We start from the raw sequence: 56,651 nt of genomic DNA, 5'->3' as shown, positions 1-56,651 counted from the left end.
CGCTTTGTTGCACCATGTGCCGGACATCATCAATGTCCCGCGCGCCGGCATCGTGCATCGTCTGGACAAGGACACCACCGGTCTGATGGTGGTGGCCAAGACCATTCAGGCGCAGACCAAGCTGGTCGCACAATTGCAGAGCCGCAGCGTCAGCCGTATCTACGAGTGCATCGTGATCGGCGTGGTCACCGCCGGTGGCAAGATCAATGCGCCGATCGGTCGTCACGGCCAGCAACGCCAGCGCATGGCAGTGATGGAAGGCGGCAAGCCTGCCGTCAGCCATTACCGCGTGCTCGAGCGTTTCCGTTCCCACACTCATGTGCGGGTGAAGCTGGAAACCGGTCGGACCCACCAGATCCGCGTGCACATGGCGCACATCAATTTCCCGTTGGTCGGCGATCCGGCCTACGGCGGGCGTTTCCGCATTCCGCCTGCGGCCAACCCGACCATGGTGGAATCGCTCAAGCACTTCCCGCGTCAGGCGCTGCACGCGCGCTTCCTTGAACTTGATCACCCGACGAGCGGTGAGCGCATGAGCTGGGAATCGCCGCTGCCGGAAGATTTCGTCTGGCTGCTGACCCTGCTCAAGCAGGATCGCGAGGCCTTCGTCGGATGAGCTGGCTGACGCCGGACTGGCCTGCGCCGGCCAGCGTCAGGGCCTGTGTCACCACCCGCGAGGGTGGTGTCAGCGAGGCGCCGTTCGACAGCCTGAATCTGGGTGATCACGTCGATGATCGTCCTGAAGCCGTCGCCGAGAACCGTCGGCGTCTGACCGAGCACTTCTCTATACAGCCTGCCTGGTTGCAGCAAGTGCACGGGATCACCGTTGCCCATGCTGATCCGGGCATCGTTGCGACTGCAGATGCCAGCTGGACCGCAACGCCGGGAATCGCCTGCGCGGCGATGACGGCGGATTGCTTGCCGGCGTTGTTCTGCGATCGTGCGGGCACCCGTGTAGCAGCGGCCCATGCCGGTTGGCGTGGTCTGGCGGCGGGCGTGCTTGAGGCAACTCTCGACAGCCTCGATGTTGCGCCTGAAGAGATTCTGGTCTGGCTCGGCCCGGCGATTGGCCCAAAGGCTTTTGAGGTCGGTCCGGAAGTTCGCGAAGTATTCATCAATCAACTGCCTGAAGCGGCGACAGCCTTCTTGCCGAGCCACAATCCCGGCAAGTACATGGCCGACATCTATGAACTGGCGCGCCTGCGTCTGGCTGAACGGGGTGTCACGGCTGTTTATGGTGGCGGTTTCTGCACCGTGACCGATCCGCGCTTCTTTTCTTACCGCCGTGCGTCGCGCACCGGTCGTTTCGCCTCCCTTGTTTGGCTCACCCGCTAAACTCTCTGATCTGCATCAACTCTCCGACGCTTGAATCTCCCAGAATCGACCGCATCTACAGTGGTATCTGGCAGGTTTCTTTATTCAGGATGGTTTCTTAGGTCCGGCCTGCTCAAAAGGAAGGTGACCCATGCGTATTGACCGTTTAACCAGCAAATTACAGTTGGCCCTGTCCGACGCCCAGTCGTTGGCGGTTGGCCACGATCATCCGGCCATCGAGCCGGCGCACTTGATGCAGGCCATGCTTGAACAGCAGGGCGGTTCGATCAAGCCGCTGCTGATGCAGGTAGGCTTCGACGTCAACAGCTTGCGTAAAGAGCTGACCAAAGAGCTCGATCAGCTACCGAAAATCCAGAACCCGACCGGCGACGTCAACATGTCGCAGGATCTGGCGCGCCTGCTCAATCAGGCCGACCGTCTGGCTCAGCAGAAGGGCGACCAGTTCATCTCCAGCGAACTGGTGCTGCTCGCCGCGATGGACGAGAACAGCAAGCTCGGCAAGTTGCTGCTCGGCCAAGGCGTGAGCAAAAAAGCCCTGGAGAACGCGATCAACAACCTGCGTGGTGGCGAAGCGGTAAATGACGCCAACCACGAAGAGTCGCGACAGGCACTGGATAAATACACCGTCGACCTGACCAAGCGCGCCGAAGACGGCAAGCTTGACCCGGTGATCGGCCGTGACGACGAGATCCGCCGCACCATTCAGGTTCTGCAACGCCGCACCAAGAACAACCCGGTGCTGATCGGTGAACCGGGCGTGGGTAAAACCGCGATCGCCGAAGGGCTGGCGCAGCGCATCATCAACGGCGAAGTGCCGGACGGCCTTAAAGGCAAGCGCCTGCTGTCGCTGGACATGGGCGCGCTGATTGCCGGCGCCAAGTATCGCGGCGAGTTCGAAGAGCGCCTGAAATCGTTGCTCAACGAACTGTCGAAGCAGGAAGGGCAGATCATTCTGTTCATCGACGAGCTGCACACCATGGTCGGCGCCGGTAAGGGCGAAGGCTCGATGGATGCCGGCAACATGCTCAAGCCTGCGCTGGCTCGCGGCGAGTTGCACTGCGTCGGCGCGACCACGCTCAACGAGTATCGCCAATATATAGAGAAGGACGCGGCGCTCGAGCGGCGTTTCCAGAAAGTCCTGGTGGACGAGCCGAGCGAAGAAGACACCATCGCCATTCTGCGTGGCCTCAAGGAACGTTACGAGGTTCACCACAAGGTGGCGATCACCGACGGCGCGATCATTGCCGCGGCGAAACTCAGCCATCGCTACATCACGGATCGGCAGTTGCCGGACAAGGCCATCGACTTGATCGATGAGGCCGCCAGCCGTATCCGTATGGAGATCGACTCCAAACCGGAAGTACTCGATCGTCTGGAGCGGCGCCTGATTCAGTTGAAAGTGGAATCCCAGGCGCTGAAGAAAGAAAGCGACGACGCAGCGAAGAAACGCCTGGAAAAACTCCAGGAAGAAATCGAGCGTCACGAACGTGAGTACTCGGATCTGGAAGAAATCTGGAACTCGGAAAAAGCCGAGGTGCAGGGTTCTGCGCAGATCCAGCAGAAGATCGAACAGTCGCGCCAGGAACTGGAAGCCGCACGCCGCAAAGGCGACCTGAATCGCATGGCCGAGTTGCAGTACGGGGTGATCCCCGATCTGGAGCGCAGCCTGCAAATGGTCGACCAGCACGGCAAGAGCGAAAACCAGTTGCTGCGCAGCAAGGTGACTGAAGAAGAGATTGCCGAAGTCGTGTCGAAGTGGACCGGCATCCCGGTGTCGAAGATGCTCGAAGGCGAGCGCGACAAGCTGATGAAGATGGAGAGCCTGTTGCACAAACGGGTGATCGGTCAGGAAGAAGCGGTCGTGGCTGTGGCCAACGCCGTGCGGCGTTCCCGCGCCGGGCTGTCCGACCCGAATCGTCCGAGCGGCTCGTTCATGTTCCTCGGCCCGACCGGTGTCGGTAAAACCGAGCTGTGCAAGACCTTGGCCGAGTTCCTCTTCGATACCGAAGAGGCGATGGTGCGGATCGACATGTCCGAGTTCATGGAGAAACATTCCGTGGCTCGTCTGATCGGTGCGCCACCGGGCTACGTCGGCTACGAAGAGGGCGGTTATCTGACCGAAGCGGTGCGGCGCAAGCCGTACTCGGTGATCCTCATGGACGAAGTCGAGAAGGCGCACCCGGATGTGTTCAACATCCTTCTGCAAGTGCTTGAGGATGGCCGGCTGACCGACAGTCACGGGCGTACGGTGGACTTCCGCAACACGGTGATCGTGATGACCTCCAACCTCGGGTCGATGCAGATCCAGGAGCTGGTCGGTGATCGCGAGGCGCAGCGCGCTGCTGTGATGGACGCGCTGACGTCGCACTTCCGTCCGGAGTTCATCAACCGGGTCGACGAGGTGGTGATCTTCGAGCCGTTGGCGCGGGATCAGATCGCCGGGATTACCGAGATCCAGTTGGGTCGCCTGCGCAGCCGTCTGGCTGAGCGCGAGCTGAAGCTGGAGCTGAGCCCGGAAGCGATGGACAAGCTGATCGCCGTCGGTTACGACCCGGTGTATGGCGCGCGTCCTTTGAAACGGGCGATCCAGCGCTGGATCGAAAACCCGCTGGCGCAGTTGATCCTGTCGGGTCATTTCATGCCGGGCGACACCGCCACCGGCAAGGTCGAGAACGACGAAATCGTTTTCGGCTAAGCCTCAGCGGCAATGAAACCGGGAAGGCCTCGCATTGCGAGGCCTTTTTTTCGCCAGGCTGTTGAACTCAAAGGAAAAGGCTTGTAAAGTGCGCCCCGCAGTCAGTCACCGGCAGCGTTTCAACCCACCGGGTTGGAATCTGAAATAAGTTGCAAATCATTAACTTGAAAGCAATTTAGGGGGTTGACAGAGGTGTTCTAGGTTGTAGAATAGCGCGCCTCAGACACACGAACGCAGCGATGCGAACGGGTGGCGAGATGCAACAAAGCTTCACCGTTGTAAATTGAAATATGTAGTTCCGTGATAGCTCAGTCGGTAGAGCAAATGACTGTTAATCATTGGGTCCCAGGTTCGAGTCCTGGTCACGGAGCCAATTTCAAACCGGGGTATAGCGCAGTCCGGTAGCGCGCCTGCTTTGGGAGCAGGATGTCAGGAGTTCGAATCCCCTTACCCCGACCATATTTGGGTCGTTAGCTCAGTTGGTAGAGCAGTTGGCTTTTAACCAATTGGTCGTAGGTTCGAATCCCACACGACCCACCATTTTTGAAACCAGTTTGCGCTGGGATCGAATCTTAAGATCAGAGGCCAAAAGCGCTGATCGAAGAAGGCGATCTTTGAAAGGTCGCCTTTTTTTTACCGGGGTATAGCGCAGTCCGGTAGCGCGCCTGCTTTGGGAGCAGGATGTCAGGAGTTCGAATCCCCTTACCCCGACCATATTGAAAATCCTCGTATCGAAAGATACGGGGATTTTTTTTGCCTGCCGAAAGCTGAATCCCTTCAAGTCGTCATACAACCTGCCGATAGCCCGCTAACACGAGGGGACTGCCAACGCTTCGCCCCTTGATCTGGCCATTACAAGAATAAGGGCGTTCGTCATGTTGCTTCGTCAGTTGAATATTGCTCCCCGGGCTGCCCTGGGATTTGCCCTGATCGCGGTGTTGGTGGCCTTGCTCGGCGTGTTTGCGCTGGGGCAGATGTCGAGCATTCGCGACAGTGAGGTGGCGGTGGAGAACCGCTGGTTGCCGAGCATCCGTGGCGGCGACGAGATCCGCGAACTGATGCTGCGCATCCGCACCATCTCCCTGCGCATGGCGCTCGATCAGGATCCGGCCAATATCGCCACCTATCGCGGCCAGATGGACACCCGCGACAAGGAACTGAGCGAGAAGATCGCCGCCTACGACAAACTGGTCGACACTGCCGAAGGTCAGCAGCTGTATGACCAGTTCAAGAAAACCTTCGCCGCCTATCGCACTGGCATTGCCCAGTCGTTCACCCTCGCTGAGCAAGGCAAGCGTGACGAGCTGACCAAATTGCTCCTGGTGGATATGAAGACCGTGGTCGACGGCTCCGGCAAACAGCTCAATGATCTCGCCGATCTGTTCGCCCGCCAGGTCGCCGCCGAAAGCGAGAAGTCCGCCGCGCATTATGAAACCTCGCGGACCATCGTCAGCCTGTTCATTGGTCTGGCAGCGCTGGCCACGGTGGCGCTGGCGATGTTGCTCACGCGCAGTATCGTGCGCCCGCTGAGCAGCGCCGTGGATGCCGCTGAAAGTGTCGCTAAGGGCGATCTAACCCGACCGATCGAAACCCATGGCAATGACGAAGTCAGCCGCTTGCTCAAGGCCTTGGCGACGATGCAACAGAACCTGCGCGAGACCCTGCAAGGTATCAGCGGCTCAGCCACACAACTGGCCACCGCCGCTGACGAACTGAGCGCCGTCACCGTCGACAGCACCCAAGGCCTGCAAGAGCAGAACAACGAAATCGAGCAAGCCGCCACTGCGGTCAACGAGATGACCGCTGCGGTGGAGGAGGTCGCGCGCAACGCGGTGTCGACGTCCGATGCCACGCGCCAGTCCAGTCAATCGGCGCAATTGGGCCAGGAGCGCGTCAGCGAAACCGCCAGTGCGATCAACGCCCTGGCCAGTGATGTGCAAAACACCGGCGAGCTGGTGCAGTCGCTGGCCAATCAATCGCAAGACATCGGCAAGGTTCTGGACGTGATTCGCGCCATCGCCGAGCAGACCAATCTGCTGGCGCTCAACGCTGCCATTGAGGCAGCACGTGCGGGCGAAAGCGGTCGAGGTTTTGCGGTGGTAGCCGATGAGGTGCGGGCGCTGGCGTATCGCACCCAGCAATCGACGCAGGAAATCGAGCAGATGGTGCAAGGCATGCGCAGCGGTTCGAGCCAGGCGCTGGAGTCAATGCAGGCCAGCGCATCTCGTGCGGCGAGTACGCTGGTTCTCGCAGAGCGGGCAGGTGAGGCGTTGGTGACGATCACGGCGTCGGTGCACGAGATTCACGAGCGCAACCTGGTGATCGCCAGCGCTGCCGAGGAGCAGGCGCAGGTGGCGCGGGAAGTGGATCGCAATCTGGTGAACATTCGCGACCTGTCGGTGCGTTCGGCTGCGGGGGCTGATCAGACCAGCGCATCGAGCCACGAACTGTCGCAACTGGCCAATGCGCTACAGGGCATGGTGCGACGCTTTCAGCTCTGATGAACAGAGATCAATTGCAGGCCTTCGCCTGCTGATTTGCGCACAACACGAAACAATGTGGGAGCGAGCTTGCTCGCGAAGGGGGCGAATCATTCAACGACAGTGTTGACTGATCCACCGCTTTCGCGAGCAGGCTCGCTCCCACAGATGTTGGCCTTAGTGCAGTTTCAGACGCGGCTCGGTGCCACGACCAATCTTGCTCCCCAGCATCAACATCGCCGTGCGGAACGGACCGTACAGCGCCATCTGGTGCATGCGGTACAGCGACACATAGAACATCCGCGCCAGCCAGCCTTCGAGCATGACGCTGCCGGTCAGGTTACCCATCAAGTTACCCACAGCAGAAAAACGCGACAGCGAAATCAGCGAGCCGTAGTCGGTGTACTTGTACTCCGGCAGGGTCTTGCCTTCGATGCGCAGTTTCAGCGACTTGGCCAGCAGCGACGCCTGTTGATGCGCCGCTTGTGCCCGTGGTGGGACGTTGCGATCAGTGCCCGGTTGCGGGCACGCCGCGCAGTCACCGAAGGCAAAGATGTTTTCGTCGCGCGTGGTTTGCAGAGTCGGCAGCACTTGCAGCTGATTGATGCGGTTGGTTTCCAGACCGTCGATGTCCTTGAGGAAACCCGGTGCGCGGATGCCGGCAGCCCAGACTTTCAGGCTGGCCTTGATCTCGTTGCCATCGGCGGTGATCAGGCTGTCCGCAGTCACTTCGCTGACTGCTGCGTTGGTCATCACATTGACCCCGAGCTTCTCCAGGGTCTTGTGCACCGGCCCGCTGATGCGCTCCGGCAGGGCAGGCAGCACCCGTGGGCCGGCTTCGATCAGCGTGATGTGCATGTTTTCCGGTTTGATCCGGTCCAGACCATACGCGGCCAATTCATGGGCGGCGTTGTGCAGCTCTGCCGCCAGTTCGACGCCAGTGGCGCCAGCGCCGACGATGGCCACACTGATCTGCTCGACCACGTCGGTCTGCCCGGCGTGGGCGCGCAGATAATGGTTGAGCAATTGCTGGTGGAAGCGCTCAGCCTGTTTGCGCGTATCAAGGAACAGACAATGCTGCGCCGCGCCCTGGGTACCGAAATCGTTGGTGGTGCTGCCGACGCTGATCACCAGCGAGTCATAAGCCACTTCACGCGCCGGTACCAGCTCGACGCCGTTTTCGTCATAGGTCGCGGCCAGCTGGATTTTCTTCTGCGCACGATCAAGCCCGCTCATGCGCCCGAGCTGGAACTCGAAGTGGTTCCATTTCGCCTGGGCGACATAGTTGAGTTCGTCTTCGGAGGAGTTCAGGGAACCGGCGGCCACTTCGTGCAGCAGCGGCTTCCAGATGTGGGTCAGGTTCGCGTCGACCAGCATCACGCTGGCCGTGCCGCGCTTGCCCAGAGTCTTACCCAGGCGGGTAGCCAACTCCAGACCGCCGGCGCCGCCGCCGACAATGACAATACGATGGGACATAGGGATAACTCGCAAGGTTTTTAAAAGAAATCGGTGCGGTTACCCGAGGGAGCGCAAGGCAGCTCATAACGTCAGGTAACTGATAAATCGGCTCAACAGGCCCAGACCAATGGTCACTGCCAGCACCAGCACCAGGAGCATCCACGGCCGGAAAGGCCGGCGCTCGACACGGTGTTGGGACAATTGCAGGTACTCTTCGACATGCTTTTGGTCTTCGGGGTTCAGGCGGCTGGTCATATTTGCCTCGTCAGGTAGACGTTACTGAATGAGCACAGGCTACAGCGGTTTTCAGCCCGGATTGAACGCAGCGTAGCCGCTGTCCGGGACCGGTTCGACGCACACGCTATCGTCGAGGCGAATGATGCCGCTTTGTAACACCCGGGCGGTGATCCCGCCATGCCCGCGCACGGCTTGAAAAGTGCCCGGGCCGAGATTGTTCTGCAAGCGTGCACAGGGCTGACACCAGCCAGTGGTTTCGAGTATCGCCTGCCCGATGCGAAAGCGCCGCCCCTTCAGGCTAAACAAATTGATTCCGCTTATAACGAGATTGCGCCGCAGATCTTCAGGCCGGACTGGCTGGTCAGCGGGACGGCCCATCAATGCGTTGATTACCGCCAGGTGCTCCCACTGGATCAGCGTCACCTGTCGCGCATTGCGAATGCCCGGGCGGGCGTGGTCGCCGGTGAGCCCGGCTTCCAGCCGCGCCTCGACCGCGTCCAGCTCAAGCATCGGCCCACGGGATTCTGGACGCACACCGATCCAGCGCACACGACCGGTTTGCGGAACCTCGGCGATCAACTGCTGCAGCGGCGTCACAGGCTGATACCCACGTCGAACACAATGCTGCGGCCGAGGTTACTGCGCAGAAAGTCCGGTGCGTCGGGGTGGGCGAACAGCACACGGGCGAATGTCGGGCCGACCAGCGACAGCGAGCGCCAGCCCTGACGCAGGTATTCGGTCGGTGGCGGGAAATGACTGTTGAGGTCGAGCACTTCGCGTTTGAGGCTGGCGAAGGCGATGATGTCCAGTTCACCCAGATCCATGCCGCGTTCCTTGTAGTTGTGCGCCTTCTTGCGCAGGGTTGGCGCCAGACGCAGGAGAAATTCATTGGCCGGGATGCGCTTGGGTTTGGCTTCGCGGCGCACCAGTTGGCTCAGGGAGAACGCGCTGCGCCGACGCTGCAATTCGTCGCGCCATTCATCATTGAGACGGCGGCCTTCATCGAGGACGAAAAAAACTTCGAAATTGGCATCGCGGAACAATACGTCCGGCGGCTCACCGGCCGGGGCGAATTCGTCGGCGCGGTAGGGGATGTTCAGACCTTGCAGCAGGCGCTGGCAGACCCAACGCTCACGCTCCCATTTGCGGGCATTGGACAGGAACGCATTGGCCTGCTCGGCCGCGATGGTCAGCAGGCGTAAATAATCTGAATCATCCATAAGCCCAAGCTTAGCGTCCAAATGCGACAAGCAGATAGCTTTGCATCGACTGGTGCACATACATCGGCGGTGTAGACTGCGACAAAGCGGTAAGCCCATGGAGAAGGTGAGGGAATCATGATCGGTGCCGAACTGCTGTCCTCGGCAAGCCTGACACTCGGCTGGCTGATTTATCTGCCGGTGCTGCTCTGGGCGATCATGCGTGCGCCATGGGTCGAGCTGTTCAGCGACAGTCGCCGGCAGCACTTGCTGTTCGGCACGGTGTTCGCGCTGTTTCTGCTGTGGCTGGTGCGCAGGGATTTCGACACCGGCGTGTCTTATCACTTCATCGGCATGACGGCGGTGACGCTGCTGCTCGATTGGCCGCTGGCGATCGTCGGCGGGCTGGTTGCGCAGATGGGGCTGGTGCTGCTGGGGCGTCAGGACCTGGCTGCGGTGGGCGTCAATGGCGCGTTGCTGATTCTGCTGCCAGTGCTGATCACCGAATGCGTGGCGATTCTGGTCGAGCGTGCGCAGCCACGAAATCCGTTCGTTTACATCTTCTGTTCCGGTTTCTTCGCCGCTGCGTTGTCAGGCCTGTTGTGCCTGATCCTCAGCCTGACACTGCTGTGGTACGACGGCCTCTTCGCCATGCCGGAATGGCTGGAAGATTTCGTCGGCTACCTGTGGTTGCTGCTGTTTCCCGAGGCCTTTATCAACGGCATGGTTGTCAGTGCGTTGGTGGTGTTCTGCCCGGAATGGCTGGAGACCTTCAACCGCACCCGTTACCTTTCAGCGCCGTGGAAGGACGACGATCAGAAGTCTTGATCCACATCAAACCGGCCATGCCGCAGAGATTTCATGCTCGCGCAAATCCCTTCAGGAGCAGTGGCATGGGCGTGTACGAATGGGCGCGGCAGGAAACCCGGCAGAGTCTGGAGCTGGCGCAGGAAGTGGGCTTTGACCCGGGCCTGAGTTTGCGCGCCCTGCTCAGCGCCGTGGTGCAGCAGAGCAAGGCAGTGCGCAATGCCGAAGACTTGGCCGACGAGTTGCGCTTTCTCGCGGAGAACCTCGACGACAGTCAGGACTACGGCTTTATGCGGCCCTGATCAGCGATCAGTGACGCGGATCGAAATCGCCGGAAAACAGCTCGTCTTCGGCATCCGGGGCGACCGGAATCTTGTGCTCTTCCGAGGCCCAGGCGCCGAGGTCGATCAGTTTGCAGCGATCGGAGCAGAACGGACGGAATTTGTTCGCCGGGGTGAATTCGACGGGGGCGCCGCAGGTTGGGCATTCAACGGTTGGAATCTGGCTCATGCTTGGCCTCCGGATAAAGTCAGATAAAAGTGATGCAGACGCTCGACCTCGCTGTGCAGCCAGGCGAGGTCGCGGTCGTTGACGATCACATCGTCGGCACGGCTCACGCGGTCTTCACGGCTCGATTGCGCCTTGAGGATCGCCTGCACCTGCGCTTCGCTGGTCTGGTCACGCTGCAAGGTGCGTTCGATCTGCAGTGGTTGCGGCGCATCGATGACCAGAATGCGCTGGGTCATCGCGTATTGCCCGGATTCGATCAGCAACGGTGACACCAGAATCGCGTAAGGCGATTTTGCCTGCGCCAGATGATGAGCGATTTCCTCGCCGATCAACGGATGCAGCAGCGCTTCGAGCCAACGTCGCTGTTCGGGCTCTTCAAAAATCAGTTTGCGCAGGGCGGCGCGGTCCAGCGTGCCATCGGCCTGCAACACGCCGGAACCGAAATGCTCGGCGATTTTCGCCAGCGCCGGACGCCCCGGCTCGACTACCCAGCGCGCCGCATGATCAGCGTCCACCACGTGCACGCCGAGGTCAATGAAGTGCTGCGCCGCCGCGCTTTTGCCGCTGCCGATGCCGCCGGTCAGGCCGAGGATCCAGGGTTTTTCCACAGGGGTATTCATTTCAAACCGACAGACTGCCAATAGAAGTCGGTTATTTGACCACCCCAGAGCAAGGCAATCCAGCCGGCAATTGCCAGAAAGGGCCCGAAGGGGATCGGCGTCGAGGTTTCCTGGGCGCGCAGGCGCAGCATGACGACGCCCAAAATCGCCCCCACCAAGGACGATAGAAGGATCGTCAGCGGCAGAATCTGCCAGCCACCCCAAGCGCCAAGCAAGGCCAACAGCTTGAAATCGCCATGACCGATGCCGTCCTTGCCAGTGAGCAGTTTGAACAGCCAGAACACCGACCACAGCGCCAGATAACCCGCCACCGCGCCCCACAATGCATCTGGCAACGCCACGAACACGCCGAAGCTGTTGACGATCAGCCCCAGCCACAGCAGCGGCAGCACCAGCACATCGGGCAGCAGTTGATGTTCGCAGTCGATCAGACTCATCGCCAGCAAGCCCCACGTCAGCAAAATCAGCAAGCTCGCCGGCCAGCCGAAGCCCAGATGCCAGGCGATGAATGCCGAGAGCAGGCCGCAGGCCAGTTCGGTCAGCGGGTAACGTTTACTGATCGGCGCCGAACAGGCCGAGCAGCGCCCGCGCAGCAGCAGATAACTGAGCAGCGGAATGTTTTCCCACGGGCGGATCCGGTGTCCGCAATGCGGGCACGCGGAGTGCGGCAGCATCAGGTTGTAGGTCGGCACGGGCGTTTCGCTGGGCAGGCCGAGCACATCATGGGCCTGCTGCCGCCAGTCGCGCTCGAGCATTTTCGGCAAGCGCCAGACCACAACATTGAGGAAGCTGCCGACCACCAGCCCGAGCAGCAGCGCGCTGACCACAAAGGCCAGCGGATACTCGGCAAACAGTTCGTCGATAGGCATGTCAGATCGCTGAGCCGAGTTGGAAGATCGGCAGGTACATGGCCACCACCAGTCCACCGACGATGACCCCCAGCACCACCATGATGAACGGCTCCATCAGGCTGGTGAGGTTGTCGACCATGTTATCGACTTCCGCTTCATAAAAACCGGCGACCTTGTCGAGCATGTCATCCAGTGCCCCGGACTCCTCGCCGATGGCGGTCATCTGCACCGCCATGTTCGGAAACACACCGGTGCTGCGCATCGAGAAGTTGAGCTGCATGCCGGTCGAGACGTCCTGCCGAACCCGTAGCACCGCGCGCTTGAACACCACGTTGCCGGTGGCGCCCGCCACCGAATCCAGTGCTTCGACCAGCGGCACACCGGCGGCGAAAGTGGTCGACAGGGTGCGGGCAAAGCGTGCAACGGCGGACTTGTACATCAAGGTGCCCACCAGTGGCAGCTTCAGCAGCCAGGCATCGCGCCGGTCGCGCAGGGCCTGCGATGTCTTCAACGCGTGGCGAGTGCCGAAAAACGCTGCCACCAGTGCAAACAGAATCGCCCACCACCACTGCTGCATGAATTCCGACAGGCTGATGATCATCAGGGTGAAGCCCGGCAGTTCGGCGCCGAACCCGGAAAACACCGACTGGAACTGCGGCACCACCTTGACCAGCAGAATGCCGGTCACCACCGCCGCCACCAGCACCACGGCGGTGGGGTAGGTCATGGCTTTCTTGATCTTGGCCTTGAGCGCTTCGCTTTTTTCCTTATAGGTCGCGACCCGTTCGAGCAAGGTGTCGAGGGCACCGGACTGTTCGCCGGCGTCGACCAGGTTGCAGTACAACTCGTCGAAGTATTGCGGCTTCTTGCGCAGGGCCGTGGCGAAGCTGTTACCGGCGGCGACCTCCTGTTTGACCTCGTCGACCAGCTTGCGCATGGCCGGGTTTTCGAAGCCCTCGCCGATGATGTCGAAGGACTGCAACAGCGGTACACCGGCCTTCATCATCGTTGCCATCTGCCGGGTGAACAGGGCGATGTCCTGCGGTTTGATGCGTTTGCCCAAGCTCAGCAGGGAGGCGGATTTCTTGCGCACCTTGCCCGGGTTGATCCCTTGTTTGCGCAGCTGCGCCTTGATCAGTGCGGGGTTCTGCCCGCTCAACTCGCCGCTGACTTTACTGCCTTTGCGGTCGGTGCCTTCCCAGGCGTAAACGCTGACTTTCGCTGCCTTGACCGCCATGTTCAATCCTTGGTGACCCGGTTGATTTCCTCAAGGCTGGTGATGCCTTGCATGGCCTTGTGCAGCCCGGAGGTGCGCAGATCGGCGAAACCGTCGCGGCGCATCTGAATGTCGATTTCCAGCGAATTGCCTTCGGCCATGATTAACCGTTGCAGGTCCGGTGTGTTCTTTACCACTTCATAAATCCCCACGCGTCCTTTGTAACCGCCGTTGCAGTGATCGCAACCGACCGGCTCGTAGATCGTGAAATGACCGATGCGTTCCTCGGGGAAGCCTTCCTTGAGCAAGGTTTCGTGGGGGATTTCCAGCGGCCGCTTGCAGTGCGCGCACAATTTGCGCGCCAGACGCTGGGCGATGATCAGGCTGACCGAGGTGGCGATGTTGAAACCGGGAATGCCCATGTTGTGCAGGCGCGTGAGAGTTTCCGCCGCGCTGTTGGTGTGCAGGGTCGACAGTACCAAGTGGCCGGTCTGCGCGGCCTTGATCGCGATCTCGGCGGTTTCCAGATCGCGGATCTCGCCGACCATGATCACGTCCGGGTCCTGACGCAGAAACGAGCGCAGCGCCTGGGCAAAGTCCAGCCCTTGGCGGGGATTGACGTTGACCTGGTTGATGCCCTCCATGTTGATTTCCACCGGGTCTTCGGCGGTGGAAATATTGATGTCGACGGTGTTGAGGATATTCAGCCCGGTGTACAGCGACACGGTTTTACCGGAGCCGGTGGGGCCGGTGACCAGAATCATTCCTTGCGGCTGTTTCAGCGCAGCCAGGTACAAAGCCTTTTGCTCGGCTTCGTAACCCAAGGCGTCGATGCCCATTTGTGCACTGGACGGGTCGAGAATCCGGATCACCACTTTTTCGCCCCACAGGGTCGGCAAGGTGTTGACGCGAAAATCGATGGATTTGCTTTTCGACAGGCGCATTTTGATCCGCCCGTCCTGGGGTTTGCGTCGTTCGGAAATATCCAGACTGGCCATCACCTTCAGGCGAGCGGCAATACGCCCGGCCAGCTGAATCGGCGGCTTGGCCACCTCGCGCAGCATGCCGTCGGTGCGCATACGCACCCGGTAGTTTTTTTCGTAGGGTTCGAAGTGCAGGTCGGAAGAGCCGCTCTTGATCGCATCGAGCAGCATTTTGTGCACGAAGCGCACGACCGGGGCGTCGTCGGCATCGAGGCCGCCGATCACGTCCTGTTTGTTGTCATCAATGGACTCGACGTCGAGGCCGTCGAGATCGACATCGGCCATTTCTTCCAGACCCGAGGCATGGCTGTCGAAGAACTTGTCGATGGCGTCGCTGAGTTTGTCGTCCTCGACCAGAATCGCTTCGGTGCTCAGGCCGGTGCTGAACTGGATGTCGCTGATCGCCTGCTGATTGCTCGGGTCGGAAAGGCCCACGAACAATTTGTTGCCGCGCCGCCACAAGGGCAGGGCGCAATGCTGACGAACCAGTTTTTCACTGACCATGCCCCTCGGCTGAGTCTCCTTGTCGAGGCAGCTGAGATCGAGCAGGGCCATGCCGAAATGTTCCGAGGCGATCTCGGCGATCTGCCGGCTGTTGACCAGTTTGTTGTGTACCAGGTAATTGACCAGCGACACGCGATTGCGCTGGGCCTGCGCCCAGGATTGCCGGGCGCTTGTTTCCGTGAGCAGTTCGGCCTGGACCAATTGCTTGGCCAGACCGCTCAGAGCGATGTCATTCATGGGGATTCCGCACGCTTGCCGTTCATGACTTATAGCCTAGTCAAGTGACAGCGCCAAACACGGCCGGTGCAGGTGACAAAAAGTGTCAGATAGTGCGGTTGCGGGTTGTAGGAAACGGCGCAGAAAATTGCGCGCGCCCAGCAGGCGGGGCCTGAAAGGCGTTGGCATGGGCTGTGCTGAGCCTTGTTCAGATCATGAGATTTCGACTCATGCATGGAGCGTGTCTATGAAAAAACAACAAGGTTTCACATTGATCGAGCTGCTGATCGTCGTGGCGATCATCGGCATTCTGGCGACTATCGCCCTGCCGCAGTATTCGAAGTATCAGGCGCGGTCGAAGGTGACGGCGGGGCTGGCGGAGATTAGTGCATTGAAAGTGCCGTTCGAGGACACGATCAATCAAGGCACAGCTCCAACTCTGGCCAACGTTGCCAATGGTGCGACTACTACCTCCAACTGTACTTTGGCAGTTACAGGCACAGCCGCGACTGGCGAAGGCACGCTTACCTGTACCCTGCTCAATGCACCAGGTCCGGTGTTAGGTAAAACCATTACGCTTTCTCGTTCCGGGGCGGCGACGGGGAATACCTCCGGTGTTTGGACGTGTGCGACGACGGTCAACTCTGATTATTCTCCGCGCGGTTGCACGGCCAGCGGTACGTAATCACAAAGGTGAATAATCAGAATGCCCCGCATTGCGGGGTATTTTTGTATCTGCGATCGCTTCACAAAAGCTCCAATAATTTCAGCAGCTTATGAACTTTCCAAAAAACCGCAACTTGCATGTGATTTTCACGCACGTCATGCATTTTGCATGAAAACGAAAATAGCCTGTTTTCGTAACTCGTTGTTTTTAAACGAATTTGTATGCCAGAAAAAGTTGGCACAGCGTTCGCAATATCTCCGGTAACCCTGCTGACAAGCGTTACAGCAGACTTCCAGTAAAAACAGGAGTTACTCGTATGAAGAAGTTCGCTATCACTGCCGCTGCTACCGCTCTGACCCTGACCATGGCTGGTGGCGCTTTCGCCCAGTCCGCTCAGGCTACCCAAGCGCCAATGGTTCTGGCTGCCGGTGAAGTTACCGAAATGAAACAAGATACCAGCGACACCTGGATCACCACCAAGGTCAAAGCTGACCTGGTTACCGAAAAAGGCATTCCAGGCACCGACATCAAAGTCGAAACCAACAAGGGTGTAGTTTCCCTGTCGTCGACCACTGCGGTAACCGAGTCGCAGAAAGAAGTCGCCGTTGGCATTGCCAAGAAAATCAAAGGCGTTAAAGCGGTCTCCGCTGACGGCCTGAAAGCCGAGTAAGGCAAGACTTCTCGCCTGAACCGGGAGAAGACGCGACAGACGGGCCGAGCAATACGTCTGCCGCAACTTTAGAGTTCATGCGAACGGTCACACGGATGTGACCATTACAGGCCCTGGCACTTGTGTCGGGGCCTGTTCTATTTGGGCAATACCAATGTGGGAGCGAGCCTGCTCGCGAATGCGTAGTGTCAGCCGACAAGTTCGTCAGTGACAGACCGTATTCGCGAGCAGGCTCGCTCCCACAGGGTGAATTTCGTTCGGCTTAGTTACCGCGTTTGCTGTTGATCTGCCGCAGGCGATTGCCTTCGAAGCGCAGGTATTGATACATGCCGTTGTTCGGGCCGTAGGTCCATTCCTCGACCTGAAACTCTTCGCGGCGATTGGCGCTGCGCTTGTAGCCGAGCACGTCGCGACTGACCGGCTCGCCGCATTTTTGCAGCACCTCGCTTGTGCGGTCGCCGAGGCTGATCAACTGGCTGCCGCAGCGCAATGTATCCGAAGCCGACACGTGGCCGGCGGCGCAGGTCAGAACGAGCACAGCCAGCCAGTTACGCACGGTCATTCTGCATCCAGGTGCATTTGCGTGACCACGCGGCCGTCGCTTTCGGCCTCGCCGAGGTTGGCGTCGATGAAGTACACGCGGTCATCTTCGAGCTTGCCCTTGTCGACCAGGTAATCCTTGATGGTGCTGGCGCGATCCTGGCCCAACTGTCGCAACAGCACCTCGCTGCCACTCCAGAACGCGATCACGCCCTGGCGCATTTTCGCCGTGCGTTCTTCTTTGCCGAGATCTTTCCATTCAACCGGTGGCTGGGTTTTCAGGCGGGTGCGGTAGATGCCTTCGAGCAACGCGCCTTTCTCGCTTTCGGGCACTTGCAGCAGCGAGGCCTGGGCCGGAACTTTGTCGCCACGGCGCTGGAGCATCTTGTAGTAGTTGTATTGGTATTCGCGTTCCAGACGTTGCTCGGCCAGCAGTGGCCCATCGCTGCTCTTCGCGGCAGTGCCTTCGATTTCCAGGCGCAGCGCCGGACGTTCCTTGAGCGCTTGCGACAGTTTCACCAGCGCCGCTTCGGCGTCTTTGCTCAGATCGCTGGAGCCCGGCGCGAAGGACACCGTGCCGAGGTCTTCGGAGCCGCCGCCACTGACCAGCCCGCCGATCATCTTGAACGGCGCGGCGGCAGCTTTGACGATGAGGTTGCGCAGGGTCTGCCAGACGATCGGCATGACGCTGAACTGTGGATTATTCAGGTCGCCGGTCACCGGCAATTCGATGGAGATCTTGCCGTCGACATCCTTGAGCAGAGCAATCGCCAGTTTCAGCGGCAGGCTCACTGCATCAGGGCTGTCGACCTTCTCGCCCAGTTGCAGCTGCTCGACGACGACTTTGTTCTCGGCTTTCAGTTGGCCTTTGGTGATCAAGTAGTGCAGATCAAGGTTGAGCCGGCCCTTGCGGATGCGGTAGCCGGCGAACTTGCCGGAGTAGGGCGTCAGGGTCGTCAGTTCGACGCGCTTGAAACTGGTGGCGATGTCGAGGCTGGCCATCGGGTCGAACGGATTGACCGCCCCCTTGATGGTCACCGGCGCATAACGGTCGACCTTGCCTTTGATGTCGACGCTGGCCGGTTTTGCCTGACGGCTGTCGATGGTGCCGATCTGACCGTTGAGCTGCTGCACGGCGGTGGCGAAATTCGGTGTCAGGCTGAAGTCGGCGAAGTTGGCCGAGCCGTCGTTGATCGCAATCGCACCGATGTGAATGCCCAGTGGTTTGTCCTTGCCGGCCGGTTTGGCTGCGGTGCTTTTTGCACCGCTGTCGGCCGGTTGCGGGATCAGCAGGTCGTCGACGTTGGTGGTGCGATCGTCGTTGATCATGAAGCGCACATACGGCTGCAACAGGTTGACCTTGTCGATCGACAGGCTGTCGCCGTGCTGATAGTTGATGCCGTCGACCACTACTTGCTGCCATTTGAGGAAGTCGCGGGTCTTCAGCGTATCGAGGGTGTGCAGTTGATCGATCTGCGCGCGGCCGGTGACGCTGAGGGCCAGTGGTTCGGTGCTCTTGAGGTTGACCTTGAGGTCACTGCCGAGCATGCCGCTGCGCAGTTCCAGGCGAATGAACGGGTTGATATAGGACTGAGCGACACGCAGGTCGACGTCCTCGGTTTTCACGTTGAGCTGCGCGTTGACCGGAGCCAGATTGACCGTGCCGTCGGCGCTGATCTTGCCTTGCTTGCCCAGACCGCTGTCGAGCTTGAGCTTGAAAGGCGAGCCGTTGAGGCTGTCGAAATCCTGCAGGTCGACGTTCAGCGGGGTGATGTCCAGCGCCACCGCCGGTTGCGCCGAGCGGTCAGCGAGATGGACCGTGTAGTTGCGCAGTTGCACATCCTTGACCAGCACCTGCCATGGCTTGCTCGGCGCAGTCGATTCAGGCTTCGGCGAGTCAGCGGCAGCCGGGGCATCGGCCGGTTCGGCAGCGGCTTTGGCAGCCGGTTTCGACGGTTGGCTGGCGAACAGTTTCTGCCAGTCCAGTTGGCCATCGGCTTCCAGCGCCGCCCAGGTTTCCAGTTTGTTGCTGCGGATCTTTCCGACCACCACTTGCTGCTTGGCCAGGTCCAGCGAGGTGTCGCTGACGTCGAGGCGTTCGAGCCTGGCCAGCGGACGTCCGTCCGGAGCCTTGATGGCGAACGGCGCAATGCTCACCGCGACGTTGTTCAGCAGCAGTTCGGTTTGTTTCGACAGGTTGAGTTTGTACTCGGTGCTGAGGCTGACCACGCCGTTTTCCAGCACCAGCGGCACGGCGTCGCGCACGTAGGGCCAGAAGGATTTCATCTGGCCATCGGTGACTTTCAGGGTGCCTTCGGAGGTGAACGGGATCAGGCTGAAATTGCCGGTCCAGTCGATCCGCCCGCCAGCGGGGCCGATGGCGACGAGGGTCATGTCGGCGCTGTCCTCGGGTAATGTGCTGAGGTTTTTCAGCTCGAAACTGAGGTCGTCGTAAAGAAATTCGATCGGCTCGCTGGGCCGCATATCCTCGAAATGCACCACGCCGCCGGCCAGTTTGATGTTGTCGATACGCAGCGGAAACGGCTTGGCGTCGGGATTGGCGGGTGTCGGCTCGCTCGGCGGCAGGTTGAACAGGCCGAGCAGGTTGAGCTTGCCGTCCTTGGCGAAGAGGATTTCGCTTTTGGGTTTGTCCAGTTCGATGTCGGACAGGTGCAGGGCCTTGGTCCAGAGGCTGTCGATTTGCAGGTTGGCATAGAGGCGATCGAAGCCGACCTGCTCCTTGCCCGGCTCGCCGATGACCAGGCCCCACAGGGTGACCTCAAGGCTGAAGGGGTTGAGTTCAATACGCTGCAGATGCGCCGGCAGCGTGGCGTAGTTAGCCAGTTGCTGGTTGGCCACGCGCAAGGCAATGCCCGGCAGGATCAGAAACCCCAGCAGGCTGTAGAGGGCCAGGGCTGTCAGCAGTGCGCCAATCGCGCGAATCAATCCTTTGGGCATGTGCGGCTTCATCTGTCTGAATCGGAGTGCCTTGGAGTATGGCACGCGATTCTGGTTCCGAAGTGCTTGATGTGGGACAGGATTGTTCAGAAATTTCTGTAGGAACAGATCTCCCTTGTGGGAGCGAGCCTGCTCGCGAATGCGCTGGTTCAGTGAAAAACAAGTCGACTGACACTGCGCTTTCGCGAGCAGGCTCGCTCCCACAGGGAAATGTAATCGCTCATGCCGGAGGGATCACAGCTGCAAGATCAGCGTCTTCAACGGTGGCTGCTGGTCCCGCGAGGGGAAGTCGGCACCCGGGGTCATCACGCTCCATTCGCGCACCGGGCGGCCGGCCTTTTCGGCGCAGCGCAACACTTGTTCGCGCCAGTCGTCCATGCTGACTTTCGCCAGGTTGTTGCAGCAGATCAGCACGCCGTTGTCAGCGGTGGTCAGCAGCGCCGGTTTGAGCAGGCTCTGATAATCGCGCAGCAAATCGACGGTGCCGAACGCACTTTTGGCCCACGCCGGCGGATCGAGCAGTACCAGATCGTATTGGCGCTGTTCGAGGCGCTGATAGCTCGGCAACTTCTGCCCGCGCCGCACGCTGATCGGCAGGCCAGCAAGCTGACGGATCGCCGGGAAGTAATCGGACTGAATGAATTGCATCTCCGGCAGTTGCGGGTTGAGCAAACCATTCTCGCGACCGACCGCCAGATTGCCCTCGGCAAAATCGAGGTTGCACACCTCACGTGCACCGCCGGCCGCTGCACTGAGGCCAACGCCGCAGGTGTAGGCGAACAGGTTGAGCACGCTTTTGCCTTGCGCGTGATCCTTGACCCAGCCACGGGTGTTGCGCAGGTCGAGGAACAGCAGCGGATCCTGCCCGGCATGACGCCCGCGCACGCGGTAGTTCAGGCCCCATTCATGCCCGACCAGATCCGCCAGTGCGGCGTCATCGGCTTTATAGACGCTGTCCTCGCGATCGATCCGCGAGTTGCCACGGGAGCGGTCGTTGTAGACCAGCAGGCTGTCGAAGCCTAGCGTCTGGTTGACCATGGCGTGCAGTTGCAGCAGATCATCACGTTCGAGTGTCTGGTGAAAACTCTGCACCAGCAGTTGCGGGCCGTAGCGGTCGATGGTCAGGCCGCCGGCGCCTTCCTGGCTGCCATGGAACAGCCGATAGCAATCGGTGCCCTGGCTGTGCAGCGCAGCGAGCAGGTCCTGGCGTTGATCGAGGGCGGCGCGCAGCGCCTGATTCAAGGAAGACATGCGGGCGCCTTGCTGAGGGGAATTGGGGCGCGGGAGTTTAACAGTTTGCCGGGGGATCGCGTGATGGCCTTCGCGAGCAGGCTCGCTCCCACATGTGCAATGCGATCACCTGTGGCAGCGAGCCTGCTCGTGAAGCTATTGATTCAAACGTTTATCAACGAGGTCCTGCACCACACTCGGATCAGCCAGCGTCGAAGTATCGCCAAGGCTGTCGAGCTCATTGCAAGCAATCTTGCGCAGAATACGCCGCATGATCTTGCCCGAGCGGGTCTTCGGCAATGCCGGCGCCCACTGGATCAGGTCCGGTTTGGCGAAGCTGCCGATCTCCTTGCTGACATGCGCCAGCAGGTCTTTCTTCAGCTCTTCGTTGGCCTCGGTGCCGTTCATTGGCGTGACGAACGCGTAGATGCCCTGACCTTTGACGTCGTGGGGATAACCGACCACGGCGGCCTCGGCGATGCTGTCGTGCAGCACCAGGGCGCTTTCCACTTCGGCGGTGCCGATGCGGTGGCCGGAAACGTTGATCACGTCGTCGATGCGTCCGGTGATCCAGTAATCGCCGTCCTCGTCGCGGCGGGCGCCGTCGCCGGTGAAGTAATAGCCGGGGTAGGGTTTGAAGTAGGTGTCGATCATCCGCTGCGGATCGCCGTAGACGCTGCGAATCTGCGCCGGCCAGCTCGATTTGATCGCCAGCACGCCACTGCCGGCGCCTTTGATTTCCTTGCCGACTTCGTCAAGCAGCACCGGTTGCACGCCAAACATCGGTTGCGTCGCGCAGCCCGGTTTGATCCGTTGCGCGCTGACCAGCGGGCTGAGCATGATGCCGCCGGTTTCGGTCTGCCACCACGTGTCGACAATCGGGCAGCGCTGTTCACCGACAGCATTGAAGTACCATTCCCACGCTTCCGGGTTGATCGGCTCACCGACGCTGCCGAGCAATCTGAGGCTGGCGCGCGACGTTTCCTTCAACGGTCCGGCGCCTTCGCGCATCAGCGCGCGCAGGGCGGTGGGTGCTGTGTAGAAAATGTTCACCTTGTGCTTGTCGATGACCTGCCAGAAGCGCGAACTGCTCGGGTAGCTCGGCACGCCTTCGAACATCAGTGTGGTCGCACCGTTGGCCAGCGGCCCGTAGACGATGTAACTGTGGCCGGTGACCCAGCCGACGTCGGCGGTGCACCAGAACACTTCGCCGTCGCGGTAGTCGAGCACATATTTGAAGGTCATCGCCGCTTGCAGCAGATAGCCGCCGGTGGTGTGCAGCACGCCTTTGGGTTTGCCAGTGCTGCCGGAGGTGTAGAGGATGAACAGCGGATCTTCGGCGTCCATCGGTTCCGGCGGGCAGTCGTCGCTGACCTCGCGCACGGCCTGGTGGTACCAGAGGTCACGGCCTTCGACCCAATCGACCTGGCCCTGAGTGCGCTCGACCACCACGACGGTGCTGACGTTCGGGCAACTTTGCAGGGCTTTGTCGACGTTGTTTTTCAGCGGCACGAAGCGGCCACCGCGCACGCCTTCATCGGCCGTGATCACGGTACGGCAGTCGGCGTCGAGGATTCGATCACGCAAGGAGTCCGGAGAAAATCCGCCGAACACCACCGAATGAATCGCACCGATTCGCGCGCAGGCGAGCATGGCGTAGGCGGCTTCGGGGATCATCGGCATGTAGATGCACACCCGATCGCCTTTCTTCACGCCACGGCTTTTCAGCACGTTGGCCAGACGGCAGACGTGGTGATGGAGTTTGTTGTAAGTGATCTGCGCCGATTCGGCGGGATCGTCGCCTTCCCAGAGCAGGGCAGTCTGTTCGCCGCGTTGCTTGAGGTGACGGTCGATGCAGTTGTAACTGACGTTGAGCTTGCCGCCGGCAAACCAGGCCGCTTCACCAGTTTTCAGGTCATAGCGCTGCACGGTCTGCCACGGCGTGCTCCAATCGAGGAAACGTGTGGCCTGCTCGGCCCAGAAGGCACTGGGGTGTTCAATCGATTCACCGTACAGGCGCCGATACTCGTCCTGGCTCAACTGAGCGGCCTGGCGCACGGCATCGGCTTTGGGGAACGTGCTGATATCGAACATGACGGTTCCTTATTCTTGTGGTGCGACACGAATAAAGATGCGCCGAGCGCTGCACAGGTTCAAGTCATGCGCCAAAACAACTGTGGGAGCGAGCCTGCTCGCGAAGGCGGCGGATCAGTCAACACAGTGTTGAATGACGCACCGATTTCGCGAGCAGGCTCGCTCCCACAGGGGAACAGCGTTGTGCCCGAAGGCTTTTATCAGCCGCGATGACGCCCGCGGAAGTAGTTGATCAGGCCTTGAGTCGAGGCATCGTCAGCCACGGTCTCGTCGCTGCCGACCAGGCGGTTGTAGACGCCTTTGCCCAATTCCTTGCCCAGTTCCACACCCCACTGGTCGAAGGCGTTGATGCCCCAGACCACGCTTTGCACGAATACTTTGTGCTCATACATCGCAACCAGCGCGCCGAGGCGACGCGGGCTGATGCGTTCGACCACCAGGGTATTGCTCGGACGATTGCCCGGGATCACCTTGTGCGGCGCAAGTTTGCGCACGTCGTCTTCGCCCATGCCTTTGTCGCGCAGTTCGGCTTCAGCTTCCGGCAGGGTCTTGCCGAGCATCAGCGCCTGGCTCTGCGACAGGCAGTTGGCGTACAGCCACTGGTGATGGTCGGAAACCGGGTTGAAGCTGACGATCGGCACGATGAAGTCGGCCGGGATCAATTGGGTGCCCTGGTGCAGCAACTGGTGATAAGCGTGCTGACCGTTGCAGCCGACGCCGCCCCAGATCACCGGGCCGGTATCGGTCGACACCGAGGTGCCGTCCTGACGCACGCTCTTGCCGTTGGACTCCATGTCGAGCTGTTGCAAGTGCTTGGTGATGTTGCGCAGGTAGTGGTCGTACGGCAGGATCGCGTGGCTCTGCGCACCCCAGAAGTTGCCGTACCACACGCCGAGCAGCGCCAGCAGCACTGGCATGTTCTGTTCGAACGGCGCGGTCTGGAAATGCTGGTCCATGGTGTAGGCACCGGACAGCAGTTCCTTGAAGTTGGACATGCCGATGGCCAGCGCAATCGGCAAACCGATCGCCGACCACAGGGAGTAGCGCCCGCCGACCCAGTCCCACATCGGGAAGATGTTTTCTTCGCGGATACCGAAAGCCACAGCGGCGGCGTTGTTGCTCGACACCGCGATGAAGTGGCGATACAGCTCGGCTTCCGAGCCGCCCTGCGCCAGGTACCAGGCGCGTGCGGCCTGCGCGTTCTTCAGGGTTTCGAGAGTGTTGAACGACTTCGACGAAACGATGAACAGCGTGGTCTCGGCGCGCAGTTTCTGCGTCAGCTCGTGGAATTCGCTGCCGTCGATGTTTGCCAGATAGTGGCAACGTACGCCTTTCTGCGCGTAGGACAGCAGCGCTTCGGAGACCAGCTCAGGACCGAGGAACGAACCACCGATACCGATATTGACCACGTCAGTGATCGGTTTCTCGGTGTAGCCACGCCACAAGCCATCGTGAATGCGGCCGACCAGATCGGTGATCTGGTTCAGCACCTTGTGCACTTCCGGCATCACGTTGACGCCGTTGACCGACAACTTGTCGCCGACCGGGCGGCGCAGTGCAGTGTGCAGCGCCGGGCGGCCTTCGGAGGCGTTGACGATTTCGCCGTCGAACAGCGCTTTGATCGCGCCCTTCAGATCGACTTCATTGGCCAGGCCCACGAGCAGGTTGCGGGTCTCGGCGTTGATCAAATTCTTCGAATAATCGAGAAACAGACCGCAGCTACTGAGGGTGAACTGATTGAAACGCTGCGGATCGGCGTTGAAGGCTTCGCGCATGCTGAAATCCTGCATGGCTTGGCGGTGATCTTTCAACGCTTGCCAGGCGGGCAGAGCGGTAACGTCGTGAGGAGTGCGGTAGTACGCCATCGCTGCGGTTTTCCTTTTTACTTGAACGGCCTTTTGAACACGGTACAGATCAACCACGAGTTTTAGCGCATGGGATCAAATGCGTCGACACGAGATCTGGACACAGGGCGAATACAGTAAACCTCGCGCTGCGTTCTGTCTTGACTTTGTCTGACCAGATCCCTGTACTTTTTTAACATCCGCAGAGGAATCTGGCCGACAAACGGAGGTGCCCGGAAGACTTTCGCCCAACCGGCATGCACCGAAAACACCTGTGGGAGCGGGCCTGCTCGCGAAGGCGTGGTGTCAGGCAACTTATAAGTCGCTGATACACCGCCTTCGCGAGCAGGCTCGCTCCCACAGGGAAATTCGTTGCTGCTTAAATCGGGCTATCGAGGTTCAGGTGCAGGTTGTCGATCAGCCGCGTAGTGCCGAGGAACGCTGCCGCCAGAATCACCAGATCGCGATCTTCTGCCGTCGCCGGACGCAAGGTCAGGCCATGGCGGATTTCCAGATAGTCCGGACGCAGCCCCGCCGCTTCCAGCACCTGCAGCTGTGCAGCGATCAGCGCCGGGTAATCGCGCTCACCTTGCTTGATCGCTTCGGCAATGCTGCTCAGCACGCGATAGACCACCGGTGCCACGGCGCGCTGGTCTTCATTGAGGAAGCCGTTGCGCGACGACAGTGCCAAGCCATCCGCTGCACGCACGGTCGGCTCGCCGATGATCTGGATCGGCATGTTCAGGTCATGCACCAGTGCGCGGATCACCGCCAGTTGCTGGTAATCCTTCTGGCCGAAGATCGCCAGATCCGGCTGGACCATGTTGAACAGCTTGCTGACCACCGTCGCCACACCTTCGAAGTGCCCCGGACGGCTGGCGCCACACAGGCCTTCGGACAATTGCGGCACGCTGACCCGTGTTTGCCCGGCCATGCCGTCCGGGTACATCTCTTCAACCGTCGGCGCGAACAGCAGGTCGCAACCGGCTTCGAGGAGTTTTTCCTGATCGGCAGCGAGGGTGCGTGGGTATTTGTCGAGGTCTTCGCCGGCGCCGAATTGCAGCGGGTTGACGAAAATACTCGCGACGACGAAATCGACTCGCTGGGTAGCCTTGGTGATCAATGCGACGTGGCCGCTGTGCAGGTTGCCCATGGTCGGCACGAAGCCGATGCGCTTGCCTTCACTGCGCGCGCGGGCGACGGCGGCGCGCAGTTCGCGTACGGTTTTGACGGTGTTCATGCAGAGAATCCGTGTTCGATGCCAGGGAACGTAGTGGCTTTGACTTCGCTGACGTAAGCCTTCAGCGCGGACTGGATGCTGTCCTGACCTTGCATGAAGTTTTTGACGAATTTGGGTACGCGGCCGGTGATCGACAGGCCGAGCATGTCGTGCAATACCAGCACCTGGCCGTCGGTGGCGTTGCCGGCACCGATACCGATCACCGGAATGCCCACGGCCTGGCTGATTTCTGCCGCCAGTTCGCTCGGCACGCACTCGAGCAACAGCATGGCCGCACCGGCCTGCTCCAGCGCGATCGCATCGGCACGCATCTGCCGCGCCTGATTCTCGTTGCGGCCCTGCACTTTATAGCCACCGAGGATGTTCACTGCTTGCGGGGTCAGGCCCATGTGCGCACACACCGGCACACCGCGCTCGGCGAGCAGGCGGATCGACTCCGCCAGCCACAGCTGACCTTCAACCTTGACCATGTGCGCGCCGGCCTGCATCAGCATGGCGCTGTTGGTCATGGTCTGTTCGAGGGTGGCGTTGGCCATGAACGGCAGGTCGGCGAGGATCAGGGCATCGCCATTGCCACGCTTGACGCTGGCGACGTGATAGGCCATTTCCGCCGTGGTCACCGGCAGGGTGCTGTCATGACCCTGCAGAACCATGCCGAGGGAGTCGCCGACCAGCAGCACTTCGACACCGGCCTCGTTGCAGGCGTGGGCGAAGGTCGCGTCATAGCAGGTCAGCATGGTGATTTTTTCACCTTTCTGCTTGAGGCTCTGGAGCGTGGTCAGGGTGATGGCTGGCATGTAAAAAATCCTCGTTCAGGCGCTCTGGAAACTGCTGCGAGTCACGCGCGTGATTCTTCATCTACTCAGGCGCACGGTCTTGTGTCGTGCTTTGAAAGGCCTGGATTGCGCCCGTTCATGCCGGGTTGGCGGCAGCGGGACGCCTATAGTCGTGATGAGCCAACAGGAAGTCAATTGCGTGTGTTACCGCATTGTTACGCGGGCGGTGTTACCGGCGTTACTGATGCGATTCAGCGGCGCGGCGGGCCTGATTCGGGGGATTTTTGTCTGACAAAAACTGGAGATTGGCAGGTGACCTGTGGCGAGGGGATTTATCCCCGTTGGACTGCGAAGCAGGCCCAAATCTGACCAAGCTGTACACAACATGGCCCGCTCCGCGACCCAACGGGGATAAATCCCCTCGCCACACAACCACATTTCACAGAAGATTTTTGTCAGGGCTGGGGGAGGCGCTCGAGGCCGACGAACGGGCAGGCGGCCAGCAGGTCTGTCAGCGTGCGGCCATCGGCGAGACGCAGATCCTGCGGTGCCAGTTCAGCGAGGGGATAAAGAACGAACGCCCGCTCCTGAATCTGGTAATGCGGGACCTTCAGCCGTGGCTCATCGATCAGGCGACCGCCGAACAGCAGAATATCCAGATCCAGCGTGCGAGGCCCCCAGCGCTCAAGGCGCTCGCGGCCCTGAGCGTTTTCGATCGCTTGCAAGGCGTCGAGCAGCTCGATCGGTGCGAGCGAACTGTCGAGGGCGGCGACGGCATTGGTGTAACGCGGCTGGCCCGGCAGCAGCGAATCGCTTTGATAAAAGGCTGAGACGCCGGCAAGACTCGTCTGCGGCAATTGCCCCAGCGCCGCGATGGCGCTGCGCAACTGGTCGGCCGGGTCAGCGAGGTTGCTGCCCAGGCCGATGTAGATGCGTTCCATCGCTTACTCGCCCGTCGCGCTCGAAGCACCGGCGCGCTTGCGCTTGGAACCGCCGCTGCGGCGACGTTTGCGCGGTGCGCCGCTGGCATCGTCACCCTTGCCGCTGAGATCGCGGATCATGTCGCGACGCTCGCTGTCGTTGGCGTCCTGATAATCGGTCCACCACTCGCCGAGGCCATCGGTCTCCTCGCCGGCGCTTTCACGCAGCAGGAGGAAATCGTAACCGGCACGGAAGCGCGGGTTGTCCAGCAACAGATCGGCGCGTTTGCCACTGCGCCGTGGCAGGCGTTCCTGCATGTCCCAGATTTCGCGGATCGGCATGGTGAAGCGCTTCGGAATTGCGATGCGCTGGCACTGTTCGGCGATCAGCTCATGAGCGGCTTCCTGCATCGCCGGAATTGGCGGCATGCCGCGTTCCTGCAGACGCAACACTCGCGCCGGCAGCGCCGGCCAGAGCAGGGCGGCAAAGAGGAACGCCGGGGTCACCGGTTTGTTCTGCTTGATGCGCAGGTCGGTGTTGGTCAGTGCTTCGCTGATCAGCGTGTGCGTATATTCGGGGTTGTATTCCAGCGCCTCGGCACTGGCCGGGAACAGCGGGGCGAACAGTTGCAGGTCGACCAGCATTTCGAAGGTGATCGCGCCGTGCCCGGACAGGAATAGCTTGAGCACTTCTTCGAACAGCCGCGCCGACGGAATCTCGCGCAGCATCGGCGCCAGCTCACGGATCGGCTGCACGGTGTGCTTCTCGATGCCGAAGTTGAGCTTGGCGGCGAAACGCACGGCCCGCAGCATGCGCACCGGGTCTTCCTGGTAACGCTGCTTGGGGTCGCCGATCAGGCGGATCAGGTGATTGCGGATGTCGTGCACGCCATTGGCGTAATCGAGAATGCGCTCACTGACCGGATCGTAATACAGGGCGTTGATGGTGAAGTCGCGGCGTTGCGCGTCTTCTTCCAGGGTGCCGTAAACGTTGTCGCGCAGAATCCGCCCGCTCTCGTTGCGCGAGGACTGGTTGCTGTCTTCGTCGTCTTCGTTGACCGGGTGATTGGCGCGGAAGGTCGCGACTTCAATGATTTCGCGACCGAAATGGATGTGCACCAGCTTGAACCGGCGGCCGATGATCCGCGCATTGCGGAATTCGGCACGCACCTGCTCGGGGGTGGCGCTGGTGGCGACGTCGAAGTCCTTGGGCGTGATGCCCAACAGCATGTCACGCACGCAACCACCGACCAGATAAGCCTGGTAACCGGCACCTTGCAGGCGTTCGACGATATTCACCGCATAGCGGCTGAACTGCGTTTTCTGCAGCGAATGTTGGCCGCTGTTGAGCACTTCAGGGGTGCTGCGGATGTGTTGCGTACGACGCACGGGAGTTCGGAATGACTGGAACAGCTTCTTCAGCATGGGATGCACTGTTTGAAGGAATGTTCGGCCATACCAAAAGAATGACCGCATGATGGGCGCAGATTCTAGCATTTAGTCGGGGGATGGTGTAGGACGCAGCAGATTTGAGCTGCAAGCCGCAAGCTGCAAGGGTCGAACGCGGGAAAGCAGGGGAATTTCACGGAGGGGAGAAACTACAAGGGGAGCCGAAGCTCCCCAAGAAGTAGTTGCGTGCTCTTTTTATTATTGATTCGGGCTTCTTGTTTTTGTTGAGTGCCCTCGCCACGAAGTGTTTCCTTCGTGACCCTCCCAATCGGGAGCCAAGAGCAAACGGATTGCTTTGGTCGCTGAATTGCAGTGATCTGTCGATCCAACCAGTACAGGCTCTGTCTTAGGACAGTTTTTGTTGTTCTCGGCCTGGTCGTGGGGCAAGCCCCAAATACAACGCCTCTCCAAAAGAATCAGTTAGCTGCGCCTCTCGCCGTCTTGTTTTTATTGTGCGTGAGTCGATTCGTCTTATTTTTATTGTCTTGTGCATTGCTTGTTATTGTTCTTGTACCAAACATATAGCAGGGTGCGTGCCAACTTTTGCCAAGCCCAGTAAAACAAGGGGTTAGGTCGATATAACCGTTTTGCAGGGGCGAAAAAAAGCCGGGGTTTCGTTACCGATAACCCCGGCTTCTGTTACGTGAATCGACTGCGGTAACAGTTTTTTCACATTGTCATGCGTTACCCGCGCACGCGGTGGGTAACGCTCAGCTCTCGCTGGCGACCCCGGTCTTGCGCCGTGGAATGCCCAGACGCTGGCGGCGTTCCCACAGGCATTTGCGGCTGACGCCGAGTTTGCGTGCCAGTTCGGTCTCGGTCATGTGGTCCTGATGCTCGAGGACGAAATGCTGGAAATAGTCTTCCAGCGACAGATCCTCGGTCGGCTCATGGCTGCTGTTGCTGGCGTTACCGCCGGTTTGCGGCGGCAGACCGATGAACTCGTCGTCTTCCAGATCGCTCAGCTCGATGTCGATGCCCAGCAGGTCGGCCGAGATCTCCGGGCTTTCGCTGAGAATCACCGCGCGCTCGACAGCGTTTTCCAGCTCACGCACGTTACCCGGCCAGGAATAGTGCCGGATCGCCTGTTCGGCATCGGCGGCGAATTTCAGGTCGGTGCGATTGATCCGCGCGCTCTGGCGAGCGAGGAAGGCATTGGCGATTTCGTTTACGTCGGCGCCGCGCTCGCGCAGCGGCGGCAGCTTCAGGGCAATCACGTGCAGACGGTAATAAAGGTCTTCACGGAACTGACCGATTTTCGCCAGGCTCTTCAGATCGCGGTGAGTTGCAGCGATCAGGCGCACATCGACTTTCTGCGACTGCACCGAACCTACGCGGCGGATCTCGCCCTCCTGCAGAACCCGCAGCAAGCGAGCCTGGGCTTCGAGGGGCAGTTCGCCGATCTCATCGAGAAACAAGGTGCCGCCGTCCGCCGCTTCGACCAGACCGGCGCGACCGGCACTGGCGCCGGTGAACGCGCCTTTCTCGTGGCCGAACAGTTCGGATTCGATCAGGCTTTCCGGAATCGCCGCGCAGTTCACCGAAATCATCGGCGCCTTGGCGCGTTTCGACAGATTGTGCAGAGCGCGGGCCACCAGCTCTTTACCGGTACCGGACTCACCCTGAATCAATACGTTGGAATCGGTTGGCGCGACCTTGCGGATCTTGCTGTACAGGTCCTGCATCGGTGGGCAGGAGCCGATGATGCCAATTTCACCATTGCTGTTATCCACAGCAGCTTTGCCATTGCCAGCGGCAGGCTTGCTCGCCGTGGCTTCGCCGGCAGCCGGCACTGACTGGCGATCACGCAGGATCCGCGCAACCGCCTGGAGCATTTCATCGTGGTCGAACGGCTTGGCGATGTAATCGACCGCGCCCATTTTCATCGAGTCGACCGCCGAGCGCAGGCTGGCGTAACTGGTCATGATCAGCACCGGTGTGCCCTGGCCGAGCTTGATCAGCTCGGTGCCCGGAGCGCCCGGCAGGCGCAGGTCGCTGACGATCAGATCGAACGTAGGAATGGTGAAGCGTTCTTGTGCTTCCTGCACTGATCCGGCTTCGCTGACCTGGTACTGGTTGCGTTCCAGCAGGCGGCGCAAGGCGGAGCGGATAATGGTTTCGTCTTCGACGATCAAAATGTGCGGCATTGATTCGATACTCTCGACGGTCTCAGTTCACAGCGGACGTCGCTTCGACATGACGCGGTAAGGTCACCCGGATACGGGTGCCGCGTTGGCTTTGTACATCAGCCGGGCTGTCGATGGTGATTTGTCCATAATGCTCTTCAACGATGGAATAGACCAGTGCAAGGCCCAGACCGGTGCCTTCACCCGGATCCTTGGTGGTGAAGAAAGGTTCGAACAATCGGTCCATGATGCTCGACGGAATACCACTGCCTTCGTCTTCGACGATCAGATCGACCGTGTGTTCGCCGGCTTCGCTCTTGACCCGTACCGCACTGTGCGGCGGCGAGGCGTCGCGGGCGTTGGAGAGCAGATTGATCAGCACCTGGGCAAGCCGTTGCGGGTCGCCTTCGACCCAATGGTCGGGATCGCACAGGTTGTAGAACTGCACTTCGAAATTGCGTCGGTTCAGCGCCAGCAGGCCGATGGCGTCCTGCGCGACTTCGGCCAGACACACTGGTTCGTCGTTGTGCTGATGGCTGCCGGCATGGGCGAAGCTCATCAGCGACTGGACGATGCGCGAGACGCGTTTGGTCTGCTCAAGAATCTGCCCGCTGATTTCCGTCAGCTCGCCGTCGTCTTCACGCTCTTCGCGCAGGTTCTGCGCCAGGCAGGCGATGCCGGTGATCGGGTTGCCGATTTCGTGGGCCACCCCCGCTGCGAGTCTGCCGATGCTGGCCAGCCGTTCGGAATGCACCAGTTTGTCTTCGAGCATCTGCGTTTCGGTCAGATCCTCGACCAGTAACACCAGGCCACTGTTACCCGGGGCCAACGGCTCGTCGATTGCCGCTTTGTGCAGATTCAGCCAGCGGGTCTGACCATCGAGGGCCAGATGCTGTTTGTGCAAATGCTCGTCGGGCAGGTTGATGAAGCCTTGCAGCAGTTCTTTCCACGGGTTGGCGATGGTACTCAGACGCGAACCGACCACTCGCTGCGCGGCGATGCCGGTCAGCTCTTCCATGGCCTTGTTCCACATCAGGATCTCCTGATCCTTGGCCAGCGAGCAGACGCCCATCGGCAGTTCCTGCAAGGTCTGGCGGTGGTAGCGGCGCAGGGCGTCGAGCTCGGCGGCCAGGCCGGTGAGGCGCGAGTGATAATCCTCGAGACGGCTTTCAATGAAGTGGATGTCTTCGGTGACATAGTTTTCGCCGCCAGCCTTATAGGGCAGGAAGGTTTCCACCATATCCTGCGCAACGCTCGGGCCCATCAGGCCGGACAGGTTGGCCTCAATGCGGTCGCGCAACCGGCGCAAGGCATACGGCCGGCGTTCATCGAAGGGCAGATACAAGTCGCGCAGCGCTTGCTCGACTTCTTTCTGCGCAGCCTTGGCGCCGAGCGGTTTGGCCAGTTGCGTGGCGAATTCCTGCGGCGAGGCGGCGTGCAGTTCGCGGCGTTGCGGGCGCCGCACGTTATCCACCGCACAGGCTTCGGCGGCGCTGGCTTCTTCCGGGCTGGCGTTGGTGAACAGTGAGATCAGGGTGAACATCAGCACGTTGGCCGCCAGCGAGGCGATGGCCGCCATGTGCCAACTGGTGTCGTCGAGCACGTAGATCATGTTCAGCAGCGGAATATAGAAACCCTGCAGATTGCCGACCAGCGGCAGCAGCATGGTCACCACCCAGACCGTGATCCCCGCCAGCAGACCGGCAATGAAGCCGCGGCGGTTGGCGGTGGGCCAGTACAACACCGACAACACCCCGGGCAGAAATTGCAGGGTCGCCACGAACGCGACGATGCCGAGGTTGGCCAGATCCTGCTCGACGCCGAGCATCAGGTAGAAGCCGAAGCCGGCCATGATGATCGCCACGATCAGCGCCCGACGGGTCCATTTCAGCCAGCGGTAGATGTTGCCTTCGGCCGGCGGTTGATAAAGCGGCAGCACCAGATGGTTCAGCGCCATGCCCGACAAGGCCAGGGTGGTGACGATGATCAGGCCACTGGCGGCGGACAGGCCACCGACGTAGGCAAGCAAGGCCAACGGTTTGCTGTTGGCGGCGATGCCGATGCCGAGGGTGAAATATTCCGGGTCTGTGGTGGCGCCGAGTTTCAGCCCGGCCCAGAGAATCAGCGGTACGGCAAGACTCATCAACAGCAGAAACAGCGGCAGGCCCCAACTGGCGCTGACCAGCGAGCGCGGGTTGAGGTTTTCCGTAAAGGTCATGTGATACATGTGCGGCATCACGATCGCCGAGGCGAAGAACACCAGCAACAGCGTGCGCCACGGGCCTTCCTGCAACGGCGTGTGCAGGGCGGCGAGGGCGGTCTGGTTTTGCAGCAGCCACAGTTCGAGCTGTTGCGGGCCGTCGAACACACCATACAGCGCGTACAGGCCAACGCCGCCGAGAGCGATCAGTTTGATGATCGATTCGAAGGCAATCGCGAACACCAGCCCTTCATGTTTCTCGCGCGTGGCGATATGCCGGGAACCGAAGAAGATTGTGAACAGAATGATCAGCGCACAGAACGCCAGCGCCACGCGGCTCTGCACGCGTTCGCCGGTGAGGATGCCGATCGAGTCGGCCACAGCCTGAATCTGCAGGGCAAGCAATGGCAAGACGCCAATCAGCATGAAAATCGTGGTCAGCGCGCCGGCCCAGGTGCTGCGAAAGCGGAAGGCAAACAGGTCGGCCAGCGACGACAGTTGATAGGTGCGGGTGATCTTCAGGATCGGATAGAGCAGCACCGGCGCCAGCAGGAATGCACCGGACACGCCGAGATAACTGGACAGAAAGCCGTAACCGTACTGATAGGCCAGGCCCACCGTGCCGTAGAACGCCCAGGCGCTGGCGTAAACCCCCAGCGACAGGGTGTAGGTCAACGGGTGGCGAATGATCGCGCGCGGGATCATGCCCCGTTCGCTGACCCAGGCAACGCCGAACAGCGCCGCCAGGTACGCGGCGCTGATCAGGATCATCTGGGTCAGGCTAAAGCTCATCGGCATCTTTTTGGCTCTGCAGGATGAAGGTCACGACAATCAGGATCAGCCAGAGCAGATAAGGGCGATACCAGGCGCCCGTCGCGTCGATCCACCAGTCCATGATGGCGGGGGAGAACAGGTAGATCCCGACGACCAGAAGCAGGACCAAGCGATAGATGTACATCCCGGCCTCTCTTTTTTATGCGCGTGCCCGAAAACGTGCGGCGATGGTAACGGATGGGCGCGCGACTGCAAGTGTCGTCATTGCAGTTGCGCTTCGGGCAGGGTCAATGTGCGCGGGATCCGGTCGGCATCCCAATGCGCGCTGCCCCAGGCCAGCAGTTCGCGCGGCGAAGCGTGAGCCAGTTCGGTGCCGGGATTCTGCCCCAGCGCGCGCAAGGCCCGCAGCAGCAACGGCGTGGCCTGATCGGCCTCGAGCGGCGGCGAGCGGTAGGACTTGCCGAGTTTGTTGCCGTCCGGCTGGGTGATCAGCGGCAGGTGCAGATAGCGCGGCTGTTTCAGGCCGAGCAGTTCTTGCAGGTACAACTGACGCGGCGTCGAATCGAGCAGATCGGCGCCACGCACAATGTCGGTGATGCCTTGCCAAGCGTCGTCGAGCACCACCGCCAATTGATAAGCGTAGAGACCATCGCGCCGACGGATGACGAAGTCGCCGACGTCGCGGCCCAGGTGCTGACGGTATTCGCCCTGCACGCGATCAATGAAGTGGTATTCCAACTCCGGCACGCGCAGGCGGATCGCGGCGTCGTGCTGTTCATGCCCGGCATTGCGGCAAAACCCCGGATAAATCCCGTGATAGGGCTCCAGTTGTTTGCGCGAGCAGGTGCAGGCGTAGGCCAGACCGTGATTGAACAGGCTGTCGAGCACTTCGGCATAAGCCGCGTGTCGATCGCTTTGGCGGACCATTTCGCCGTCCCATTCGAAACCGTAGCTTTCCAGCGCCTTGAGAATCGCCGCTTGCGCACCGGGCTCTTCGCGCGGCGGATCGAGATCTTCCATGCGCACCAGCCAGCGCCCACCGACGGAGCGGGCGTCGAGGTAAGACGCCAACGCAGCGACCAGCGAACCGAAGTGCAGGTGGCCACTGGGGGTGGGGGCGAAGCGGCCGATGTAGGCGGGGGATTTGGCAGTCATGGAGGCGATAAAGGCTATTCAGAATTTAAGCAGGTTACCCCTGTGGGAGCGAGCCTGCTCGCGAAAGCGCTGTGTCAGGCAATAATAAGCTGTCTGAAAGGACGCTTTCGCGAGCAGGCTCGCTCCCACAGGGGCAGAAGCAAGTACGGCAGGCGAAGAGCAGAAACAAAAACGGAGCGTTCGCACGCTCCGTTTTTCGTTCAGGTCGAGATTACTTGCCGACCTGCTTTTCCTTGATTTCCGCCAGGGTCTTGCAGTCGATGCACAGATCCGCTGTCGGGCGGGCTTCGAGGCGCTTGACGCCGATCTCGATGCCGCAGGACTCGCACCAGCCGTATTCTTCGTCTTCGATCAGTTGCAGGGTCTTGTCGATTTTCTTGATCAGCTTGCGCTCGCGGTCGCGGGCGCGCAGTTCGAGGGAGAACTCTTCTTCCTGGCTGGCACGGTCGGCCGGGTCAGGGAAGTTGGCCGCTTCGTCTTTCATGTGGCCAACCGTGCGGTCGACTTCCTGCATCAAGTCCAGTTTCCACTTGTTCAGGATCTTGGTGAAGTGCGCGCGCATTGGAGCGCCCATGTACTCTTCACCCGCCTTCTGAACGTAAGGTTCGAAGCCGCTGATCGTGTCTTTCTGCTGTTGCTTTGCTTGGGTGGACATGAAATAGACCGCCTCTACTCTTGTAATCCATTGCGCAGGATTGCTCCATCACCGACACCTGCCGGCCCTGCGGCTGCAAGCGGGCGAACTTACCAGATCAAAACAGCCTGCGCTACTCCCGGATGTCGAGCCCCCGGCGGGTGGCGCTTGCAGATATCTGACAAGCCGTGTCTGTGGGAAGGGAGACCTGTTCAATCACTGATTTTAGTCAATCCTGGAGCGTACGTTCAGATCGTTACAGTCCAGCGTTCTTGAGGCTGTGACCTCCACGGGTTCTCGCTCGTTCCGGCAGACAGGTAGAATCGTCTCTTTTTTCCGTCGAAGGCATTCCAATGGGCCCCTACAGTGCGCGCAGTCGTGCGATCGAACCGTTCCATGTGATGGCGCTGCTGGCGCGGGCCAATGAATTGCAGGCCGAAGGCCACGACGTGATCCATCTGGAAATCGGCGAGCCGGACTTCACCACCGCCGAGCCGATCATTCGCGCCGGACAAGCTGCGTTGACGGCGGGAAAGACCCGCTACACCGCCGCCCGTGGCATTCCCGAACTGCGCGAGGCGATCGCCGGTTTCTACCAATCGCGTTACGGCCTGAATATCGACCCACGACGGATTCTGATCACGCCGGGCGGCTCCGGCGCGCTGTTGCTGGCCAGTGCCCTGTTGGTCGATCCGGGTAAACACTGGCTGCTCGCCGACCCGGGCTACCCGTGCAATCGGCATTTCTTGCGGCTGGTCGAAGGCGCGGCGCAATTGGTGCCGGTCGGGCCGGAGGTGCGTTATCAACTGACCCCGGATCTGGTCGAGCGGCATTGGGATCACGACAGTGTCGGCGCCCTTGTCGCTTCGCCGGCCAACCCGACGGGTACTTTGCTGACCCGCGATGAACTGGGCGGATTATCCACAGCGATCAAGGCCAGGCACGGGCACTTGGTGGTGGATGAGATCTACCACGGCCTGACCTACGGCACTGATGCCGCCAGTGTGCTGGAAGTCGATGACAACGCTTTTGTCCTCAACAGTTTCTCCAAGTATTTCGGCATGACCGGTTGGCGCCTGGGCTGGCTGGTCGCGCCGGACGCGGCGGTCAGCGAGCTGGAAAAACTCGCGCAGAACCTCTACATCAGTGCGCCGAGCATGGCGCAATACGCGGCGCTGGCCTGTTTCGAGCCAGCCACCATCGCGATTCTCGAAGAGCGCCGCGCCGAGTTTGCGCGCCGTCGCGACTTCCTCCTGCCGGCGCTGCGTGAACTTGGTTTCAACATCGCCGTTGAGCCGGAAGGTGCGTTTTATCTGTACGCCGATATCAGCCGTTTCGGCGGTGATGCCTTCGCGTTCTGCCGACATTTCCTCGAAACCGAGCACGTTGCCTTTACGCCGGGACTGGATTTCGGTCGTTATCAGGCCAGCCATCACGTGCGCTTCGCTTACACACAAAACCTCGCACGTTTACAGGAAGCGGTTGAGCGCATCGCGCGCGGCTTGAAGAGCTGGCAAGGCTGATGCGCTTTTATCCTGCTCTGGAAGAAGCGCGGCTGATTCGCCGATACAAGCGTTTTCTCGCCGATATCGAGACCGTTAGCGGCGAATTGCTGACCATTCACTGCCCCAACACCGGTTCGATGCTCAATTGCCAGGTCGAGGGCGGGCAGGTCTGGTTCAGTCGCTCCAATGACCCGAAACGCAAATTGCCCGGCACTTGGGAAATTGGCGAAACCCCGCAGGGCCGGCTGTTTTGCGTCAACACCGGGCGCGCCAACGGCTTGGTGGAGGAAGCCTTGCAGGCTGGCGTGATTACCGAGTTGAACGGCTTTACCGCGTTGAAGCGTGAGGTTGCCTATGGGCAGGAAAAAAGCCGCATCGACTTCCGCCTCGAATACCCCAGCGGCCCGGCGTATGTCGAAGTGAAAAGCGTCACCTTGGGCTTCGACGGTACGGCGGTGGCGGCGTTTCCCGATGCGGTGACCCAGCGCGGCGCCAAACATCTGCGCGAGCTGGCGCATCTGGCGCGCGACGGCATTCGGGCGGTGCAGTTGTACTGCGTGAACCTCACCGGCATCGATGCCGTGCGCCCGGCCGAGGAAATCGATTGGGCTTACGCCGAGGCGCTGCGTGAAGCGGTCGCCTGCGGTGTTGAGGTGTTGGCCTACGGTGTGCGCCTTGACCACGAAGAAATGGTCATCGACCGCCGACTCGACGTGCGGCTAAACGGTTAAACGTCGACCCACACGCCTTGTGTATCTTCCCGGCATTCAATTGCCGTGAGCGACTGCCCGGCGCAGGGGCCGGCGACGCATTCGCCGTCCTCGATCAGAAACAGTGCACCATGTGTGGCGCACTGGATCAGGCTGTTGCTTGGGTCGAGAAACTGGTCGGGCTGCCATTCCAGCCCGACGCCGCGATGCGGGCAGCGATTGAAATAGACAAACACCTTGCCGCCACGACGCACGGCAAACAGCTTTTTGCCTTCAATTTCGAAACCGCGACTGCCACCTTCGGCCAGATCGCTGCCGGCGCAGAGAAACTTCATGGCTATCCTCAAATGTCCGCTCGTGTCTGGATATGTCCGAGCTTGACGTTCAAATGCAAACAATTATCAAATGGCGACCTTCTCCCACAGGGAGTCTGGCCGTTGCCGAGGATACTTGGCTCGCTGCGCCGATGCCCGGGAAACCTTGTTCAAGGAAGCTGCGTATGCGCCTGAAAACCCGCGTTGCCGTACTGTGCGTCGGCCTTTTTCTCAGCCATCAGGCGAGCGCAGCGGATTTACCGCAACGCTGGGTCAGCGCTGGCGGCGCGCTGTCGGAATGGGTCAGCGCGCTGGGTGGCGAGTCAAAACTGGTTGGGGTCGACACCACCAGTCAGCATCCCCAATCGTTGCAGGCGCTGCCGAGTATTGGTTATCAGCGCAGCCTGTCGGCCGAAGGCATATTGAGCCTGCGCCCGGACATTCTGATCGGTACCGAAGAAATGGGGCCGCCGCCGGTTCTGGCGCAAGTCAAAGCGGCCAAGGTCAAGGTCGAGTTGTTTTCAGCCCAGCCTGATCTGCCGACACTGGAAAAGAATGTCACCCATCTGGGCCAGTTGCTCGGCGCACAAAACCAGGCGGCGCAGCTACTGCAGAGTTATCAACAGCAGCTCCAGGCGCAGAAAGCGCGCGTTGCCCAAGTGCAGACCACGCAGAAAGCCCCCGGCGTGTTGCTGTTGCTTGGGCATGCCGGCGGCAAGCCGTTGATCGCCGGCAAGGACACCGCCGCCGATTGGTTGCTGCAACAAGCCGGCGGGCACAACCTTGCGACGCATACCGGCTACAAACCGTTTTCTGTCGAATCCCTCGCCAGCCTCGATCCCGAAGTGCTGGTGTTCGCTGACCGTGCGCTGACCGGCGAGGCCGCAAAAGCGGCATTGTTCAAGGAAAACCCGATCCTCAATTCCAGCCGCGCGGCGAAGAGCGGGCGGGTGATGGAGCTGGATCCGACGCTGCTGGTGGGCGGTCTCGGGCCGCGGTTGCCGGCTGCTTTGCAAACCCTGACTGACGGCTTCTACCCGGCCAAGGGCGGCCAATGACCACACTGGTCAAACCCCGTGGCTTGTTTATCGGCCTGACATTGCTGTGTCTGCTGGCGATCTGGCTGTCGCTGGCGCTGGGGCCGGTGAGCCTGCCGCTGTTCGATACCTTGCGCGCGGCGCTGCGTCTGATCGGCGTGCCGTTGGCGCCGCAAGGATTGGAGCAGGCCGAGCTGATTCTCGGCCAGATCCGCCTGCCGCGAACCTTGCTCGGCTTGGCGGTCGGCGGCGTGCTGGCGCTGTCCGGGGTGGCGATGCAGGGTCTGTTTCGTAATCCGCTGGCCGATCCGGGGCTGGTCGGGGTGTCCAGTGGCGCGGCACTCGGCGCGGCGATTGCGATTGTCGGCGGCTCGTTCTTTGGCGGCCTGCCGGAGTGGTTCGGGCCATATCTGTTGTCGGTGTGTGCGTTTCTTGGCGGACTTGGAGTGACGGCGCTGGTCTATCGGCTGGGCCGGCGCAACGGTCAGACCCATGTGGCGACCATGTTGCTGGCCGGTATCGCGCTGACGGCGCTGGCCAGTTCGGCGGTCGGTCTGTTCACTTATCTGGCCGATGACGCCACGCTGCGCACCCTGACGTTCTGGAACCTGGGCAGCCTCAACGGCGCCAGTTACGCGCGACTTTGGCCTCTGCTGATCATCACCATCGGCGTGGCGCTGTGGCTGCCGCGTCGGGCCAAGGCATTGAATGCCTTGTTGCTCGGTGAATCCGAGGCCGGTCATCTGGGCATCGATGTCGAACGGCTCAAGCGCGAACTGGTGTTCTGTACAGCGCTGGGTGTCGGCGCGGCGGTGGCGGCGGCGGGCATGATCGGTTTTGTCGGGCTGGTGGTGCCGCATCTGGTGCGCCTGCTGGCCGGCCCCGATCACAAAGTTCTGTTGCCAGCCTCGGTTTTGGCGGGTGCGAGCCTGTTATTGCTCGCCGATCTGGTGGCGCGCCTTGCGCTGGCGCCGGCGGAGTTGCCGATCGGCATTGTCACCGCGTTTATCGGTGCGCCGTTCTTCCTTTATCTGCTGCTGCGAGGGCGTGCCTGATGTTGTCTGCGCACAATCTGCATGTCCGCCGTGGCCGTAAGGCTGTGCTCAGTGGGGTTACGCTCGGGCTCGAACCCGGTCAAGTGCTTGGCGTGCTGGGACCGAACGGCGCCGGCAAGAGCACGTTGCTTGGCGCATTGTGTGGTGAGTTGCCCGCCAGCGACGGCAATGTCTCGCTCGATGGTCAGACTTTGAGCCACTTGAGCGGAACGCAGCGGGCACAACGACTGGCGGTGTTGCCGCAGGTTTCGACGCTGGATTTTGCCTTCGCCGTGGAGGAGGTCGTCGGCATGGGCCGTTTGCCGTACCAGACCGGGCGCGTGCGCGACGACGAGATTGTCGCGGCAGCGCTGGCCGCCGCCGACGCCGGGCACCTGAGTGGGCGCAGTTATCTGGCGTTGTCCGGTGGCGAGCGTCAGCGCGTGCATCTGGCGCGGGTGCTGGCGCAACTCTGGCCGGGTCAGGCCGGGCAAACCCTGTTGCTCGACGAACCGACGTCGATGCTCGATCCGCTGCATCAGCACACCACCTTGCAGGCGGTGCGCGAGTTCGCCGATCGCGGTGCGGCGGTGCTGGTGATCCTGCATGATCTGAATCTGGCGGCACGCTATTGTGATCGTGTGCTGTTGCTGGAGGAGGGAAGCCCGGTTGCGCTGGATACTCCGCAGCAGGTGCTGCGTCCGGATACGCTTAAAGCAGTGTTCGGCCTGGAGGTTTTGGTGCAACCGCACCCGGAGCGTGGGCATCCGCTGATCATCGCCCGCTGAATCATCATCGAGGTGTCGCATGCGTGGATTGTGGTTGTTGGCGCTGGTGTTGCTCGCGGGCTGTCAGCACGTGGCGGCTCCGCCGGTGGGCGCCGATATTCGCGATCTGCGCAGCGGCGAGGTACTTACGGCGCAGCAATTGCTGACGCGTCTGGCTGAGCCTGAGCGTTTGATCATCGGTGAGCAGCACGACAACGCCGATCACCATGCCGCACAGTTGTGGCTGTTGCAGTCGCTCGGCGAGCAGCGAGCGCAAGGCAGTCTGCTGCTGGAAATGCTCACGCCGGATCAACAAGCGAAAGTCGATGCGCTGCGCCAGTCGAAGTCCGTCGCGGCTGATTTGCCTGCGGCATTGGCCTGGCAGGAGGGCTGGGACTGGAATCTTTACGGGCCGATCGTGCGCTTTGCCCTGTCGCAGCCATATCCGCTGCTGGCGGCCAATCTCGATGACAGCGAAATCCGTGCGTTTTACCGCAATCCACCTGCTCTGAACGGTCCGCGCAGCAATTCGCTGTCGGTTAAAAAAACTTTGCTTGGGCAAATCAGTGAATCCCACTGCGGCTTGCTGCCCGAATCACAGATGCCGGCGATGTTGGCAATTCAGCAACAGCGTGATCGACGCATGGCCGAACGCATGCTGGCGGCGCCGATGCCTTCGATTCTGCTGGCCGGTGCCTGGCATGCGCGCAAGGATGTTGGCGTGCCGCTGCATCTGTCGGATCTCGGCGCTGGCAAGGCGCCGATCGTATTGATGCTGGCCGAGCAGGGCGCTGCGGTATCGGCGGCGATGGCCGATTACGTCTGGTACACGCCGGCCACGCCGAAGCCGGATTACTGCGAGCAGATGCGCCAGCAATTCGCTAAATGACTTTTCCACAGGCAAAAAAAGACCCGGTAAAAAACCGGGTCAAATAACCGTGATTAGCCTGATGAGGAGATAATCTGAGAGTCCGAACCAAGGGCTTTTCAGAATATCGACTGATCTCGCGACCAGTTGTGATAATCATAGCGATTCTCATTACCGCGTCAACCGCTGATTTTGCAAATCTGTAATTTAGTTTTGCGAGCGGTGGTGAGGCCCTGTGAATAAAGGGCTTTGCGCTAGGTGCGCTGCGTCGTCAACTGCGTGATCTGGCGATTCAACTGGCCGATGCGTCGAGCCATCCCCTCAATCAGGCTGTGCGCGATCTTCGGATTGCTGCGAGTCATGCTCAAAAACTGATCACCAGGAATCAACATCACCGTGCTCGGCTCGGACGTCACTACCGTGGCGTTGCGCGGCTCGCCGGTAAACAACGCCATGGCGCCGAAAATCTCGTCCTTGGCCACGTCGCCTACCTTGTGCCCGTCGAGGAACGCCTCGGCATGCCCGTCAATAATCACAAAGACATGATCCGCTGCATCGCCCTGTTGAATCAGCACGGCGCCCGCCTCAACGCGTTTGAAGCCGTTGGTGCTACGAAACTCCCGAGGTTTCAGCTCGGCCACGGCATGGGCGAGCAGCGCCATTTGCCCGAGCAGATAGCTCAGCAACTGCTCCGATCGATCAGGGTCGGCATACAGATGCTGCAAAACCTCAGCGCGCCCATAGGGCACCAGGCGCACAGCGCTGTCGCTGCAAATGCGACAGTCGCTCCATTGCTCGCCACGTTGCAGGCCGAGCAGATCACCTTCCTGCCAGTAGAACAGCGCACGGCCCGCGATGCAGCCATGCACCACGCCCTCGCTCAGCAGAAACAACTGATCTTCCGGCAACTGTGCAAACAGATCGTCCGTTGCCTCCAGCTCGATGACCGGCGCGCACGGCGACAAATCCTGCAGCCACTGCCCGGGAATACTCTGCAAGCGATTGATCAATGCGTCGGCGTGGGCCGATTGTTCCCCCAGTAAATACATGGCGTCAGCGCCTGTTCAGTTCTTGTGGCGCGCGGAAATGGCTTCGAGCTGTTTGTTCAAGGCGTCCTTGCGCTCGGCGGGGATGTCGTTCCAGTGCACGTCCATCAACGCGCCTTCGATCGCATACAACAACACCTTCGATGCGCGAAACCCCCGAGTACGCACGGCCCGGTAGGCATCCACTGCACCGAGGCGACGCAAGTCCGAGGCGCTGTGGATGCCCACGGCATGCAGCCATTGCGCCGATGTCTTGCCAAGATTTTTCAGGTGTTGCAGTTCATCATTCATCAAGCCTCCTTGCGACGGCCGAATGGTGCGTGGGCGAGCTTCTCAGCAGTGTAGCCATCAGTAGGAAAAGCGTGGTTGTTTGGTCGGATTCGACGCAAAAGCTTCTAAGAAAGGGGAGTGAAAGACCTGCGAGCGCAGAGGGAAGCGAGTTAGGCGGTTAACAATGTGGGAGCGAGCCTGCTCGCGAAGAGGGCGTATCAGAAACAATCGATACCCACTGACACTACGCCTTCGCGAGCAGGCTCGCTCCCACAGGGGAAAGGCGTGGCGTCAGGAAGATTTCCAGATTTCAGCGGGTGCGATAGCGCAACCGCGTGCCGAAATTCATCGACATCAGAATCTCGTCAGCACTCAGCTCCGGCGGAAAGTACGCCCCGGAAATCTGCGCATGGGCCAGGCTGGCGCCTTCGAGCGAAGCCTTGCGGAAGTCGATGCCGCGCAAATCGGCGGAGCGGAAGTACGCATCGCGTAAATCCACGCCGTCGGCGTTCAGCTCGCGCAGGTCGAGGCCCCGGAAATCGCCGCCGACCATGTCGATCGGACCATCCAGTGGGCGTTCCTTGTTGAAGCCTGCGATGTCGTCTTTGTGCAGCAGGGCGTAAAGCGGAGTGTCGAGCAGTTTTGGCTGGCTCATGTCAGATCACCTGTTGGTTTTATGACGCCAGTATAGTGCCACTATTTGACGGCCGTGAAGCGAGCGAGGGCTTCACGGCCGAAATAGTTTTTTACAGACCCGGCAGGCGCTGACGGATTTGCGCGACCACAGTGTCCAGCGTGCCGGATTCATTGGTCTGCACGCGTTTGCTGCGCAGAATTTCCTCCGGCGTCAGCGCTTCGCGGTTGGCCTGTTGCGCTTCGATCACGGCGAGGGTGGCGTCGGACGGATCCTTCTGGTCGGCCTGACGCATCGCCAGCCAGCTCTCGATCACGGCTTGCGGGGCGTTGCAGTCGAGGATCAAAAACGGCGTGCCAGTAGCTTCGGCAATCTTCGCCGCGTTGTCGCGCTGCTCACGCTTGAGGTAAGTCGCGTCAATCGCCACCGGGAAGCCGGCGTGCAGGATCACCTCGGCGATTTCATGCAGGCGCGCGTAGGTCGCAGTGCTGGCATCGGCGCTGTAAATGCCCGCCTGCACATCGTTGGCAACGGTCTGCTCACCAAACAGGCGCTTGCGCTCGACATCGGAACGCAGGCGAATCGCCCCCAGCGCTTCGACCAGGCGCATGGCCACATGGCTCTTGCCGACTGCGGAAACACCGTGGGTAATGGCCATGAAGCGCGAAGGAATGGTGCTGTAGCTTTCCGCCAGGTTGGCGTAGTTGCGGTACTGGCGCAGGGTGGTGGCGCGCTGCACCGCAGTCGCGTCGGCCGGCATGCTGAACAATGCCACCTTGGCCCGCACCAGCGCGCGGTAGGCTTTATAGAAGTTCAGCACCTCCAGGCCCTCATAGTCGCCGGTCAGTTCCAGGTACTGGCTGATGAGGCGACGCGCCAGTGACTTCAGGCCACGGTCTTCCAGGTCCATGGCGAGGAAACCGGTGTCGGCCCAGACGTCAGTAAAACGGAACGGCTCGTTGAACTCGATGCAGTCGAAGATCACCACATTGCCGTCGATGACCGTGGCGTTGCCCAAATGGATGTCGCCGTGGCATTCACGGGTGAAACCTTGTGACTTGCGCTGGGCGAACAGGGGCTTGAGGCGCTCAAAGCTGCTTTCGGCCCAGGCTTTCAGGGCATCGAGTTGCAGCAGGTCGTTTTTGTCGCTGAGGAACGGCAGGATCTGCTCGAAGTTTTGCGCGACCGGCGCCATCACGCTGTCCGGCGTGCCGGCGTCGTGTTCGGCCGGGACTTTCGGGGCGTTGAGATGGAAATGGGCGATCTGTTCGGCCAACGCATCGATGTGCTGAGTGGTCAGTTCGCCATTGGCTTGCAGGGTGCTGAGCAAGCCGCTCTGGGGGAACTGGCGCATTTTCAGCACGTATTCGATAGCCGGGCCGTCGCCGCCCAGTTGTGGTGCCTCGACGCTGCCGGTGATTGGCAACACGTCCAGATACAAATCAGCGGTCAGACGCTGGTTCAGACGCAGCTCTTCAGCGCAGAAATGCGCACGGGCGTCGAGGCTGGTGAAGTCGAGGAAGCCGAAATTCACCGGCTTCTTCACTTTATAGGCAAAGGGGCCGGTGAGAATCACCCACGAAATGTGGGTTTCGATGACCTGAAATCCTTCGACGGGATGCGGGTAGAGGGCCGGGTTTTGCAGGGCAGCGATCAGGGACTGGCTCACGGGCGATCCTTCAGAGGCGGGGGAATTCGAGGCGGCCATTATGGCTGCTTGCCCGCCTGACGCAAACCTCCGCGCGTGCCTGTTGAGGATCGATAAAGTGCGTATAATCCGCCGCCATGACTCGATCCCGATCCCCCCGTACCAAGAAAAAACCACCAGCCAAGGGCCTCAGCCCATGGTTGAGCTGGGCCATTAAACTCAGCCTGGTCGGCCTTGTAGTGCTGGCCGGCTTCGCCGTTTACCTCGATGCCGTGGTGCAGGAGAAGTTCTCCGGCAAGCGCTGGACCATCCCGGCCAAGGTGTACGCGCGCCCGCTCGAGCTGTTCGTCGGACAGAAGCTCAGCAAGGACGATTTCCTCACCGAACTCGATGCCCTCGGCTATCGCCGCGAAGCCGTGAGCAACGGCCCCGGCGCCGCCGCCGTCAGCGGCAATACGGTTGACCTGAACACCCGTGGCTTCCAGTTCTATGAAGGCCTTGAGAAACCGCAACCGGTTCGCGTGCGCTTCTCCGGCGATTACGTTGCTGAGCTGTCCGCGACCAACGGTTCGAAGCTGTCGGTGGTGCGCCTCGAGCCGCTGATGATCGGCGGCATTTACCCGAAAAATCTCGAAGACCGCATCCTGATCAAACTCGATCAGGTGCCGCCGTACTTGCTCGAAACCCTGATCGCCGTCGAAGACCGCGACTTCTACAGCCACTGGGGCGTGTCGCCGAAATCGATCGCCCGCGCCGTGTGGATCAACACCTCCGGCGGCAAGATGACCCAGGGCGGCAGTACGCTGACCCAGCAGTTGGTGAAGAACTTCTACCTGACCAGCGAACGCAGCCTGACCCGCAAGCTCACCGAAGCGATGATGGCGTTGCTGCTCGAACTGCATTACGACAAGAAGGAAATTCTTGAGGCCTACCTCAACGAAGTCTTTGTCGGTCAGGACGGCCAGCGTGCGGTGCACGGTTTCGGTCTGGCCAGCCAGTTCTTCTTCGGCCAGCCATTGTCCGAGCTGAAACTGCATCAAGTGGCGTTGCTGGTCGGCATGGTCAAGGGGCCGTCCTACTACAACCCGCGTCGCAACCCGGAGCGCGCGCTGGAGCGGCGTAATCTGGTCCTCGACGTGCTGGCGCAGCAAGGCGTGGCAACCCCCGAACAGGTCGAAGCGGCGAAGAAAATGCCGCTCGGCGTGACGACTCGCGGCAAGCTCGCCGACAGCTCGTTCCCGGGCTTCATCGACCTGGTCAAACGTCAGTTGCGCGAAGACTACCGCGACGAAGACTTGACCGAAGAAGGCCTGCGCATCTTCACCAGTTTCGACCCGATTCTGCAGATGAAAGCCGAAGCCTCGGTCAACGACACGTTCAAGCGTCTGGCCGGGCGCAAGGGCTCGGATGACGTCGAAGCGGCGATGGTCGTGACCAACCCGGAAACCGGTGAAGTCCAGGCGATGATCGGCAGCCGCCAGGCCAGCTACGCCGGGTTCAACCGTGCACTGGATGCGGTGCGCCCGATTGGTTCTTTGATCAAACCGGCGGTGTATCTGACTGCGCTTGAGAAGCCGAGCCAGTACACGCTGACCAGTTGGCTGTCGGACGATCCACTGTCGGTCAAGGGCGCCAACGGTCAGGTGTGGAAACCGCAGAACTACGATCGCCGCTCCCACGGTACGGTGTTCCTCTATCAGGGCCTGGCGCATTCCTACAACCTGTCGACCTCGCGTCTGGGCCTGGAAGTCGGTGTGCCGAATGTGCTCAAGACCGTGGGTCGCCTCGGCGTTACTCGTGAATTCCCGGCGTTCCCGTCGATGCTGCTCGGTGCCGGCGGCATGACGCCGATCGAAGTGGCGACCATGTATCAGACGCTGGCCAACGGTGGTTTCAATACGCCGATGCGCGGCATTCGCAGCGTGCTGACGGCCGAGGGCGAGCCGCTCAAGCGTTATCCGTTCCAGATCGAACAGCGCTTCGACCCTGCCTCGATTTACCTGATCCAGAACGCCATGCAGCGGGTGATGCGTGAAGGTACCGGCAGTTCGGTTTACAACGTGCTGCCCAAGACCCTGACGCTGGCGGGCAAGACCGGTACCAGTAACGATTCGCGCGACAGCTGGTTTGCCGGTTTCAGTCAGGATCTGCTGGCAGTGGTCTGGCTGGGCCGCGACGACAACGGCAAGACGCCGTTCACCGGGGCCACCGGTGCGTTGCAGGTCTGGACCAGTTTCATGCGCAAGGCCGATCCGCTGCCGCTGGACATGCCGCAGCCGGACAACGTCGTGCAGGCCTGGGTCGATTCGCGCACCGGCCAGGGTTCGGATGCCAACTGCCCCGGCGCGGTACAGATGCCGTATATTCGCGGCAGCGAGCCGCCACCCGGCGCCGCGTGTGCAAGCGAAACACCTGCCTCGCCGGAATCGGTGATGGACTGGGTCAAGGGCTGGATGAATTAAGCAAAGAGGGTTTCAAGTGAACAAGTGGTTGATTCCAGCGGTGACCGCCGTGGCTTTGCTCAGCGGCTGCTCCACCGTACAGCGTGGTTCGATTCCCGTGGTGGATTCGGGCACGGCCGTGTCCAACAGCGAACGCATCGGCGCCAATGGCGGTTTTCGCCAGACCACGGTCAAGCGCCCGGTGCAGGGCCAGCCTCAGGCGATTCCGCAAGGCGATACCGGCGTAGTGGTGATGGTGCCGGGCGGCGGTGCGGCAGTGTCGACACCGATCAGCTCTTCGCCGATCGTCCCGGGGCCTGCATCCGGAGGCATTACGTCGGGGCCGTACAACCCATCGGCGGTTGAGTCGGCGCCGATCAACTCCGGCAGCTACAGCATGCCGTCGACGCCAAGTGGCATTCCTTCGGCCAGCAGTGGCGGTGGCCTGTCGGCGGATGAGCAACTGGACGGTCCGGTACTCGCCTTGCTGACCACCGCGCAACAGCAACAGGCCGGCGGCGACCTCAACGGCGCTTCTTCCAGCCTGGAGCGGGCGCAACGTGTCGCCCCCCGTGAGCCACAAGTGCTGTACCGTTTGGCGCAAGTACGTATGGCCCAGGGCGATGCGCCGCAAGCCGAGCAATTTGCCCGTCGTGCGCTGACCATGGCCAACGGTCGTCCGGATCTGCAAGCCAGCCTGTGGGAAATCATCGCTCAGTCTCGTGAGAAACAAGGCGATTCCGCCGGCGCCGCACTGGCCCGTCAGAAGGCCAAGGTTTCCCTGTGATGGATGTGCGCTTCCCGAAAATCGCCGATCAGCTGTTGCTGATCGAACGCGAGCTGCGCACCCAGGGTTGGTGGGATGAAGTTCAGCCGTCCGCCGAAGCGCTGAGCAGTGTCGAGCCGTTTTCGGTCGACACGCTGGACTTCGAGCAATGGCTGCAATGGATCTTCCTGCCGCGCATGAAGATGATCCTTGAGCAGGATCTGCCGCTGCCGAATGCCTCGGGCATTCAGGAAATGGCGGAAATGGTCTTCGCCCAGCGCAACCTTGGCGGCAAGGATCGGCAGTTGCAGGTGCTGCTCAAAGAGTTCGACCTGCTGATCACTGCGTCCCGCTGAACTAAACTGGAAACTGCCAGGCCTACTGGCAGTTCTCGGCAATCTGCTTCTTCGCTTCGACGATGCGTTCCTGACGCTGTGTATCGTCGAGCCTGCGCAAATCCCCCTCAATCTCCTCACGCAAGCGCGGATTGTTCTGCAGTTGCGCCAGGTTTGTGCGCGCCTGTTCGCAAAACGCCTTGAGCTGCGCCTGCTGCTCGGCGACCTGTTTCTTCACCTTGGCATCGATCGCCTTCTGATCGCCAAGGATGCCACCGCCCGGCATCGGCGCAGCTTTCGGCGCGGGTGAGGAGGGCGTCTGTACGGTCGTCGCCGGTTGGCCCTGCGGCGGTTGTGCATCGAAATGCGTGACGCCTTGGGCATCGACCCATTTGTAGATTTGAGCGGCCGAGCACCATGGGCTGAGGCCGATCAGCAGAGTGAGGAGGAGCGTTCGCATGCTGATTCCTTGGCAAAAATGCGCAATTGACGCTAACAGAGTAGCGCTTTTCAGGTTTTTTCTTGCGTTCTCATGTGCTTACCCACAATTAACCACACAGACGACTTGACTTGCAGAGGGCGAAACAGAAGAATCCAAAGTCCGCTGTAGAGGGACTGCCAGAAGCAGACCCACTCGGTAGATCATGAGGCGCACATCCGCGCCGACCTGTTACACCCGCAACGCGTTACCTCGCGCTGGGTGGGAAAGGCCCGCAACACTTGGGACGTTCCCAATACTTGCTCAGTCAGTGCTGACGTAGTCGGCGACCACCGTCGCTCATGCTCTGCCGAGAAGTAAACCTATTAAGACCCGCCCCTTTTTTGTGGACGGTATTCTGGCGTTTTAGAGGTGAACAACGTGGAGCTTTTATCTGGCGGTGAGATGCTCGTCCGCTTTTTGCGTGACGAAGGCGTCAAATATATCTACGGGTACCCGGGTGGTGCTCTCCTGCATGTTTACGATGCCCTGTTCAAAGAACCGGAAGTGACCCACATCCTGGTTCGTCACGAACAAGCGGCGACCCATATGGCTGACGGCTACGCCCGTGCCACCGGTAAAGCCGGCGTGGTATTGGTGACTTCCGGTCCAGGCGCCACAAACGCCATCACCGGTATCGCCACCGCCTATATGGACTCGATTCCGATGGTGATCATTTCCGGTCAGGTGCCAAGCACCATGGTCGGCACCGACGCGTTCCAGGAAACCGACATGATCGGTATCTCCCGGCCGATCGTGAAGCACAGCTTCATGATCAAGCACGCTTCGGAAATCCCGGAAGTCATGAAGAAGGCCTTCTACCTGGCGCAATCCGGTCGTCCGGGCCCGGTCGTGGTCGACATCCCGAAAGACATGACCAACCCGGCCGAAAAGTTCGAATACGTTTTTCCGAAAAAAGCCAAGCTGCGCTCCTACAGCCCGGCCGTTCGCGGTCACTCCGGGCAGATCCGCAAAGCAGCAGAAATGTTGTTGGCGGCCAAGCGCCCGGTGCTGTACTCCGGCGGCGGTGTAATCCTCGGCAATGGCTCCGCGCAACTGACCGAGCTGGCAAAAATGCTCAACCTGCCGGTGACCAACACCTTGATGGGTCTGGGCGCATTCCCTGGCACTGACCGCCAGTTCATCGGCATGCTCGGCATGCACGGCAGCTACACCGCGAACCTGGCGATGCACCATGCCGACGTGATCCTCGCAGTGGGCGCACGCTTCGACGATCGGGTGATCAACGGCCCGGCGAAATTCTGCCCGAACGCCAAGATCATCCACATCGACATCGACCCGGCGTCGATTTCCAAGACCATCAAGGCCGACGTGCCAATCGTGGGTCCGGTCGACAGCGTCCTGACCGAAATGGTCGCGATTCTCAAGGAAATCGGCGAGACCCCGAACAAGGAGTCCGTAGCCAGCTGGTGGAAGCAGGTGGATGAATGGCGCGGTGATCGCGGCCTGTTCCCTTATGAAAAGGGCGACGGCAGCAAGATCAAGCCGCAGACCGTGATCGAAACCCTCTGCGAAGTGACCAAAGGCGACGCCTTTGTGACCTCCGACGTTGGTCAGCACCAGATGTTTGCCGCGCAGTACTACACGTTCAACAAGCCGAACCGCTGGATCAACTCCGGTGGTCTGGGCACGATGGGCTTCGGTCTGCCAGCAGCGATGGGCATCAAACTGAGCTTCCCGGACGATGACGTTGCCTGCGTCACCGGCGAAGGCAGTATCCAGATGAACATCCAGGAGCTGTCGACCTGCCTGCAATACGGCTTGCCGGTGAAGATCGTCATCCTCAACAACGGTGTGCTGGGCATGGTTCGCCAGTGGCAGGACATGAGCTACGGCAGCCGTCACTCGCACTCCTACATGGAATCGCTGCCCGACTTCATCAAGCTGGCTGAAGCCTACGGCCACGTTGGCGTACGCATCACCGAATCGAAAGATTTGAAGTCGAAGATGGCCGAAGCGTTCGCCATGAAGGATCGCCTGGTGATCATCGATGTTGCGGTCGACACCAGCGAGCACGTCTACCCGATGCAGATCAAAGACGGCTCCATGCGCGATATGTGGCTGAGCAAGACGGAGCGTACTTAATCATGCGGCACATTATTTCCCTGCTTCTGGAAAACGAACCCGGCGCTCTGTCTCGCGTAGTCGGCCTGTTCTCGCAGCGCAACTACAACATCGAAAGCCTGACCGTGGCCCCGACCGAAGACCCGACCCTGTCGCGTCTGACGCTGACCACCGTGGGCCACGATGAAGTGATCGAGCAGATCACCAAAAACCTGAACAAGCTGATCGAAGTGGTCAAGCTGGTGGACCTGTCGGAAAGCGCTCACATCGAGCGTGAACTGATGCTGGTCAAGGTCAAGGCCACTGGCGCCCAGCGCGCCGAGATCAAACGCACTACCGATATCTACCGTGGGCAGATCGTCGACGTCAGCGCCAGCGTGTATACCGTTCAGTTGACCGGTACCAGCGACAAGCTCGACAGCTTCATTCAGTCCATCGGCACCGCATCGATTCTGGAAACCGTCCGTAGCGGCGTGACCGGCATTGCTCGCGGCGACAAAGTACTCAGCATCTAAACCAAATTAGCGCATGGCCTGAACGGCCGGATATAAGGGGAAATTCATGAAAGTTTTCTACGATAAAGACTGCGACCTGTCGATCATCCAGGGCAAGAAAGTTGCCATCATCGGTTACGGCTCCCAGGGCCACGCTCAGGCGTGCAACCTGAAAGACTCCGGTGTCGACGTTACCGTCGGTCTGCGTAAAGGTTCGGCCACCGTTGCCAAAGCCGAAGCTCACGGCCTGAAAGTGACCGACGTGGCTTCCGCTGTTGCCGCTGCCGACCTGGTCATGATCCTCACCCCGGACGAGTTCCAGTCCTCGCTGTACAAGAACGAAATCGAGCCGAACATCAAGAAAGGCGCCACTCTGGCCTTCTCCCACGGCTTCGCGATTCACTACAACCAGGTTGTTCCGCGTGCCGACCTCGACGTGATCATGATCGCGCCGAAAGCTCCGGGCCACACCGTGCGTTCCGAGTTCGTCAAAGGCGGCGGTATCCCTGACCTGATCGCGATCTACCAGGACGCCTCGGGCAACGCCAAGAACGTCGCACTGTCCTACGCTGCTGGCGTCGGTGGCGGTCGTACCGGCATCATCGAAACCACCTTCAAGGACGAGACCGAAACCGACCTGTTCGGCGAACAAGCCGTTCTGTGTGGCGGTACCGTTGAACTGGTGAAAGCCGGTTTCGAAACTCTGGTTGAAGCTGGCTACGCGCCGGAAATGGCCTACTTCGAGTGCCTGCACGAACTGAAGCTGATCGTTGACCTCATGTACGAAGGCGGTATCGCCAACATGAACTACTCGATCTCCAACAACGCCGAGTACGGTGAGTACGTGACTGGCCCGGAAGTGATCAACGCCGAATCCCGTCAGGCCATGCGCAACGCCCTGAAACGTATTCAGGACGGCGAATACGCCAAAATGTTCATCAGCGAAGGCGCAACCGGCTACCCTTCGATGACCGCCAAGCGTCGTAACAACGCCGCTCACGGTATCGAAGTCATCGGCGAGCAACTGCGCTCCATGATGCCGTGGATCGGTGCCAACAAGATCGTCGACAAAGCCAAGAACTGAGTCGTCGTCCCTTGTACGAAAAACGCGGCCTAGGCCGCGTTTTTTCGTTTGGGCCGGTGCTTCTGGTATAAAGCTGCATCGTTTGTGGCCGAACTGTCGTCCTCAAGCCTCTGTCGAATTTTTTCCAAACCGTTGCAAGGTAATGTCCATGAGCGAACGTCCCGAAGAGCCGAACAAGGCTTCCGACGCCGAAAGCCTGCTGCCTATCGATGAGCACATCGAAGAAGGGCACGACGCTGAAGGTCGTAAAGTCCGGCATCGTGGTATCTATCTGCTGCCGAACCTGTTCACCACTGCCAACCTGTTCGCAGGCTTCTATTCCATCATCAACTCCATGAGCGCCCAGGCCGCGTTGAGCGCCGGCGACTCGGTGAATGCGAGCAAGTATTTCGCCTTCGCTGCGATCGCTATTTTCGTCGCGATGGTGCTCGACGGCCTCGATGGTCGCGTGGCGCGCATGACCAATACGCAAAGTGCCTTCGGCGCCGAGTATGACTCGCTGTCGGACATGGTCGCGTTCGGCGTCGCCCCGGCATTGCTGGCCTTTGGCTGGGCGCTGGGAGACATGGGCAAGGTCGGCTGGATGGTCGCCTTCATATATGTAGCGGGTGCGGCGTTGCGTCTGGCGCGTTTCAACACCCAGGTCGGCACGGCGGACAAACGCTACTTCATCGGTCTGGCCAGCCCGGCGGCGGCAGGTGTGGTGGCCGGTATTGTCTGGGCGTTCAGCGATTACGGCATCCAGGGTTCGAAGATGTCGTTCCTGGTGGCCTTGATGGTGGCGGCGGCCGGCATGCTGATGGTCAGCAACATCAAGTACAACAGCTTCAAGGAGCTGGATCTCAAAGGTCGCGTGCCGTTCGTGGCGATCCTGGCGGTGGTGTTGGTATTCGCTGTCGTGTTCAGTGATCCGCCGCGCATTCTGCTGCTGGTGTTCCTCGCCTATGCGGCGTCCGGTCCGGTGCAATATCTGTTGCGTCTTCGTCGTCACAAAAACGCCGAGTGATGTAATTTCCCGCATACTCCGCAGTCTATGGGTGCACCTGTCCTCCAAAGCTGCGGAGTTGTCATGTTGATCAAGATCCCCAAAGCATCCGACTGCCATGAGTCGGATGTCACGCCTGAAGCCATTTATCTTTCCCGTCGCCAATTGCTCGGCGCCACTGCTGCCGGTATTGCCATGAGCAGCCTGCCACGCTGGGCCAGTGCCGCTGATGCCCCTCGCTACTCTGATGTTGAATCCGGCAAGGCTCCGGCCTGGTTTGCCGAAAAGCTTCCTTCTACTCAATGGGGTGCGGTCAACGTCAAGGACGAGGCGATCACGCCTTATAAGGACGCCACGAACTACAACAACTTTTATGAGTTCGGTACCGGCAAGGGGGATCCGGCGAGGAACGCTGGCGACCTGAAAACCGAACCCTGGAGCGTGGTGATTGACGGGGAGGTGGGTAAGCCGGGGCGTTATGCGCTGGAAGACTTCATGAAACCGTATCAGTTGGAGGAACGTATTTATCGTCTGCGCTGCGTCGAGGCGTGGTCGATGGTCATTCCCTGGATCGGCTTTCCCATCTCGGCCTTGCTCAAACAGGTCGAGCCGACTTCCAAGGCCAAGTACATCCGCTTCGAAACCCTGCAGGATCCCAAGAGCATGCCCGGCCAGCGTTCCGGTTTTGCCTTGATCGACTGGCCGTATGTCGAAGGCTTGCGTCTCGATGAGGCGATGAATCCTTTGGCGATCCTCGCGGTGGGCATGTATGGCCGCGAACTGCCGAACCAGAACGGCGCACCTTTGCGTCTGGTGGTGCCATGGAAGTACGGCTTCAAAAGCGTGAAATCCATTGTGCGCATCAGTCTGGTCAGCGAGCAGCCGAAGACCACTTGGCAAAGCATTGCTGCCGATGAGTATGGCTTCTATGCGAACGTGAACCCTACGGTCGACCATCCGCGATGGACCCAGGCGCGCGAGCGGCGCTTGCCGAACAGCCTGTTTAAACCGAATGTGCGCGATACGCAGATGTTCAACGGCTACTCGGATGAAGTCGCTTCTTTATATACAGGGCTCGATCTGCGGAAGAACTACTGATGCGCTATCCGTTCTGGCGAGTGGGCGTGTTCATTGCTGCGGCGGTCTGGCCATTGCTGTGGTTCTATCAAGCGTTCGCCGATCTGCTCGGGCCTGATCCGGGCAAGGTGCTGGTTGATCGTCTCGGGCTTGGCACGCTGGTGTTGCTGTTGATTACGCTGAGCATGACGCCGTTGCAAAAGCTGAGCGGCTGGGCGGGGTGGATTGCAGTGCGCCGGCAGTTAGGGCTTTGGTGTTTTGCTTATGTGACGCTGCATCTATTCAGCTATATGGCGTTTATCCTCGGATTCGACTGGTCGCAGTTGGGCGTTGAGCTACGCAAGCGGCCTTACATTATTGTCGGTGCGCTGGGCTTTCTCGGATTGCTGATACTGGCGGTGACGTCCAATCGTTATAGTCAGCGTCGTTTGGGCGCTCGCTGGAAGAAGCTGCATCGCCTGGTTTACCTGATTCTCGGACTGGGTTTGCTGCATATGCTGTGGATCGTGCGGGCCGATCTGGAAGAGTGGACCATTTATGCCTTTATAGGTGGCGTGCTTTTGCTGCTTCGTCTGCCGCCGGTGATGAAGCGAATCCCGCGTTTACTGGGTAAAAAGCAGAATCTGCAAGAAAGCGAAATTAACGGTTGACGGCAGATTCCAGAGGTCTATAATTCGCCCCACTT

52 protein-coding genes, 4 tRNA genes and 1 pseudogene (1 of these 57 running past the window's edge) are annotated in these 56,651 nt (G+C 60.4%); 27 read left to right on the top strand and 30 right to left on the bottom strand.

Features of this window, described 5'->3' with window-relative positions; all coding sequences use genetic code 11:
• The 8 genes from rluD to D8U70_RS07280 form a co-directional block, all read left to right on the top strand.
• Window positions 1-616, top strand: the 3' portion of a protein-coding gene (gene rluD, locus D8U70_RS07315) for a 23S rRNA pseudouridine(1911/1915/1917) synthase RluD (RefSeq protein ID WP_042610487.1). The gene continues 347 nt to the left of window position 1, outside the view; 616 of the gene's 963 nt are visible here — the last part of the coding sequence; the start codon falls outside the window, past its left edge; its stop codon occupies window positions 614-616.
• The gene (gene pgeF, locus D8U70_RS07310; RefSeq protein ID WP_130928564.1) at window positions 613-1,335 is read left to right on the top strand and encodes a peptidoglycan editing factor PgeF; all 723 of its coding nucleotides are present in this window, start codon (window positions 613-615) and stop codon (window positions 1,333-1,335) included. The genes rluD and pgeF overlap by 4 nt, the downstream gene beginning before the upstream one ends.
• A 130-nt stretch (window positions 1,336-1,465) precedes the next feature.
• Window positions 1,466-4,030, top strand: a complete 2,565-nt coding sequence (clpB, locus tag D8U70_RS07305) for an ATP-dependent chaperone ClpB (RefSeq protein WP_130928563.1) — start codon at window positions 1,466-1,468, stop codon at window positions 4,028-4,030.
• A 297-nt stretch (window positions 4,031-4,327) separates the two neighbouring features.
• Window positions 4,328-4,403, top strand: a tRNA-Asn gene (locus D8U70_RS07300).
• 9 nt (window positions 4,404-4,412) lie between these two features.
• Window positions 4,413-4,489 (top strand) — tRNA-Pro (locus D8U70_RS07295).
• A gap of 5 nt (window positions 4,490-4,494) precedes the next feature.
• Window positions 4,495-4,570 (top strand) — tRNA-Lys (locus tag D8U70_RS07290).
• A 97-nt stretch (window positions 4,571-4,667) separates the two neighbouring features.
• Window positions 4,668-4,744 (top strand) — tRNA-Pro (locus D8U70_RS07285).
• A 161-nt stretch (window positions 4,745-4,905) separates the two neighbouring features.
• Window positions 4,906-6,531, top strand: a complete 1,626-nt coding sequence (locus D8U70_RS07280; RefSeq protein ID WP_041477812.1) for a methyl-accepting chemotaxis protein — start codon at window positions 4,906-4,908, stop codon at window positions 6,529-6,531.
• Between the two features lie 61 nt (window positions 6,532-6,592).
• On the opposite strand, the pseudogene D8U70_RS28175 reads toward D8U70_RS07280, so the two are convergent.
• From D8U70_RS28175 to D8U70_RS07260, 5 genes and pseudogenes are all read right to left on the bottom strand, one after another.
• Window positions 6,593-6,676 (bottom strand): annotated as a pseudogene (locus tag D8U70_RS28175) (metal ABC transporter ATP-binding protein); the annotation flags it as partial.
• A gap of 11 nt (window positions 6,677-6,687) precedes the next feature.
• Window positions 6,688-7,986 (bottom strand): NAD(P)/FAD-dependent oxidoreductase, encoded by a 1,299-nt coding sequence (locus D8U70_RS07275; RefSeq protein ID WP_016773144.1) that lies wholly within the window; start codon window positions 7,984-7,986, stop codon window positions 6,688-6,690.
• Window positions 7,987-8,049: 63 nt separating this feature from the next.
• Window positions 8,050-8,223: a DUF3094 domain-containing protein gene (locus D8U70_RS07270; protein WP_007909875.1), complete on the bottom strand. Its 174-nt coding sequence runs from the start codon at window positions 8,221-8,223 to the stop codon at window positions 8,050-8,052.
• Between the two features lie 51 nt (window positions 8,224-8,274).
• Window positions 8,275-8,802: an MOSC domain-containing protein gene (locus D8U70_RS07265; protein WP_024014346.1), complete on the bottom strand. Its 528-nt coding sequence runs from the start codon at window positions 8,800-8,802 to the stop codon at window positions 8,275-8,277.
• A complete protein-coding gene (locus tag D8U70_RS07260) occupies window positions 8,799-9,425 on the bottom strand; it encodes a DUF1780 domain-containing protein (protein ID WP_007909887.1) in 627 nt (208 codons plus the stop codon). Before D8U70_RS07260 ends, D8U70_RS07265 begins: the two co-directional genes overlap by 4 nt.
• A gap of 117 nt (window positions 9,426-9,542) precedes the next feature.
• Between D8U70_RS07260 and D8U70_RS07255 the strand changes: the two genes are divergently transcribed.
• The gene (locus tag D8U70_RS07255) at window positions 9,543-10,232 is read left to right on the top strand and encodes an energy-coupling factor ABC transporter permease (protein ID WP_130928562.1); all 690 of its coding nucleotides are present in this window, start codon (window positions 9,543-9,545) and stop codon (window positions 10,230-10,232) included.
• A 65-nt stretch (window positions 10,233-10,297) separates the two neighbouring features.
• Window positions 10,298-10,513, top strand: a complete 216-nt coding sequence (locus D8U70_RS07250) for a hypothetical protein (RefSeq protein ID WP_016773148.1) — start codon at window positions 10,298-10,300, stop codon at window positions 10,511-10,513.
• A gap of 7 nt (window positions 10,514-10,520) precedes the next feature.
• On the opposite strand, the gene yacG is transcribed toward D8U70_RS07250, so the two are convergent.
• From yacG to pilB, 5 genes are read right to left on the bottom strand one after another with little or no spacing between them, the layout of a single operon-like run.
• Window positions 10,521-10,721, bottom strand: coding sequence for a DNA gyrase inhibitor YacG (gene yacG, locus D8U70_RS07245; RefSeq protein ID WP_016773149.1), 201 nt, complete (start codon window positions 10,719-10,721; stop codon window positions 10,521-10,523).
• A complete protein-coding gene (gene coaE / locus D8U70_RS07240; RefSeq protein ID WP_130928561.1) occupies window positions 10,718-11,341 on the bottom strand; it encodes a dephospho-CoA kinase in 624 nt (207 codons plus the stop codon). Before coaE ends, yacG begins: the two co-directional genes overlap by 4 nt.
• Window positions 11,338-12,210 carry an A24 family peptidase gene (locus D8U70_RS07235; RefSeq protein WP_130928560.1) on the bottom strand — a complete coding sequence of 291 codons (873 nt, stop codon included), beginning with the start codon at window positions 12,208-12,210 and terminating at the stop codon, window positions 11,338-11,340. The genes coaE and D8U70_RS07235 overlap by 4 nt, the downstream gene beginning before the upstream one ends.
• 1 nt (window position 12,211) lies before the next feature.
• Window positions 12,212-13,429 carry a type II secretion system F family protein gene (locus D8U70_RS07230; protein ID WP_024014342.1) on the bottom strand — a complete coding sequence of 406 codons (1,218 nt, stop codon included), beginning with the start codon at window positions 13,427-13,429 and terminating at the stop codon, window positions 12,212-12,214.
• A gap of 2 nt (window positions 13,430-13,431) precedes the next feature.
• A complete protein-coding gene (pilB, locus tag D8U70_RS07225) occupies window positions 13,432-15,132 on the bottom strand; it encodes a type IV-A pilus assembly ATPase PilB (RefSeq protein ID WP_130928559.1) in 1,701 nt (566 codons plus the stop codon).
• A 226-nt stretch (window positions 15,133-15,358) separates the two neighbouring features.
• Between pilB and D8U70_RS07220 the strand changes: the two genes are divergently transcribed.
• Window positions 15,359-15,796 carry a pilin gene (locus D8U70_RS07220; RefSeq protein ID WP_073475464.1) on the top strand — a complete coding sequence of 146 codons (438 nt, stop codon included), beginning with the start codon at window positions 15,359-15,361 and terminating at the stop codon, window positions 15,794-15,796.
• Between the two features lie 298 nt (window positions 15,797-16,094).
• Window positions 16,095-16,448: a BON domain-containing protein gene (locus D8U70_RS07215; RefSeq protein WP_016773155.1), complete on the top strand. Its 354-nt coding sequence runs from the start codon at window positions 16,095-16,097 to the stop codon at window positions 16,446-16,448.
• A 262-nt stretch (window positions 16,449-16,710) separates the two neighbouring features.
• On the opposite strand, the gene D8U70_RS07210 is transcribed toward D8U70_RS07215, so the two are convergent.
• The 14 genes from D8U70_RS07210 to dksA form a co-directional block, all read right to left on the bottom strand.
• Window positions 16,711-17,010 carry a DUF2845 domain-containing protein gene (locus D8U70_RS07210; protein ID WP_071173628.1) on the bottom strand — a complete coding sequence of 100 codons (300 nt, stop codon included), beginning with the start codon at window positions 17,008-17,010 and terminating at the stop codon, window positions 16,711-16,713.
• Entirely contained in the window at window positions 17,007-19,958 is a 2,952-nt protein-coding gene (locus D8U70_RS07205; RefSeq protein WP_130928558.1) for a DUF748 domain-containing protein, read from the bottom strand. The genes D8U70_RS07210 and D8U70_RS07205 overlap by 4 nt, the downstream gene beginning before the upstream one ends.
• Window positions 19,959-20,180: 222 nt before the next feature.
• Window positions 20,181-21,197, bottom strand: coding sequence for a class I SAM-dependent methyltransferase (locus D8U70_RS07200; protein ID WP_071173626.1), 1,017 nt, complete (start codon window positions 21,195-21,197; stop codon window positions 20,181-20,183).
• Between the two features lie 135 nt (window positions 21,198-21,332).
• Window positions 21,333-23,270, bottom strand: a complete 1,938-nt coding sequence (gene acs, locus D8U70_RS07195; protein ID WP_130928557.1) for an acetate--CoA ligase — start codon at window positions 23,268-23,270, stop codon at window positions 21,333-21,335.
• A 200-nt stretch (window positions 23,271-23,470) separates the two neighbouring features.
• Window positions 23,471-25,135 carry a glucose-6-phosphate isomerase gene (pgi, locus tag D8U70_RS07190; RefSeq protein ID WP_016773160.1) on the bottom strand — a complete coding sequence of 555 codons (1,665 nt, stop codon included), beginning with the start codon at window positions 25,133-25,135 and terminating at the stop codon, window positions 23,471-23,473.
• Between the two features lie 358 nt (window positions 25,136-25,493).
• A complete protein-coding gene (panC, locus tag D8U70_RS07185) occupies window positions 25,494-26,354 on the bottom strand; it encodes a pantoate--beta-alanine ligase (RefSeq protein WP_024014335.1) in 861 nt (286 codons plus the stop codon).
• Window positions 26,351-27,151, bottom strand: a complete 801-nt coding sequence (gene panB / locus D8U70_RS07180; RefSeq protein WP_016773162.1) for a 3-methyl-2-oxobutanoate hydroxymethyltransferase — start codon at window positions 27,149-27,151, stop codon at window positions 26,351-26,353. Before panB ends, panC begins: the two co-directional genes overlap by 4 nt.
• A 434-nt stretch (window positions 27,152-27,585) precedes the next feature.
• Complete coding sequence (folK, locus tag D8U70_RS07175) at window positions 27,586-28,071, bottom strand: 2-amino-4-hydroxy-6-hydroxymethyldihydropteridine diphosphokinase (protein WP_130928556.1); 486 nt, start codon at window positions 28,069-28,071, stop codon at window positions 27,586-27,588.
• A gap of 3 nt (window positions 28,072-28,074) precedes the next feature.
• Window positions 28,075-29,475, bottom strand: a complete 1,401-nt coding sequence (locus D8U70_RS07170; protein WP_016773164.1) for a polynucleotide adenylyltransferase PcnB — start codon at window positions 29,473-29,475, stop codon at window positions 28,075-28,077.
• A gap of 734 nt (window positions 29,476-30,209) precedes the next feature.
• Window positions 30,210-31,646 (bottom strand): sigma-54 dependent transcriptional regulator, encoded by a 1,437-nt coding sequence (locus D8U70_RS07165; RefSeq protein WP_071173622.1) that lies wholly within the window; start codon window positions 31,644-31,646, stop codon window positions 30,210-30,212.
• A gap of 22 nt (window positions 31,647-31,668) precedes the next feature.
• On the bottom strand, window positions 31,669-34,623 hold the full coding sequence (locus D8U70_RS07160) for a sensor histidine kinase (protein WP_024014332.1): 2,955 nt from the start codon (window positions 34,621-34,623) through the stop codon (window positions 31,669-31,671).
• A complete protein-coding gene (locus D8U70_RS07155) occupies window positions 34,607-34,783 on the bottom strand; it encodes a hypothetical protein (protein WP_003176118.1) in 177 nt (58 codons plus the stop codon). Before D8U70_RS07155 ends, D8U70_RS07160 begins: the two co-directional genes overlap by 17 nt.
• A gap of 77 nt (window positions 34,784-34,860) precedes the next feature.
• Window positions 34,861-35,754, bottom strand: coding sequence for a tRNA glutamyl-Q(34) synthetase GluQRS (gene gluQRS, locus D8U70_RS07150; RefSeq protein ID WP_122747341.1), 894 nt, complete (start codon window positions 35,752-35,754; stop codon window positions 34,861-34,863).
• A gap of 211 nt (window positions 35,755-35,965) precedes the next feature.
• Window positions 35,966-36,409: an RNA polymerase-binding protein DksA gene (dksA, locus tag D8U70_RS07145; protein ID WP_073475455.1), complete on the bottom strand. Its 444-nt coding sequence runs from the start codon at window positions 36,407-36,409 to the stop codon at window positions 35,966-35,968.
• A 332-nt stretch (window positions 36,410-36,741) separates the two neighbouring features.
• On the opposite strand from dksA, the gene D8U70_RS07140 reads away from it, so the two are divergent.
• On the top strand, window positions 36,742-37,911 hold the full coding sequence (locus tag D8U70_RS07140) for a pyridoxal phosphate-dependent aminotransferase (protein WP_110646738.1): 1,170 nt from the start codon (window positions 36,742-36,744) through the stop codon (window positions 37,909-37,911).
• Complete coding sequence (sfsA, locus tag D8U70_RS07135; protein WP_024014329.1) at window positions 37,911-38,624, top strand: DNA/RNA nuclease SfsA; 714 nt, start codon at window positions 37,911-37,913, stop codon at window positions 38,622-38,624. The genes D8U70_RS07140 and sfsA overlap by 1 nt, the downstream gene beginning before the upstream one ends.
• On the opposite strand, the gene D8U70_RS07130 is transcribed toward sfsA, so the two are convergent.
• Window positions 38,621-38,938 carry a Rieske (2Fe-2S) protein gene (locus tag D8U70_RS07130; protein WP_071173618.1) on the bottom strand — a complete coding sequence of 106 codons (318 nt, stop codon included), beginning with the start codon at window positions 38,936-38,938 and terminating at the stop codon, window positions 38,621-38,623. The two genes, sfsA and D8U70_RS07130, sit on opposite strands and share 4 nt — an antisense overlap.
• A gap of 164 nt (window positions 38,939-39,102) precedes the next feature.
• Here D8U70_RS07130 and D8U70_RS07125 point away from each other — a divergent pair, with 164 nt between their 5' ends.
• The 4 genes from D8U70_RS07125 to D8U70_RS07110 are packed head-to-tail and all read left to right on the top strand — an operon-like array spanning window position 39,103 to window position 42,644.
• Entirely contained in the window at window positions 39,103-39,975 is an 873-nt protein-coding gene (locus D8U70_RS07125) for an ABC transporter substrate-binding protein (RefSeq protein ID WP_110646740.1), read from the top strand.
• 50 nt (window positions 39,976-40,025) lie between these two features.
• Window positions 40,026-41,009, top strand: a complete 984-nt coding sequence (locus tag D8U70_RS07120) for an iron ABC transporter permease (RefSeq protein ID WP_164558310.1) — start codon at window positions 40,026-40,028, stop codon at window positions 41,007-41,009.
• Window positions 41,009-41,776: a heme ABC transporter ATP-binding protein gene (locus tag D8U70_RS07115; RefSeq protein WP_071173615.1), complete on the top strand. Its 768-nt coding sequence runs from the start codon at window positions 41,009-41,011 to the stop codon at window positions 41,774-41,776. Before D8U70_RS07120 ends, D8U70_RS07115 begins: the two co-directional genes overlap by 1 nt.
• A gap of 19 nt (window positions 41,777-41,795) precedes the next feature.
• Complete coding sequence (locus D8U70_RS07110) at window positions 41,796-42,644, top strand: ChaN family lipoprotein (RefSeq protein WP_071173614.1); 849 nt, start codon at window positions 41,796-41,798, stop codon at window positions 42,642-42,644.
• A gap of 233 nt (window positions 42,645-42,877) precedes the next feature.
• Here D8U70_RS07110 and D8U70_RS07105 read toward each other — a convergent pair whose 3' ends face one another.
• The 4 genes from D8U70_RS07105 to D8U70_RS07090 form a co-directional block, all read right to left on the bottom strand.
• On the bottom strand, window positions 42,878-43,672 hold the full coding sequence (locus D8U70_RS07105) for a Crp/Fnr family transcriptional regulator (RefSeq protein ID WP_130928555.1): 795 nt from the start codon (window positions 43,670-43,672) through the stop codon (window positions 42,878-42,880).
• Window positions 43,673-43,687: 15 nt separating this feature from the next.
• Window positions 43,688-43,960: a TfoX/Sxy family protein gene (locus D8U70_RS07100; RefSeq protein ID WP_016773175.1), complete on the bottom strand. Its 273-nt coding sequence runs from the start codon at window positions 43,958-43,960 to the stop codon at window positions 43,688-43,690.
• A gap of 289 nt (window positions 43,961-44,249) precedes the next feature.
• On the bottom strand, window positions 44,250-44,594 hold the full coding sequence (locus D8U70_RS07095; protein ID WP_130928554.1) for a pentapeptide repeat-containing protein: 345 nt from the start codon (window positions 44,592-44,594) through the stop codon (window positions 44,250-44,252).
• Window positions 44,595-44,685: 91 nt separating this feature from the next.
• Entirely contained in the window at window positions 44,686-46,242 is a 1,557-nt protein-coding gene (locus D8U70_RS07090; protein WP_130928553.1) for a bifunctional aminoglycoside phosphotransferase/ATP-binding protein, read from the bottom strand.
• Between the two features lie 116 nt (window positions 46,243-46,358).
• On the opposite strand from D8U70_RS07090, the gene mrcB reads away from it, so the two are divergent.
• From mrcB to D8U70_RS07075, 3 genes are read left to right on the top strand one after another with little or no spacing between them, the layout of a single operon-like run.
• Window positions 46,359-48,683: a penicillin-binding protein 1B gene (mrcB, locus tag D8U70_RS07085; protein ID WP_016773178.1), complete on the top strand. Its 2,325-nt coding sequence runs from the start codon at window positions 46,359-46,361 to the stop codon at window positions 48,681-48,683.
• 16 nt (window positions 48,684-48,699) lie between these two features.
• Window positions 48,700-49,449 (top strand): hypothetical protein, encoded by a 750-nt coding sequence (locus D8U70_RS07080; protein WP_073475434.1) that lies wholly within the window; start codon window positions 48,700-48,702, stop codon window positions 49,447-49,449.
• Window positions 49,449-49,784, top strand: a complete 336-nt coding sequence (locus tag D8U70_RS07075; protein WP_073475432.1) for a YqcC family protein — start codon at window positions 49,449-49,451, stop codon at window positions 49,782-49,784. Before D8U70_RS07080 ends, D8U70_RS07075 begins: the two co-directional genes overlap by 1 nt.
• A gap of 22 nt (window positions 49,785-49,806) precedes the next feature.
• Here the strand turns inward: D8U70_RS07075 and D8U70_RS07070 are convergent, their stop codons facing one another.
• Window positions 49,807-50,223, bottom strand: coding sequence for a DUF4124 domain-containing protein (locus D8U70_RS07070; protein WP_130928552.1), 417 nt, complete (start codon window positions 50,221-50,223; stop codon window positions 49,807-49,809).
• 399 nt (window positions 50,224-50,622) lie between these two features.
• On the opposite strand from D8U70_RS07070, the gene D8U70_RS07065 reads away from it, so the two are divergent.
• The 6 genes from D8U70_RS07065 (at window position 50,623) to msrQ (ending at window position 56,616) form a co-directional block, all read left to right on the top strand.
• On the top strand, window positions 50,623-52,347 hold the full coding sequence (locus D8U70_RS07065; RefSeq protein ID WP_130928551.1) for an acetolactate synthase 3 large subunit: 1,725 nt from the start codon (window positions 50,623-50,625) through the stop codon (window positions 52,345-52,347).
• Between the two features lie 2 nt (window positions 52,348-52,349).
• Window positions 52,350-52,841, top strand: coding sequence for an acetolactate synthase small subunit (ilvN, locus tag D8U70_RS07060; protein WP_003176102.1), 492 nt, complete (start codon window positions 52,350-52,352; stop codon window positions 52,839-52,841).
• Between the two features lie 46 nt (window positions 52,842-52,887).
• Window positions 52,888-53,904 (top strand): ketol-acid reductoisomerase, encoded by a 1,017-nt coding sequence (gene ilvC, locus D8U70_RS07055; protein WP_007909969.1) that lies wholly within the window; start codon window positions 52,888-52,890, stop codon window positions 53,902-53,904.
• 148 nt (window positions 53,905-54,052) lie between these two features.
• Window positions 54,053-54,910, top strand: coding sequence for a CDP-diacylglycerol--serine O-phosphatidyltransferase (gene pssA, locus D8U70_RS07050; RefSeq protein ID WP_016773182.1), 858 nt, complete (start codon window positions 54,053-54,055; stop codon window positions 54,908-54,910).
• Window positions 54,911-54,973: 63 nt separating this feature from the next.
• Complete coding sequence (gene msrP, locus D8U70_RS07045; protein ID WP_130928550.1) at window positions 54,974-55,987, top strand: protein-methionine-sulfoxide reductase catalytic subunit MsrP; 1,014 nt, start codon at window positions 54,974-54,976, stop codon at window positions 55,985-55,987.
• Window positions 55,987-56,616, top strand: coding sequence for a protein-methionine-sulfoxide reductase heme-binding subunit MsrQ (gene msrQ, locus D8U70_RS07040; RefSeq protein ID WP_130928549.1), 630 nt, complete (start codon window positions 55,987-55,989; stop codon window positions 56,614-56,616). Before msrP ends, msrQ begins: the two co-directional genes overlap by 1 nt.
• Window positions 56,617-56,651: the final 35 nt, after the last annotated feature.

The organism is Pseudomonas sp. Sample_20, assembly GCF_004307585.1.
Classification (GTDB): Bacteria; Pseudomonadota; Gammaproteobacteria; order Pseudomonadales; family Pseudomonadaceae; genus Aquipseudomonas; species Aquipseudomonas atacamensis.
This window is presented reverse-complemented; position numbering and strand designations above follow the sequence as displayed.

Bases quoted from the DNA above. Each gene is read 5' to 3' on its own strand.
- panB (WP_016773162.1), bottom strand. From the start codon at position 27,151: ATGCCAGCCATCACCCTGACCACGCTCCAGAGCCTCAAGCAGAAAGGT.
- pssA (WP_016773182.1), top strand. From the start codon at position 54,053: ATGAGCGAACGTCCCGAAGAGCCGAACAAGGCTTCCGACGCCGAAAGC.
- D8U70_RS07205 (WP_130928558.1), bottom strand. From the start codon at position 19,958: ATGAAGCCGCACATGCCCAAAGGATTGATTCGCGCGATTGGCGCACTG.
- panC (WP_024014335.1), bottom strand. From the start codon at position 26,354: ATGAACACCGTCAAAACCGTACGCGAACTGCGCGCCGCCGTCGCCCGC.
- dksA (WP_073475455.1), bottom strand. From the start codon at position 36,409: ATGTCCACCCAAGCAAAGCAACAGCAGAAAGACACGATCAGCGGCTTC.
- D8U70_RS07105 (WP_130928555.1), bottom strand. From the start codon at position 43,672: ATGTATTTACTGGGGGAACAATCGGCCCACGCCGACGCATTGATCAAT.
- mrcB (WP_016773178.1), top strand. From the start codon at position 46,359: ATGACTCGATCCCGATCCCCCCGTACCAAGAAAAAACCACCAGCCAAG.
- gluQRS (WP_122747341.1), bottom strand. From the start codon at position 35,754: ATGACTGCCAAATCCCCCGCCTACATCGGCCGCTTCGCCCCCACCCCC.
- D8U70_RS07210 (WP_071173628.1), bottom strand. From the start codon at position 17,010: ATGACCGTGCGTAACTGGCTGGCTGTGCTCGTTCTGACCTGCGCCGCC.
- coaE (WP_130928561.1), bottom strand. From the start codon at position 11,341: ATGAATACCCCTGTGGAAAAACCCTGGATCCTCGGCCTGACCGGCGGC.
- D8U70_RS07250 (WP_016773148.1), top strand. From the start codon at position 10,298: ATGGGCGTGTACGAATGGGCGCGGCAGGAAACCCGGCAGAGTCTGGAG.
- D8U70_RS07130 (WP_071173618.1), bottom strand. From the start codon at position 38,938: ATGAAGTTTCTCTGCGCCGGCAGCGATCTGGCCGAAGGTGGCAGTCGC.
- D8U70_RS07140 (WP_110646738.1), top strand. From the start codon at position 36,742: ATGGGCCCCTACAGTGCGCGCAGTCGTGCGATCGAACCGTTCCATGTG.
- D8U70_RS07215 (WP_016773155.1), top strand. From the start codon at position 16,095: ATGAAGAAGTTCGCTATCACTGCCGCTGCTACCGCTCTGACCCTGACC.
- D8U70_RS07075 (WP_073475432.1), top strand. From the start codon at position 49,449: ATGGATGTGCGCTTCCCGAAAATCGCCGATCAGCTGTTGCTGATCGAA.
- ilvC (WP_007909969.1), top strand. From the start codon at position 52,888: ATGAAAGTTTTCTACGATAAAGACTGCGACCTGTCGATCATCCAGGGC.
- D8U70_RS07110 (WP_071173614.1), top strand. From the start codon at position 41,796: ATGCGTGGATTGTGGTTGTTGGCGCTGGTGTTGCTCGCGGGCTGTCAG.
- D8U70_RS07280 (WP_041477812.1), top strand. From the start codon at position 4,906: ATGTTGCTTCGTCAGTTGAATATTGCTCCCCGGGCTGCCCTGGGATTT.
- D8U70_RS07125 (WP_110646740.1), top strand. From the start codon at position 39,103: ATGCGCCTGAAAACCCGCGTTGCCGTACTGTGCGTCGGCCTTTTTCTC.
- D8U70_RS07070 (WP_130928552.1), bottom strand. From the start codon at position 50,223: ATGCGAACGCTCCTCCTCACTCTGCTGATCGGCCTCAGCCCATGGTGC.
- pgeF (WP_130928564.1), top strand. From the start codon at position 613: ATGAGCTGGCTGACGCCGGACTGGCCTGCGCCGGCCAGCGTCAGGGCC.
- D8U70_RS07260 (WP_007909887.1), bottom strand. From the start codon at position 9,425: ATGGATGATTCAGATTATTTACGCCTGCTGACCATCGCGGCCGAGCAG.
- D8U70_RS07165 (WP_071173622.1), bottom strand. From the start codon at position 31,646: ATGCCGCACATTTTGATCGTCGAAGACGAAACCATTATCCGCTCCGCC.
- yacG (WP_016773149.1), bottom strand. From the start codon at position 10,721: ATGAGCCAGATTCCAACCGTTGAATGCCCAACCTGCGGCGCCCCCGTC.
- ilvN (WP_003176102.1), top strand. From the start codon at position 52,350: ATGCGGCACATTATTTCCCTGCTTCTGGAAAACGAACCCGGCGCTCTG.
- pilB (WP_130928559.1), bottom strand. From the start codon at position 15,132: ATGAATGACATCGCTCTGAGCGGTCTGGCCAAGCAATTGGTCCAGGCC.
- D8U70_RS07095 (WP_130928554.1), bottom strand. From the start codon at position 44,594: ATGAGCCAGCCAAAACTGCTCGACACTCCGCTTTACGCCCTGCTGCAC.
- msrP (WP_130928550.1), top strand. From the start codon at position 54,974: ATGTTGATCAAGATCCCCAAAGCATCCGACTGCCATGAGTCGGATGTC.
- folK (WP_130928556.1), bottom strand. From the start codon at position 28,071: ATGGAACGCATCTACATCGGCCTGGGCAGCAACCTCGCTGACCCGGCC.
- D8U70_RS07255 (WP_130928562.1), top strand. From the start codon at position 9,543: ATGATCGGTGCCGAACTGCTGTCCTCGGCAAGCCTGACACTCGGCTGG.
- clpB (WP_130928563.1), top strand. From the start codon at position 1,466: ATGCGTATTGACCGTTTAACCAGCAAATTACAGTTGGCCCTGTCCGAC.
- D8U70_RS07220 (WP_073475464.1), top strand. From the start codon at position 15,359: ATGAAAAAACAACAAGGTTTCACATTGATCGAGCTGCTGATCGTCGTG.
- acs (WP_130928557.1), bottom strand. From the start codon at position 23,270: ATGTTCGATATCAGCACGTTCCCCAAAGCCGATGCCGTGCGCCAGGCC.
- D8U70_RS07275 (WP_016773144.1), bottom strand. From the start codon at position 7,986: ATGTCCCATCGTATTGTCATTGTCGGCGGCGGCGCCGGCGGTCTGGAG.
- sfsA (WP_024014329.1), top strand. From the start codon at position 37,911: ATGCGCTTTTATCCTGCTCTGGAAGAAGCGCGGCTGATTCGCCGATAC.
- D8U70_RS07160 (WP_024014332.1), bottom strand. From the start codon at position 34,623: ATGCCGATGAGCTTTAGCCTGACCCAGATGATCCTGATCAGCGCCGCG.
- D8U70_RS07115 (WP_071173615.1), top strand. From the start codon at position 41,009: ATGTTGTCTGCGCACAATCTGCATGTCCGCCGTGGCCGTAAGGCTGTG.
- D8U70_RS07235 (WP_130928560.1), bottom strand. From the start codon at position 12,210: ATGCCTATCGACGAACTGTTTGCCGAGTATCCGCTGGCCTTTGTGGTC.
- D8U70_RS07230 (WP_024014342.1), bottom strand. From the start codon at position 13,429: ATGGCGGTCAAGGCAGCGAAAGTCAGCGTTTACGCCTGGGAAGGCACC.
- D8U70_RS07170 (WP_016773164.1), bottom strand. From the start codon at position 29,475: ATGCTGAAGAAGCTGTTCCAGTCATTCCGAACTCCCGTGCGTCGTACG.
- D8U70_RS07200 (WP_071173626.1), bottom strand. From the start codon at position 21,197: ATGTCTTCCTTGAATCAGGCGCTGCGCGCCGCCCTCGATCAACGCCAG.
- msrQ (WP_130928549.1), top strand. From the start codon at position 55,987: ATGCGCTATCCGTTCTGGCGAGTGGGCGTGTTCATTGCTGCGGCGGTC.
- pgi (WP_016773160.1), bottom strand. From the start codon at position 25,135: ATGGCGTACTACCGCACTCCTCACGACGTTACCGCTCTGCCCGCCTGG.
- D8U70_RS07270 (WP_007909875.1), bottom strand. From the start codon at position 8,223: ATGACCAGCCGCCTGAACCCCGAAGACCAAAAGCATGTCGAAGAGTAC.
- D8U70_RS07155 (WP_003176118.1), bottom strand. From the start codon at position 34,783: ATGTACATCTATCGCTTGGTCCTGCTTCTGGTCGTCGGGATCTACCTG.
- D8U70_RS07100 (WP_016773175.1), bottom strand. From the start codon at position 43,960: ATGAATGATGAACTGCAACACCTGAAAAATCTTGGCAAGACATCGGCG.